This is a genomic window from Arsenicicoccus cauae, assembly GCF_009707125.1.
Lineage (GTDB): Bacteria > Actinomycetota > Actinomycetes > Actinomycetales > Dermatophilaceae > Arsenicicoccus > Arsenicicoccus cauae.
This window is the reverse complement of the sequence record NZ_WLVL01000037.1, coordinates 1-56,789: the sequence shown is the minus strand read 5'-3', so window position 1 is coordinate 56,789 and position 56,789 is coordinate 1. Positions and strand designations below refer to the sequence as shown.

Here is a 56,789-nt window from a genome sequence, read left to right as displayed (position 1 = left end):
CGCGGCGTTCAGCCTCTGCATGGACAACAAGCTCCCGATGATCGTCTTCGGCATGGAGGGCGAGGGCAACGTCGCCGCCGCCGTGCGTGGTGAGAGGATCGGGACGGTGGTCACCGCCTGAGCAGCCCGCCTGCCCGACCGTCGCGAGCCCCGGTCGTGCGGAGCAGCACCGGGCTCGTGGCACGGACCCCGACGTTTTTTCGCCATACGGACGATGGAGGCACCCCATGATCGACGACATCCTGCTCGAGGCCGAGGACAAGATGGACAAGGCCGTCGAGGTGGCCAAGGAGGACTTCGCGTCCATCCGCACCGGGCGCGCCAACCCCGCGCTGTTCCACAAGGTCATGGTCGACTACTACGGTGCCGCGACCCCGCTGCAGCAGCTCGCGTCCTTCCAGGTGCCCGAGGCGCGGATGATCCTGATCACGCCCTTCGACAAGGGCGCGACCCACGAGATCGAGAAGGCCCTGCGGGCCTCGAACCTCGGGGTGAACCCCAACAACGACGGCGGGGTGCTGCGCATCAACCTCCCGGAGCTGACGCAGGAGCGCCGCAAGGAGTACATCAAGCTGGCCCGCGAGAAGGGCGAGCACGGCAAGGTCTCCATCCGCAACGTCCGGCGCAGCGCCAAGGACCAGATCGACAAGCTCGTCAAGGACGGCGACGTCGGCGAGGACGAGGGCACCCGTGCGGAGAAGGAGCTGGACACCCTCACCAAGAAGCTCACCGACCAGATCGACACCCTGCTCAAGGGCAAGGAAGCCGAGCTGCTCGAGGTCTGAGCGACCGACGCGGAGCACATCGTGCCCACCCCTGACATGCCCCCGGCCCTCGAGGGCTCGCGGGTCCAGCGACGGATCCAGCGAGCCGTCGAGGTGGCCCGCCGGTCCAAGAGCCCCGGCAAGGCCGGCCGCGACCTGCCCGCAGCGATCGGGGTCGGCGTGGGGCTGGGTGCCCTGATCATCGGGTCGCTGGCGTGGCGCCCGGAGGCCTTCCTGGCGCTCGTGACCGTGGCCATCGTCATCGGGATGTGGGAGGTCGTGCAGGGGGTCCGGCACGGACGGGTCCGGGTGCCGCTCGTCCCCACGATGGCGGGCGGCGTCGCGATGCTCGCCAGCGCCTACTGGGGTGGTCCCCGTCCGCTGACCCTCGCCTTCACGCTGGCGGTGCTGGTCGTGCTCGTATGGCGCTCCCTGCAGGGCGTGGGCGACGCCATGCGGGATGTCTCCGGAGGCGTGCTCACCCTGGCCTACGTGCCGCTGCTCGCGAGCTTCTGCATCATGCTGCTCGCCCAGCCCGACGGGGAGCTGCGCGTGGTGACCTTCATCGCGGTGACGGTCTTCTCCGACATCGGCGGCTACGCCGTCGGCGTGCTCAAGGGCAAGCACCCGATGGCGCCCTCGATCTCGCCCAAGAAGTCCTGGGAGGGCTTCATCGGGTCGATGGCGACCTGCATGCTCGTGGGCGCGACCTGCACGTCCTGGCTGCTGCACGCGCCCTGGTGGACCGGTGTCCTGCTGGGGGCGGCGGCCTGCGTCACCGCGACGGTCGGTGACCTGTGCGAGTCCGTGATCAAGCGGGACCTAGGCATCAAGGACATGGGCCACATCCTCCCGGGGCACGGCGGCATCATGGACCGGCTGGACTCGCTGCTGCTGACCGCGCCGATGGCCTGGCTCGTCCTCACCTACCTGGTGCCGGCGGCGTCCTGAGGCGCCGCGCCGACACGATCACCCCGCGTCGGGGCGGGCGGGGCGGCATACCTGAGACAATGGTGCGCGATGAGTGACTCCCAGCCGCAGGACCTGCCCACGCCGACGACCCGCCCGGCGCCGGGACAGCTGACCTTCACCGCGCCGCGGCGCGGCAAGCCCCCGGCCCACCTGGCCGACTTCGCGCTCGACGAGCGCAAGGCCTTCGTGACCGAGCTGGGGCACCAGGGCTTCCGGGCCAAGCAGCTGAGCGTGCACTACTTCGACCGGCTGGTGACCGACCCCGCGGACATGCCCGACCTGCCCAAGGCGCAGCGGGCCGAGCTCGTCGCCCAGGCCCTGCCACAGCTGCTGACCCCGATCACGACCCGCGTGGCCGACGGTGGCGCCACGCACAAGAAGGTCTGGCGGTTGCACGACGGCGCGCTCGTCGAGTCCGTCGTGATGCGCTACCCCGGCCGCGCCACGATCTGCATCTCGAGCCAGGCGGGGTGCGGCATGAACTGCCCGTTCTGCGCGACCGGGCAGGGCGGTCTGCAGCGCAACATGAGCACCGCCGAGATCGTCGAGCAGGTGGTCAGCGCCGCCCGGGCGCTGCGGGCGGGCGAGCTCGGGCCGATGCCCGAGGGCGACCAGGGTCCGCTGCGCGTGTCCAACGTCGTGTTCATGGGGATGGGCGAGGCCCTGGCCAACTACAAGGCTGCGATCGGCGCGATCCGTCGCCTGGTCGAGCCGGCCCCGGCCGGTCTCGGGATGAGCGCGCGCGGCGTCACGATGAGCACCGTCGGGCTGGTGCCGGGCATCGACAGGCTCGCCGCCGAGGGCATCCCGGTGACCCTGGCGCTGTCCCTGCACGCCCCCGACGACGAGCTGCGCGACGAGCTGGTCCCCATCAACACCCGCTGGCGGGTCGACGAGGCGCTCGACGCGGCGCGCCGCTACTTCGACACCACGGGACGACGCGTCTCGATCGAGTACGCCCTGATCAGGGACATCAACGACCAGGCGTGGCGCGCCGAGCTGCTCGCGGACAAGCTCAACGCGCGGGGGAGCGGGTGGGTGCACGTCAACCCCATCCCGCTCAACCCCACGCCGGGCAGCCGGTGGACGGCGAGCCGCAAGGGCGTCGAGCAGCAGTTCGTGGAGCGGCTGCGGGGGCGCGGCATCTCGACGACGGTGCGGGACACCCGCGGCCAGGACATCGACGGGGCGTGCGGCCAGCTGGCGGCGGCCACGGCCTGACCGGGACGAGGGGTCTCAAGGGGTGCGGCGCCCCTTGAGCTTCTGCCGCACCCAGCGCGCGATCAGGACCACGAAGAACGCGATCACGGCGTACTGGAACCACCCGGCCCACTCCTCGATGCGCGCCCACTGCGATCCCAGGGCGTAGCCCCCGAGGATGAGGGCGGCGTTCCAGCCCAGCGAGCCGAGCGTCGTGAGGAGGCAGAAGACCGCGAGCGGCATGCGCTCGACGCCGGCCGGGATGGAGACCATGGACCGGACCATGGGGACCATGCGGCCGAAGAAGGTCACGGTGCGACCGTGCCGCTCGAACCACTCGAAGCCCTGGTCGATGTCGTGCACGTCGACCAGGGGGACCTTGCGAGCGATCGCGTTGACGCGCTCACGCCCCAGGGCGGCGCCGGCCCAGTAGAGGATGAGCGCGCCGATGAGCGACCCGAGGGTGCTCCAGATGATCGCCCCGGCCAGAGTCATGCCGCCGCGGTAGGCGGTGAAGCCCGCCAGCGGCAGGATGAGCTCGCTGGGGATCGGCGGGAAGACGCTGTCGAGGATGGTGGCCACCATGGCGCCCGGCCCGCCGAGCGTCTCCATGAGGCTGACGGCCCACCCGGTGATGCCACCGCTGTCGGGGCCGGCGGCGGGCAGCTGCGTGAGGAGGGCGAGGGAGGTCAGGGCAGGTCCTTCCGAGGGAATGTCCGGGTCCAGCGCGTCCAACGCGGTTCTTACCCCGTGAAGTTCCGTCTCAGCCGCGCAGGGGTGTGGTGCTGGAGCCCTGCAGCAGGTCGGGCACGTCGGCGATGTCGTCGACCAGGTGGAGACGGTCGGCCATCTCACGATCCCGGCCCAGGGCCTGCAGCAGCGGCCACACCGGCAATGTCTCGGTCCAGTGCTCCCGCCCGACGAGGACGAGCGGGACGGTCTCGCCCCGGGCCGCGTAGTAGAGGCGCGTCGTCAGCTGGAAGACCTCCTGCACCGTGCCGGCCGCCCCGGGGAGGACGACGACGCCGGCGGTGCAACGGGCGAGCAGCAGGTCCTCGCGGAGTGCGTTGGAGAAGAACTTGGCGATGGCCTGGGCGAAGGGGTTGGGCGGCTCGTGGCCGTAGAACCAGGTCGGGATGCCGACGCTCGTCACCGGGTCGGGGCTGCCGAGCCCCTCCCGCACCTGCAGCGCGACGCGGGCCCAGGGGGTCACCTCCGGCCGGAAGGACGGCACGTCCGCCAGCCGCGGCAGCGCCTCGTCCAGCGCGGCGTCGTCGGGGCAGGCGGCCCCGAGGTTGGCGGCCTCCATGGCCCCCGGCCCTCCTCCCGTGGCGACGACCAGGCCGTATGCCGCCAGCGCCCGCCCCAGGCGCGCGGCCTCGGCATAGCGCGCGGTTCCGCGGTCGACGCCGTGGCCACCCATGACCCCCACCACGCGCCGGTCGGCGAGCAGGTCGTCGAGGGCGTCCTCCATCGAGTCGTCGTGCAGGGAGCGCAGCACCGCGACGTAGGGGTCGCCGACGAGGGTGGCGTCCTGGGACCAGGCGTAGGCCAGCGCGTCCGGGGTCTGGTCGTAGCCCCGGGCGATCCCGGCATACAGCTCCTCGGGGGTGTAGAGCCGGGAGCGGTAGACGTCGACGGGGGAGTCGTGGACCGCCGGGAAGACGACCGCGCCGGCACCGACGAGGTGCTGCGCCAGCGCGGGCGAGGTCGCGCCGCCGAGGACCACGAGCCCGTGCAGGTCCGACCGTGCGAGGAGCCGGTCGGTGCACAGGTCGAGGTCGATGCCCTGGACGCGCACGCCGTGCAGGCTGCGGCCCTCGTCGAGCAGGGCGGTGAGCGTGGCCAGGTCCTCGATCTCCATGTCGTCATCATGCGTGACCCAACCGTGACGAGGGGATGGCGACGCGAGCCAACCAACCGCGCCGCTGCGGCGTCATCATGGTGATGTCGGCGCAGCGCGCCGCAACCGCACACTCGAGAAGGATCCCCGTCATGCTCCGCCGTTCACTGATCGCGACCTCCGCCACCGCCACTCTCGCCCTCGCCCTCGGCCTGGGGACGTCCGCCCCCGCCGTGGCCGCTGCCCCCTCCGTCGCCACGGCCCGAGCGACCCAGCAGGCCACCGCGACCGCACCCGCCGCCTCGGGCGCCGTCACGGCTCGCACCCGCTCGACCCAGGTCACCCGGACGACCGTGCACCAGATCTACGTCGCCATCGCGGGCGACCGCTCCATGCGCGGCTGGAAGCGCGCCGACTGGCGCGTCCAGCGGATCAGCCTGGCCCCTGGTGCCCCCACCTGGGCGCGGGCGACCGTCCACCCGACCCGCGGCCAGACCGACGACGCCACCGTCGTCCTGCGCAAGGTGAACGGTCGCTGGCGCGTGGCCGACCTCGGCACCGCACAGGTCGGCTGCGGCATCGCCCCGGTCAAGGTCGTGCGCGGCCTGGGCCTCGACGGCTGCTGACCCGGCCGCACGGCATACGACCCGAGTGGTCGGTCCCCGTCGCCAAGGCGGCCGGGGCCGACCACTCGGTGTGTCCGACCGCTCGCCGCGCGGCAGCGACCTGTCGTCCAGGCCAAACCATGTCCCTCTGGCCATGGCCCCGCACGGCGGGTTGGATGGAGGCATGAGCAAGGGTGCTTACGCCAGGGCGTACGAGACGAGCAGGCAGGACCCCGAGGCCTTCTGGGCCGAGGCGGCCACGGACATCGACTGGATCACCAGGCCCACGCGTGTCCTCGATGACAGCCGGGCCCCGTTCTACACGTGGTTCCCCGACGGTCGGCTCAACGTCTGCTACAACGCGCTGGACCGCCACGTCGTCGACGGCCGCGCGGACCAGGCGGCCCTGCACTACGACAGCCCGGTCACGGGCTCCCGCGCGACCTACACCTATGCCGAGCTGCTCGAACTCGTGTCCCGGTTCGCCGGGGTGCTGCGCGACCTCGGCGTCACCAAGGGCGACCGCGTCGTCATCTACATGCCGATGGTGCCCGAGGCCGTCATCGCGATGCTGGCCTGCGCCCGCATCGGCGCCATCCACTCGGTGGTGTTCGGTGGGTTCGCGCCGCAGGAGCTCGCGGCCCGCATCGACGACGCCGCCCCCAAGGTCATCGTCAGCGCCAGCTGCGGGGTCGAGCCCAAGCGGGTCGTCGCCTACAAGCCCTACCTCGACGAGGCGATCCGCCGGGCGGAGCACAAGCCGGACCGGTGCGTCATCCTCCAGCGCGAGCAGCAGCCCGCAGAGCTGGGCGAGCGGGACCTGGACTGGGCCGAGGTGATGAGGCCAGGCGTCGTGCAGCCCGCCGAGTGCGTGCCCGTCGAGGCCTCGCACCCGCTCTACATCCTCTACACCTCCGGGACGACGGGCAAGCCCAAGGGGATCGTGCGAGACAGCGGCGGCTACGCCGTGGCCCTGCGCTGGTCCATGCCCAACGTCTACGGCATCGAGCCGGGCGACACGATGTTCACCGCGTCCGACGTCGGCTGGGTGGTCGGGCACTCCTACATCGTCTACGCCCCGCTGCTCGCCGGCGCCACCACGGTCGTCTACGAGGGCAAGCCGATCGGCACCCCCGACGCCGGCGCCTTCTGGCGGGTCGTGCAGGACTACGGCGTCTCCTCGCTGTTCACGGCGCCCACGGCCTTCCGCGCCATCAAGAAGGAGGACCCGGAGGCCAGGCTGCTCGCGGACTACGACATCTCGAGCCTACGCACGATCTACCTCGCGGGCGAGCGGCTCGACCCCGACACCTACCACTGGGCGACCGAGCGCACCGGCAGGCCCGTCGTGGACAACTGGTGGCAGACCGAGACCGGCTGGCCGATCGCGTCCAACCCACGCGGGATCGAGGAGCTGCCGATCAAGCCCGGCTCGCCGTCGACCGCGGTCTGCGGGTATGACGTGCGCGTCCTCGACGACCAGGGCACCGAGGTCCCCGCCGGCACCGAGGGCGCCATCGTCATCAAGCTGCCCATGCCGCCCGGGACCCTCCCGACGCTCTGGCAGGACGACGACCGTTATGTCTCGAGCTACCTGTCGGCCTACGACGGCTACTACCTCACCGGGGACGGCGGCTACATCGACGAGGACGGCTACATCTATGTCATGGGCCGCACCGACGACGTCCTCAACGTCGCCGGCCACCGCCTGTCGACCGGGTCGATCGAGGCCGCGCTCGCCGGGCACCCCGCCGTCGCGGAGTGCGCGGTGATCGGGGTCGCCGACTCGTTCAAGGGCCAGGTGCCGCGCGCCCTGGTCATGCTCAAGTCCGGCGTCGACGCCTCCACCCCGGAGGCGCAGGACAGGCTGCGCAAGGAGCTGGTCCAGCGCGTCCGTGAGGAGGTCGGCGCGGTCGCCGCCCTCCACCAGGTCGACATCGTCGACGGCCTGCCCAAGACCCGCTCGGGCAAGATCCTGCGCAAGACGATGCGCCAGATCGCCGACGGCCAGGAGGCCCAGGTGCCGTCGACGATCGAGGACCGCAGCGTCCTGGACAGCCTGACCTCGGTGCTCCGGCCACAGGGCTGACACCAGGGTTGACACCAGGGGCGGGCCCCGGCATACCGCTGGTAGCGTTGCCCAGGTTTGTCTCCGCCCGCCTGGGCCGCTCCCGGAGGTCCATGCCTCATGCCCGACCGCACGCTGTCGCGCCGCAGCCTGCTCGGCTCGGCCACCGCCGCCGCGTTCCTCTCGGCCTGCGCCCCGCCCGAGCCGCCCGCGGCCGCCCGCACCGCCCGGCCGCTGCCGGCGGACCGGTCCGCGACTGACCGACGCGTCGCCTTCGCGAGCTGGACGCAGTACCTCGACCAGGATGAGCGGACCAAGCGCTTCCCGACCCTCGACGCCTTCGTCAGGGCCACGGGGATCCAGGCGAGCTACAGCGAGGAGATCGACGACAACGACCTCTACGTCAACAAGATTGCCCCACAGCTGCGCGCCGGCCAGGACATCGGCCGTGACCTGGTCGTCCTGTCGGACTGGATGGTCAACCGGGTCATCGACCAGGAGCTCGTGCAGCCGCTCGAGCTGATCCGCATGCCCCACGCCGGCAACGTACTGCCCGAGCTGATGGACGCGCCCTTCGACCCGGGACGCCTGCACTCGCTCCCCTGGCAGTCCGGTCTCACCGGCATCGGCTACGACGCGAGCAGGGTCACGGAGATCCGGTCCGTCGAGGACCTGTGGCGCGCCGACCTCAAGGGCCGGGTGGTCGGGCTCAGCGAGTGGCGCGACACGCTCGGGGTGATCCTGCGCAGCCAGGGCGTCGACCCGGCGCGACCCTTCACCCGGGACCAGCTGGCCGACGCCGTCGAGGTCGTCGACCGGCACCTGCGGGACGGGCACATCCGCAGGATCCGCGGCAACTCCTACGTCCAGGACCTGCAGAGCGGCAACGCCCTCGCCGGCCTGGTCTGGAGCGGCGACATCGCGACCCTGCGCGCCGAGACCGGCAACGATCGGTGGACCTTCGTGGTGCCGGAGTCCGGCGGGATGCTCTGGAGCGACAACGCGGTCGTGCCGATCACCTCGCCGCGGCGCCGCAACGCCCAGCGCCTGCTCGACTGGTACTACCAGCCCGAGATCGCGGCCCGGGTCGCCGCGTGGGTGGGCTACATCTGCCCGGTCGCCGGGGCGCAGAAGGCGATGGAGAAGGTCGACCCCGAGCTGGTGGAGGACCCGCTGATCTTTCCGACGGCGGACTTCCTCGCGCGTCGCACGAGCGTCTTCCGGGCGTTGGACGCGCGCGAGGAGCAGGAGTACGCCGCGATGTGGACGACGGTGGTGGGGCAGTGAGCGCCGGTGACCTGAGGCTCGAAGGCCTCACCAAGAGCTTCGGGCGGGACGTCGTGGTCGACGGCCTGTCCCTGCACGTGCCCCGGGGCAGCTTCTTTGCCCTGGTGGGGCCCTCGGGGTGCGGCAAGACCACGACCCTGCGCATGGTCGCCGGTCTGGAGCGCCCCGACGCCGGGCGGGTCCTGCTCGGGGAGCGGGACGTCACGGCGCTACGGCCGCACGAGCGACCGGTCAACACCGTCTTCCAGACCTACGCATTGTTCCCGCACCTCAGCGTGGGGGACAACGTGGCCTTCGGGCCGCGCCGGCGCGGGGTCTCCCGCGCCGAGTCCGCCGAGCTGGCGCGGGAGGCGCTCGCCCTGGTCGAGCTCGACGGTATGGCGCGCCGGCGCCCCGCGAGGCTCAGCGGTGGCCAGCAGCAGCGTGTGGCGCTCGCGCGCGCCCTGGTCAACCGCCCCGAGGTGCTGCTGCTGGACGAGCCGCTCGGCGCGCTCGACCTGCGGCTGCGCCGGCAGATGCAGCTCGAGCTCAAGCGGATCCAGGCCGAGACGGGCCTGACCTTCGTGCACGTCACGCACGACCAGGAGGAGGCCATGAGCATGGCCGACACCGTCGCGGTCATGCGGGACGGGCGGATCGAGCAGCTGGGCCCACCGGCCACGCTCTACGACCTGCCGAGGACCCGCTTCGTGGCGACCTTCCTCGGCCAGTCCAACCTCGCGCCGGCATCCGTGGTCGGCGCCGAGGGCGACCTGCTCGTGCTCGAGCTCGGGGGCCAGCGGGTGCGGGCGCTGCGGTCGCGGGCCGCCGGGCAGGACGCGCGCCGCTCGCTGCTCGGGGTGCGCCCCGAGAAGGTCCGGCTCGTCGCGGACGGCGGCAAGGTCCGCCGGCGATCGGTCGCCAACGTCCTGACGGGCGCCCGGGTCCTGGACGTCGCGTTCACGGGGGTCGCCACGCAGTACGTCCTGCAGGTGCCCGGTGCCGGCACGTGGACGGTGCACGAGCAGAACGTCGACGTCGAGACCACGGCGCGCCCCGGCGACCTCGTGAGCGTCGCGTGGGACCTGCGGCACACCTTCACCCTCCCGGCCGAGGACGGCGCGGCCGGGCCCGCCGCGGGGTCCGTCGCCGCTGCCACCGCCGCTGCCACCGCCGCGGATGCCTCCCCGGACGCCTCCCCGGACGCCGCGCCCGTGCGGGTGACCGCTCCGTGAGCCGGCGGACGGCATACCTGCTGCTCCTCCCCGGCGTCCTGTGGCTGGGGGTGCTGTTCGTCGCCCCGCTGGTGCAGCTCGCCAGCGTGAGCCTGCAGTCGGGATACCCGGGCCACCCCGGCTACTACTACCGCGACGTCAACATCGGCAACTACGCCACCGCGCTGACCGGCTTCGGCGGCCAGCTCGGGCGATCCTTCCTGTATGCCGGGACCGCGACCCTGCTGTGCCTCGTGCTGGCCTTCCCGCTGGCCTGGACCATGGCCTTCCGCGCCGGTCGGTGGCGCGGGCTGCTGATGGTGCTCGTGGTGGCGCCGTTCTTCACGCCCTACATCCTCCGCACCGTCGCGTGGCGGCAGATCCTCGCGGACGACGCCCCGGTCGCCTCGACGCTGCGCGCGGCCCACCTGCTGCCCGGCGGGCACCTCACGGAGACGCCGTTCGCCGTCGTCATGGGGCTGACCTACACCTTCGTGCCGTTCATGCTGCTGCCGATCCTCGCCTCCCTGGAGCGGGTCGACCGGTCGGTCCTGTCCGCCGGCGCCGACCTCTACGCCTCGCCCTGGCAGACCTTCCGCCTGGTCACCGTCCCCCTCGCCATGCCGGGCGTCCTCGCCGGCACGCTGCTGACCTTCATCCCCGCGGCCGGGGACTACGTCAACGCGGACCTGCTCGGCTCCGACCGGGGCACCTCGATGGTCGGCAACGCCATCGACGCGCAGTTCTTTCGCGTGATCGGCGGCTACCCGGTCGCGGCGGCCCTGTCGTTCACCCTGATGCTGGCCATCCTCGTGCTCGTCCTGATCTACCTGCGCCGCTACGGCACGAGGGAGCTCCTGTGAGCGCGCGGCGGGGCCGGGCAGCCAGCACCGGGGGAGTGCGGCGCCGGCTGGGTGACCAGGTCGTGGTGCTGGTGTCCGTGCTGGTGCTGGTCTACCTGCTGCTGCCGGTCGCCTATGTCGTGGTGTTCTCGGTCAACGGCTACACCAAGTCCAACATCGCCTGGAGCGGGCGACCCACCCTCGACCACTGGCGCGACCCGTGCGGGGCCCCGGGTGTGTGCGCGGCGCTCGGGACGTCCCTGCAGGTCGGCCTCGTCTCCACGGCGATCGCCACGGTGCTCGGCACCATGATGGCGCTCGCGCTGGCGCGGGGGACCGTCCGGGGGCGCCGCGTGGTCGAGGCGCTGGTGCTGCTGCCCATGGCGACCCCCGAGGTCGTGCTCGGCGCCTCGCTGCTCACGATCTTCGTGCAGGGCTTCACCCGCGTGGGGCTCGAGCTGGGGTGGTGGACCGTGGTGCTGTCCCACGTGATGTTCTGCCTGTCCTTCGTCGTCGTGACGGTGCGGGCGCGGGTGCAGTCCCTCGACCCTCGCCTCGAGGAGGCGGCCGCGGACCTGTATGCCGGGCCCGCCGCGACCTTCTGGCAGGTCACGCTGCCGGGGGTGCTGCCCGGGGTGGTCGCGGCGGCGCTGCTGTCCTTCGCGCTCAGCATCGACGACGTCATCATCACGACCTTCGTCTCGGGGGAGGTCGCCACCTTCCCGACCTACGTCTACACGGCGTACCTGCGAGGCATCCCCGCCGAGGCCAACGTGATCGGCGTGATCATGCTGGCCGTCGCGGTCAGCTGCGCGGTCGCGGCCCGTCTGCTCGCCGGGCGCACCTCGCCCGCCGGGCGCTGAGGTGACCTGTCGTGTCCGGCGTCGCCGCCGGAGTGATCATGTCCATGGTCGCGTGGCGTCCGCCCACCTGCTGATGCGGCCGACCAGCCGCAGGCCTGAGGCGCCCGCGAGACCGCTCGCTCACGCCCGCGGGGCGGTCCCTGCAGCGGCGTGCGCGGCCGCGACCTTGCGCTGCCGCTCGCGGAGGAGGTTGTCCTTGGGGTCGTCGTCGGGGTCGAGCTGCGCCGGCCCGAAGACGCTGACCCCGATGTAGCGGACTCGCCACATGATCCGGTAGCCGAGGCTGAGCCCGGTGCGGTCCTTGGCCATGCTGGTCCTCCCCTGGATGTCGTCCGGCGGTCGCCGACCCCGTCAGCCTAGTCCCGCGGGTCGGCGGGGGGCTGCCGAGGGGTCGCTGGTTGTCGAGGGGAGGCAGATTCGCTCGGCGCGGCATGTCGCGGGCATTCGCGACCCCTCGACGCTCGGCACCCGCGGTGGCCGCCGCTCGCGTCGCAGGCCGTCCCGCGACAGCATGGAGGGTGACCACGCGGCACCAGGAGGCCCCGATGAACCACCGGACCAGCTCCATCGCTCCAGTGCGGGGACTCGCCGCAGCCATCGCCGCGGCGCTGACCCTGTCAGGCTGCTCCTCGGACATCGAGGGGACCCAGGTCGTGCGAGTCACGCAGACGGTGACGTCGACGCCGCCGGGGACGACGACCGACGCCGCCCCGGCGGCCGAGCCGTCACCGGTGACCGGGGCGGAGCCGCAGGCGCAGGGTGCGAGCTCGGCGGGTGCGCGGCCCGAGGTCAGTGGCGCCGCCCGCACCAGCGAGGCTCCCGTGGCTCGCGCGTGCTCCCCAACCCTGCGGCGCTACCCCGACCTGGACCCGGGGGCCAGGGGACCGGCGGTCGAGGCCTTCCAGTGCCTGCTGCGTCAGCAGGGCGCAAGCGTGGCGGTCGACGGGGCCTACGGACCGGCCACCCGTCAGGCCTATGACCAGGTGGCGCGGCGCCTCGGCTGGCAGGCGTGGGTGCCGCACGTGGAGACCCACGTGTGGACCCTCCTCCTCTCGCGGGGCTCCACGCCTCGGCTGCGCCGGGGGAGCACGGGCGAGGCCGTCGCCCGGGTCCAGCGCGCCCTCGTCGCCCAGGACGTGCCCGTCTCGGTCGATGGGCGGTTCGGGGCTGACACCGAGCGTGCCGTGCGCACGCTGCAGACCCAGCTGGGCATGACCGCGGACGGGATCGTCGGTCCCGGCACCTGGCGGCTCCTGCAGTCCGGCGGCGGACCCACCGACTGAGCCCACGCGGAGCAGCAGACCGGCCGACGGGTGCGAGGATGGTCGGGTGAGCCAGAGCCCGTATGCCGACAGCCCGCTGCCTCCCGCGCACACCCCTCGCGCCGGTCACCGCACGGTCGCGCTGCTGGGCTCGACCGGCTCCATCGGGACCCAGGCGGTCGACGTCGTCCTGCGCAACCCGGACCGGTTCACCGTGACCGCGCTGTCCGCCGGCGGCGGCAGGCTCGACCAGCTCGCCGAGCAGGCCGTGCTGCTGCGCCCCGAGCTGGTCGGTGTGGCCACGGGCTCCGCCGAGGCCCTGCAGCGCGCGATCAGGGTGGCGAGCGAGCGGCTGGGCGCGGCGGCATACGAGCCGCGGGTGGTCGTCGGCGAGCGGGCGAGCGAGGAGGTCGCCGCGCACGGCGCCGACGTCGTGCTCAACGGCATCACCGGCTCGATCGGGCTGCGGCCCACGCTGGCCGCACTCGAGGCCGGGAGCACGCTGGCGCTGGCCAACAAGGAGAGCCTGATCGTCGGGGGGCCGATCGTCACGCGCGCCGCGCGGCCCGGGCAGATCGTCCCGGTCGACTCCGAGCACAGCGCCGTGGCGCAGTGCCTGCGTGGGGGTCGCTCCGAGGAGGTGCGCCGGCTGGTGATCACGGCGAGCGGCGGGCCGTTCCGGGGCCGCAGCCGCGCCGAGCTGACGGACGTCACGCCCGAGCAGGCGCTGGCCCACCCCACCTGGGACATGGGCCGTGTCGTGACCACCAACTCGGCGACCCTGGTCAACAAGGGGCTAGAGGTCATCGAGGCGCACCTGCTCTTCGGGATCGGCTTCGACCGGATCGAGGTGGTCGTGCACCCGACGTCCGACGTGCACTCGATGGTGGAGTTCACCGACGGCTCCACCCTGCTGCAGGCGAGCCCACCCACGATGCTCATCCCGATCGCGCTGGGGCTCGCGTGGCCCGACCGCGTGCCCGACGCGGCACCGGCCTACGACTGGAGCCGGCCCCGCACCTTCGAGTTCTGGCCCCTGGACCGTAAGGCCTTCCGTGCCGTGCCGCTGGCCTACCGCGTCGGGGAGGCGGGGGGCACCTACCCGGCCGTCTACAACGCCGCCAACGAGGAGTGTGTCGAGGCCTTCCACGAGCGGCGGATCGGCTTCCTCGACATCGTCGACACGGTGGAACGCGTCGTCGACGAGCACCACGCCGGCGGGGATCGGGCCGCCAACGCCGGGAACACCCCCGGCGACCTGGACGTTGCCGCTGTGCTGCGTGCCGAGTCCTGGGCACGCGCCCGGGCCCGCGAGGTGCTCGGCCTCCGCCCCGCCCTGACCGAGGAGCCCGCATGACCGTGGTCCTGACGATCCTGGGCATCCTGTTCGTCGTCGTGGGCGTGGGGGTCTCGATCGCGCTGCACGAGATCGGTCACCTGGTCCCGGCCAAGCTCTTCGGGGTCAAGGCCCCGCAGTACATGATCGGCTTCGGGCCGACGTTGTGGTCGCGCCGGTTCGGGGAGACGGAGTACGGCCTCAAGGCCATCCCCCTCGGCGGCTACGTCCGGATGATCGGGATGTTCCCGCCCAAGGGCAAGGGCGAGGACGAGCACCACCTGCGCCCGTCCAGCACCGGCCGCTGGGCCGCCATGGTCGACGACGCGCGGACGCAGTCGATGGAGGAGGTCCGTCCCGGCGACGAGGACCGGGTCTTCTATAAGCTCAAGAGCTGGCAGAAGGTCATCGTCATGCTCGGCGGCCCCGTCATGAACCTCGTCATCGCCACCGTGCTCATCGGCGGCGTCCTCATGGGGCACGGGGTCTTCGTCGAGCGCGGCGCCAAGGTCGCGTCCGTCGTCGAGTGCGTGCGACCCGCCGGGGCCGACGCCACGCGCCCCTGCACCGAGCAGGACCGCCCCACGCCCGCCGCGCAGGCCGGTCTGCTGCCCGGCGACCGGATCGTCTCGATCGGGGGGATTGCCGTGGACGGCACCGCCGCCGTCGGCCGTGTCGTGCGGCCGAGCGCCGGCAAGGCCCTGCCCGTCGTCGTCGAGCGGGAGGGGCGTCAGCAGACCCTGACCATCACCCCCATCACCAACGCCCTCCCGCGGCTCGACCGCCACGGCGCGCCCGTGACCGGGTCGGACGGCACGCCGCAGACCGTGCAGACCGGCTACATCGGCATGCAGTCGGCGCCCGTCGGTCAGGTCGAGCGCCAGCCGATCGCCGCGGTGCCGGGGGCGGTCGGCAACGCCGTGGCCCAGACGGCCGGGGTGATCTTCGAGATCCCGGAGAAGATGGTGGGCATCACCAAGGCGGCCTTCGGGTCGGGGGAGCGGGACCCCAACGGCCCCATCTCGGTCGTCGGCGTCGGGCGCATCGGCGGCGAGATCGCCTCCGGGCAGGTGCAGGGCCTCGAGGGCACGACCTCGAGGTTGATCACCGAGATCATGCTGATCGCCTCGCTCAACGTCGCCCTCTTCGTCTTCAACCTCATCCCGCTGCTGCCGCTCGACGGCGGACACGTCGTCGGGGCCGTGTGGGAGGCGATGCGTCGCGGCTTCGCGCGCATCACCCGTCGCCCCGACCCCGGCTACGTCGACGTGGCCAAGGGGCTGCCCGTCGCCTATGCCATGTCGATCGTCCTGATCGTCATGGGGGGCCTGCTGATCTATGCCGACATCGTGCGGCCCGTCAAGCTCGGATGAGTGAGGGATACTGACACCATGACCGTCTCGCTAGGCATGCCTGCTGCCCCTGCGCCGGTGCTCGCACCGCGTCGCAAGACCCGCAAGATCAAGGTCGGCAAGGTCGAGGTGGGCGGTGACGCGCCCGTCTCGGTGCAGTCCATGACGACCACCCTGACCTCCGACGTCAACACGACGCTGCAGCAGATCGCCCAGCTCACCGCCGCCGGCTGCGACATCGTGCGCGTGGCCTGCCCGAGCCAGGACGACGCGGACGCCCTGCCCCAGATCGCCCAGCACAGCCAGATCCCCGTCATCGCGGACATCCACTTCCAGCCCAAGTACGTCTTCGCCGCGATCGAGGCGGGCTGCGCCGCGGTCCGCGTCAACCCCGGCAACATCCGCAAGTTCGACGACCAGGTCAAGGAGATCGCCGCGGCCGCCAAGGACCACGGCACCTCCATCCGCATCGGTGTCAACGCCGGCTCCCTCGACAAGCGCCTCCTGGAGAAGTACGGCAAGGCGACGCCGGAGGCGCTCGTCGAGTCCGCCGTCTGGGAGGCCAGCCTGTTCGAGGAGCACGGCTTCCACGACTTCAAGATCTCGGTCAAGCACAACGACCCCGTCGTGATGGTGCGGGCCTACGAGCTGCTGTCCGAGCGCGGCGACTGGCCGCTGCACCTCGGCGTCACCGAGGCGGGCCCGGCCTTCCAGGGCACCATCAAGTCCGCTACGGCGTTCGGCGCGCTGCTGTCCAAGGGCATCGGCGACACCATCCGGGTCTCGCTGTCGGCCCCGCCGGTCGAGGAGGTCAAGGTCGGGATCCAGATCCTGCAGTCCCTCAACCTGCGCCCCCGCAAGCTCGAGATCGTCTCCTGCCCCTCGTGCGGGCGTGCGCAGGTCGATGTCTACAAGCTCGCCGACGCGGTGACGGCGGGGCTCGAGGGCATGACGGTGCCGCTGCGCGTCGCCGTGATGGGCTGCGTCGTCAACGGGCCAGGCGAGGCCCGCGAGGCGGACCTGGGTGTCGCGTCCGGCAACGGCAAGGGCCAGATCTTCGTCAAGGGAGAGGTCATCAAGACCGTCCCCGAGGCCGCCATCGTCGAGACCCTCATCGAGGAGGCCATGCGGCTCGCCGACGAGATGGGCGAGTCCGTGGACGAGGAGTCCGCAGGCAGCCCCACGGTCACCGTGGGCTGAGTCCCGCGGGGCTCGTATGCCGAGTCGCCGGTCGCCCCCGGGGGAGGGACGACCGGCGCCTCGGCATAGGACCGCGACGACGGGGCGTCAGAGCCGGCTGATCTCCACGGCCGCCAGGCTCGGCACGTCCTTGACGGCGTGGAAGCCCAGGTCGAGCCGACCGTCGGTGACCGTCACGGTGAAGGTCGGTTCGTAGGCCCGGAAGGCCCCACCGGCCCGGGCGAACACATCGACGTCCTTGAGCACCGTGGCACCCTCCGCCGAGACCGAGTAGACGCGTCGCCCGGGAGCCGTGAAGTAGTCCTCCGCGGTGTAGAGCTTGACCCGGTAGGTGCCGTCGGCGACCTTGGCCCGGTAGGACGACATGGCGTAGACCGTCGAGCGGTAGAGCAGGTCGGAGTCCGTCCCTGCGATGTCACGGTCTGCCATCGCGGTGCCCGTCTTGTAGGAGTCGAAGGCGTTACCGCGGCCGGTCCACAGACGACCCAGGGAGTCCGTCTGGTCGACCCACGCCGCGGTCTGGCGCACCGTGGACACACCCGTGGCCGGCGGGGTCGGGGTGGGCGTGGGGGTTGGCGTGGGGGTGGGGGTCGGCGTGGGCCTCGGTGCGGGAGCCGGGCTGGGGGTGGGCTGGGGGGCAGGCGCCGGAGCCGGACTGGGAGCTGCGGAGACCGGGGCCTCGTAGTGCAGGGGAAGCACCTCGAGCAGCTCGAGGGGGAAGCCCCGCTCGCCGCGTCCGGGGTCGCCCAGCATCTCCTGCCAGTCGGCACGTCCTCGGAAGAGCTCCGGGTAAGGGTCGCTCGTCATGCCGATCGGGTTCTCGGCGCGGAAGCTGATCGACCCCGCGGTGTCCCACACCACCACGCCGTACTCCTGGGCGGCCTTGGCGATGGTGCGCGCGGTGGGCGACAGGCGCATGGCGTCGAGGTTCACGGACGCCGGGATGCGGAGCATCTGCCCCTCGGCGGCGGCGGGGCGCCCCGAGGGGTTCCAGCCGTCGGTCCGGTTGGCGGGGCGGGAGACGGTGGGCCAGGGGGCGTTGTGGGGCAGGGCGATGCCGACCACGTGGTCGATGTGACCCCGGCGGAGCTCCTCGGGGCGGATCGTGCCGCCGGCCAAGGAGAGCCCGCTGGCCGTCGTGCCGAAGGGGTGCGGGAAGACCCCGTTGCTCTTGGAGGCGTCGGGGATGCTGCCGCCCCAGCAGGCGGACCAGGAACCGTTGTTCTTGCGCGTCACCCAGGTCTCGGTGAGTCGACGCGAGTGCGCGTCGTACACCAGCATCTCGAGGTCGGTCCCCTCGGCGGGACGAGCGTAGGCCGGGATCCGGAGGCTGCTGAGGTGGTTGGCGATCAGGCCGGTGTCGCCATACGACTTGCCCTGGCAGTTGTCGAACGCGAAGGTCGTCGTGGGGTCGCCGGGCTTGGCGACGTACATCGGTGCCGAGTAGCGCACCGTGTTGACGCCGATGGACGGGGCTCCGGGGCGACCGTAGTACGAGACGCCCTGGTCGTAGATGTGCCGGGCGATCTCGGCCGAGCGCGGGTCCTTGGGGGTGTTCGTCGGCAGCTTGCGGTACCAGAACGAGTCGGGGGCGAAGATGCGCTCGGGCAGCCGGTCGCGGTCGACCTTGGCCGCGGCGGCCGACGCCGTCACCGGGGTCGTGGTCGTCGGGGCGGCCGACGCGGCCACCACCGGAGCGCAGACCAGGGCGGTCGACGTCACCAGGGCGCCGACCAGTCCGCCGGTCAGCCGGGGGGACCGGCGGGCGGGCAGGGGGAAGTGCATGGAATACCTCGGGAGGGGGAGGAGGAGCAACCGGGACCGGGGGTGGTGGGATGGCCGCAACAACCACTGTGTGCAACCTATCTGACACGAATGGCTGTCAATAACTCAGTGTGATGGTTCAAAGTACCAACCGGTAGGCCTATTCAGGGGAAAACAGTCACTGTAGGTGTTTGCCCGATGGTTCAGGACTTGCGCTCCGGTCACGGCATGTCGACGACGAAGTCTTTGGTAGGTGGAGCCGGTGCGAGGCACGGCCGCATGGGGCGCCCCGGTGCCGTTAGCGACGGGGGGACCTGAGCAGTCCCGCAGCCAGGGAGGGCCTCGCCCGGCAGCTGCCGCGGCGGGGACCTTCTCCTGCGGACGCGAACTCCCTGCCGCCTGCCGCGTGGCGCGTGGTGGCGTGACAAGCTCCCCCCTGCGGTCCACCCTTGGGGGGTGCTCCGATCCCGCTCGCCGATCCAGGCTCTGACACCGGCCGACGAGGACGCGGCGATCGCTGTCTGTGCACGCCGACCGGACGCCCACGTCTTCGTGGCGTCCCGGATCCAGGAGGGGGCGCTGCGCACGACCCCCGGCTGCCTGCTCGGCTACGCCGATCGGGAGGACCCCCTGGGATGGCGCTCCCTGCTCTGGACCGGCGCCAACGTCGTCCCGGTCGACGTAGGGCCGGACACCGCCCCGGACTTCGCCCAACGCCTGCGCCGGCGAAGCCGCTGGGCGTCCTCCCTGTTCGGCCCCGCCGACGACGTCCTGCGGCTGTGGACGCTGCTCACGCCGTCCTGGGGCGCGCCCCGGGCGGTGCGAGGGTCGCAGCCGCTGATGTCGACGACCGTCCCGCCGAGCGAGCTCGGCCTCGCCCTCGAGGAGCGGGTGCGTCTGGCCCGGCCGGCCGAGGTTGACGCCGTGGTGCCCGCCGCGGCTGCGATGTTCACCGAGGAGATCGGCTACCCGCCGTATGTCGGCTCGGTGACGTCATACCGCCGGTCGGTGGCCGCCTTGATCGAGCAGGGGCGCACGTATGTCCTGTCGGAGGGGCCAGACGTGGTGTTCAAGGCCGACGTCGGGTCGGTCGCCCTTGGCACCGCTCAGATCCAAGGCGTCTGGTTGGCGCCGCACCTGCGCGGTAGGCGCCGAGCGGTGCCGGCCATGGCGGCCGTGGTGGAGGCCGTGCTGCGGGACCACGCCCCTCGAGCCTCGCTCTACGTCAACGACTTCAACGCCGCGGCGCGCGCAACCTACGCGCGCATCGGTATGCGGGAGGTCGGGGAGTTCGCCACCATCCTGCTGTGACCTCACGCTGGACGACGGGTAGACATGCGATCACCGACCGCCCGTCAGGAAGGGGCGACGGCTCGTCGCAGGGTGGCGGCCGAATCCACCCTCCCGCCGCCGGCGACGCCGAGGTCGGTGCTGCACTGACGATCTCGATCGTCGTCTTCATCGCCCTGCAGTACCCGCTCGGTGCCTCGTCCGACCGGATCGGGCGCAAGCCGATGATGCTCGTCCTCACGGCCTGCTGCACCGTCGCCATGGTGCCGCTGTCCTCGCTGATCATCGTGACGATGCCGGAGACGCGCGGCCGTCAGTCACGAGGACCCAGACTGATCAGTCGACCGACCCACCTGAGTCACCTGAGTCACCCGAGCTGCCCGCCTCGGCGGGTCCTGACGAGCCGCCCGTGAGCATCGACCACGGGCGCCTCATCAGCTTGATCCGCTCGGTGTCGCCCGCGGCCACGGCGGCCAGGTGGAGCAGGCTGGAGGTGCCTCGGTGGTAGTACTGCTCGTGTCCGACCGGTGGGCGCAGGACGGTCCAGGACCCGTCGGGGTAGACCACCCGGCGGGCGAGGGGGGACAGCTGCTGCACGCCGCCGATGCGCAGGACCTCGCCGCCGAAGACGCCGAGCATGCCGATGAGGTCGCCGGGGGCGATGCAGGCGTACAACGTGCCCGGCGCCAGGCCGAGGTCGGACAGGCTGGAGGCGAAGATCCCTGGTGCGCCGGCCGTCATGGCGGCGTCGACGACGTGCGCGCCCCCGGCGGCCAGCTGGGACAGGGCGAGTCCCATGGCAGAGGCGCCGTAGGAGTGCCCGCTCGCCACGACGCGGGCTCCGGCGGGGGTGATCTCACGGACGCCCTGCAGGGTCCTGGCGAGGTGGCCGGCAGCCTCCCGCGCATAGCGCGGGTCGGATGCCTCGCCGGGCACGAGCACGCGCATCCCGGTGTCTCCCAGCGCCTTTCGGGTGGCGATGTCGTAGGGCGCCCGGTAGCCGATCCAGTCGATCACCGCCACGCGGGCGTCCCCGTCGAGCAGCCGCACCGCCTCGTCGCGCAGCCAGGACATCCAGGTGGCCTCGCGATAGAGGCGCAGGTCCACGGTGGTGGTCGTGCCCGGGACGTGCACCACCACGTGGGTGGCGGTGTCGGGGTCGCCGAGCGCGATGGCGGTCCTCAGGGGATAGCTGCGGGCGTCGAGCAGATAGAGGAACCGTCGCGTCGGCAGCGTGCTGACCTGCGCGAGCCCCTCGGGGACCTCGGCCAGCAGGTCGGGGTCGGCGAAGAGTGCCCGCAGCTTGAGCAGCCCTCGCAGGTCCCGCTCCTCCTCGACCGTGGCCTCGTCCGCGGGTGCGCCGGTGTCGACGTCGAGCTCGCGGCTGCGCCGGGCGATCTCGGCCTCGAGGACCTGCAGGTTGGCCGCGTGCCGGACGGCGGTGGGCAGCCCGTCGGCCCTCCCCGCCCAGGGGGCGTGGCGCCGCAGCACCTCCTCGCGGTCCTCGGGGGCCAGGCCCCGCCACCAGGCGGCGACGACGTCGGGCGCGTCGTCGCGGGGGATGGGCAGCACCTCCTCGCCGGCCATCCCGAGGCGGGGGAAGCGCGACGCGGCGACCTCGGCCTCGGAGCGGAGCTGGTCGACGAGCTGGCCGGCGGCATACAGACCGACGTCGGTGCGCCGCGTCATGATCTCGTCGAGGACGGCGTCCCCGGGCCTGGACCAGGTCCGGTCGGCGGCCAGGGCCTCGGTGAGGTGCAGGTGGGCGGTGGTCGCCGCCGCCACCGCCTGCTCCACGGCGTCCGCTGCGGCGGCCAGTCCCGCCTGCAGCGTGAGGGGCTCGACGCCTGGCCCTCCTGCCGGTGGCCCGCCCCCGCCCGGCGTCTCGACGCACTCTGCCACGACCCTCACCTCCACCTCAGAGGCTACGCCCGGGCGCGGTCGAGGCCGGTCAGCCAGGGCCGATATCCTGCCGTGGTCCCACCTCCGCCGACCTGAGGAGCCCCACCGTGCCCGGTGAGATCATGCGCATGTCGTCCCTGTTCCTGCGGACCCTGCGCGAGGACCCGGCCGACGCGGAGCTGCCCGGCCACCGGCTGCTCGTGCGCGCCGGCTACGTCCGTCGCGCGGCGCCCGGCGTCTACAGCTGGCTCCCCCTAGGGCTCAAGGTGCTTCGTCGCGTCGAGGGCATCGTCCGCGAGGAGATGGACCAGATCTCCCAGGAGCTGAGCTTCCCGGCGCTGCTGCCGCGCGAGCCCTACGAGGCGACCGGGCGCTGGACGGAGTACGGCGACAACCTCTTTCGCCTCACGGACCGAAAGGGCACCGACATGCTGCTCGGGCCGACCCACGAGGAGATGTTCACCCTCGCGGTCAAGGACCTCTACAGCTCCTACAAGGACCTGCCGCTGTCGATCTACCAGATCCAGACGAAGTACCGCGACGAGGCGCGGCCCCGCGCCGGACTGCTGCGCGGGCGCGAGTTCATCATGAAGGACTCGTACTCCTTCGACGTCTCCGACGAGGGCCTGCAGAAGTCCTACGACGCGCACCGCGAGGCCTACGTCAAGATCTTCGACCGGCTCGGCTTCGACTACGTCATCGTCCAGGCGACCTCCGGCGCGATGGGCGGGTCGGCCAGCGAGGAGTTCCTCGCGATCAGCGAGGTCGGCGAGGACACCTTCGTGCGGGACGACAGCGGGTATGCCGCGAACGTGGAGGCCGTGGTCGTCCCGCAGGCCGAGCCCGTCGACGCGTCCGGCGTCCCCACGGCGCAGGAGGTCGACACGCCGGACACCCCCACCATCGACACCCTCGTCGACGTGCTGAACGCCCAGCACCCGCGCCCCGACGGCCGGGCCTGGACCGCCGCCGACACCCTCAAGAACGTCGTCGTGATGCTGGTCCACCCCGACGGCACCCGTTCGCCCCTGGTCGTCGGGCTGCCCGGCGACCGGCAGGTCGACCTCAAGCGCCTCGAGGCGCAGGTCGCCCCGGCCGAGGTCGAGGAGTTCACCGAGGCCGACTTCGCGGCCTACCCGCAGCTGGTGCGCGGCTACATCGGGCCCGGCGTGCTCGGCGAGACCGTCGAGCGCGACGAGGCCGGCGAGGTCGTGTCCCGCACGGGCATCCGCTACCTGCTCGACCCGCGCGTGGCCGAGGGGTCCGCGTGGGCCACCGGGGCCAACCGGGCGGGCGTCCACGTGATCAACCTGGTCCACGGCCGCGACTTCACCACCGACGGGACGGTTCAGGCCGCCGAGGTCCGCGACGGCGACGTAGCCCCGGACGGCGTCGGCACCCTGCGGACCGCCCGTGGCATCGAGATGGGCCACATCTTCCAGCTGGGTCGCAAGTATGCCGAGGCCCTCGGCCTCAAGGTGCTGGACGAGAACGGCCGGCTCGTCACCGTCACGATGGGCTCCTACGGCATCGGTGTCTCGCGGGCCGTCGCCGCCCTCGCCGAGGCCAACCACGACGACCTGGGTCTGGTGTGGCCCCGCAACGTCGCGCCTGCCGACGTCCACGTCGTCGCCACGGGCAAGGACGAGGCGGTGCTCGTCGAGGCGGACCGGATCGCGAGCGAGCTCGCGCGGCAGGGGATCTCCTCCATCGTCGACGACCGCGCCAAGGTCAGCCCCGGCGTGAAGTTCAAGGACGCCGAGCTGATCGGCGTGCCGACCATCGTCATCGTCGGCAAGGGCCTCGCGGGCGGCACCGTGGAGATCAAGGACCGGCGCTCGGGCGACCGTCGCGAGGTGGCCGTCGCCGACGTGGTGGCCGAGGTCGCCCGCGAGGTGCGGTCCTGACGGGTGCGGGTGCGGGTGCGGGGGCGCCGGGAGCCACGGACGCCTCGGACGCCGCTCCGTCGCCGGTCGGCGCCGTCATCTTCGACTGGGGCGGCACCCTCACCCCGTGGCACGACGTGGACCTGCGCCAGCAGTGGGTGGAGTTCTCCCGCGGCTACGGCACCCTGGCCTGCTCGCTCCACGAGCTCACGGCCCGGATCCTGCTCGCGGAGGACGCCCTGTGGCAGCGCGCTCGCACCACTCACGAGTCGGGCCGCCTCGCCGACCTGCTGACCCAGGTGGGCCTGGACCCCGAGGACGAGGCGACCCTCGCCGGCCTGGCGGCCTACGAGACCTTCTGGGAGCCGCACACGCTCACCGACCCCCAGGTCGAGCCCCTGTGGACCGGTCTGCGCGAGCGCGGGATCCGCGTCGGCGTGCTGTCCAACACGATCTGGACCCGCGACTACCACCGCGGGGTCTTCGAGCGCGACGGGGTGGCCCACCTCATCGACGCCGACGTCTACTCCAGCGAGATCCCGTGGGCCAAGCCGCACCCCGAGGCCTTCCTCGCCGCCGCGCGGGCGGTGGGCGTCGAGCCGGACCGGTGCGTCTACGTCGGGGACCGGTCCTTCGAGGACGTCCACGGCCCCCAGCGGGCCGGCATGCGTGCCGTGTGGGTCCCGCACTCGCGGATCCCCGTGGAGCAGCAGGTCTCGCACGACGCGGAGCCCGACGCGGTCGCGCACGAGCTGCTCGACGTCCTCACGATCGTCGACCGGTGGTGCGGGCGTGGGTGAGCTGTCGCTGCAGGTCGTCCTCTTCCTCGTCGGATGCGCGTTCTGCGCGGGGTGGGTCGACGCCGTCGTGGGCGGGGGAGGGCTGATCCAGCTGCCCGCGCTGCTCGTGGGGCTGCCCGGCGCCTCGCCCGCGCAGATCCTCGCCACCAACAAGCTGGCCTCGATCTGCGGCACCTCGACGAGCGCGGTCACCTACTACCGCCGGGTGCGTCCGGACCTGCGCACCGCGATCCCGCTCGCGGTCGCGGCGTTCGCCGGGTCGTCGCTCGGTGCGGTCGTCGCCACCCGGATCCCCAAGAAGGCGTTCAACCCGATCATCCTGGTGGCGCTCGTGGTGGTCGGCGCCTACACGGTGCTCAAGCCCAGTCTCGGCGCGTCCACGCAGCTGCGCTTCTCCGGTCGCCACCACCTCGCGGCGGCCCTGGTCATCGGGGCGGTCGTCGGCTTCTACGACGGGGCACTCGGGCCCGGCACCGGGTCGTTCTTCGTCTTCGCGCTCGTCGGGCTGACCGGCTACGCCTTCCTCGAGGCCAGCGCCAAGGCCAAGATCGCCAACTTCGCGACCAACCTCGCGGCCCTCGCGGTCTTCGTCCCCCACGGGGCGGTCATGTGGCCGATCGGCGTGGTCATGGGACTGGCCAACATCGCCGGTGGCTACATCGGGGCGCGGACCGCCGTGTCGCGCGGCACGGGCTTCGTCCGCATCGTCTTCATCGTCGTGGTGGGGACCTTCGTGATCCGGATCGCCGGCCAGCTGCTCGGCCGGTGGTGAGACCTCGCAGGCAGGCCTAGGGTCGAGGCATGGGGGATCTCGTGCAGCGCTACCTCGACCAGCTGGGGCTGCCCCGTCAGCGCCCAACCGCCCGCTACCTCGCTCGGGTGCACGCGGCGCACGTGGACCGCTTCGCCCACGACACCGTGTGGATGGTCCGCGGTCGCGTCCCGCGCCTGGTGGAGCCGGAGCTCGTCGAGGCCCTCCTGGACGGCGAGGGCGGCGGGTGCCTGCAGCTCAACGTCGGTCTGTGCTGGCTGCTGCGTGAGCTGGGCCTCGACCCGGTGCTGCACCGGGCGACGGCCCAGTCGACCTTCCAGCTCGAGGCGAGCCGGCACCACGGTGAACACTGCGTCGTCACCGCCACCGTCGACGGGGTGCGGTGGCTGCTGGACGTGGGCACCGGGACGGGCCACCTGGAGCCGCTCCCGCTCCTGCCGGGCACCTACCTGCAGGGCGGCTTCCGCTACGAGGTCCGCCACCGCGGCGAGGGGGTGTGGAGGATCGAGCACGATCGTCGTCCACGTGCCCTGCGCGCCGTGGAGCTGACCCTCGCCCCGGCCGCGCCAGCCTCGTTCGAGCAGCTGTACGACCGGGTGTGCCGCGACCCCGACTCGCCCTACCGCCGCACCGCCTGGGCCCAGCGCAGGACTTCCGGGGCCGTGGAGATGCTGCACCTGAGGACGCTGCGCATCCGCACCCCCCAGGGCTGGCAGGTGCGTCACCTCACGACCGCCGAGGAGTGGGTCGAGCAGCTGCGGGGGAGGTTCGGGCTGGGGCTGCCCGGCCTCGCCGAAGACGAGCAGCACCGCCTGTGGGAGCTCACCGCAGACCCGTCGCCGGACGTCGGCGTCGACCCAGAGGTCAGCGTCGAGCCAGAGGTCAGCGTCGGCCCGGCCGGCGCAGACGTGGTCGGTGCACGCGGGTCGGGCGGCGCCATACGGCCGTGATGGTCGCCCACCGGGCGAGGCCCGCGCCGAGCCCCGCGAGCATCCCCGGGACGAGCAGGAAGGTGCCGTCCATCGCGTCGCGGCCGAGGTCGGCATGCCCCCCCACCAGGCCCGTCAGCACACCCACGACCACCCCCACGAAGAGCCCGACCAGCGCGCCGCCGAGGGTGAGGGGCCAGACGAGCGCCCGGCCGCGCCGCCCAGCCCTCGCCCGGGCCGCCAGCTCGCGGGAGCGGGTCCAGGCCACGGCGACACCCACCGCGGCCAGGACCGCCGGGAGCATGAGCAGCAGGACGGCGCGGTTGCGCACGCGCCTCAGCCCCTCACGCGGTCGTAGGTCACGAACGCGAAGCCCGGGTGGGCGTCGGTCCCGGCGACCTGCTCGCGCCGGACCTCGCGCCACTGCTCGCGATCGACCTCGGGGAACCACGTGTCGGCCTCCGGGGCGTCGTCCACCTCGGTCAGCTCGAGCCGGTCCGCCAGGGGCAGGGCGAGGGCATAGATCTCGCCCCCGCCACCGCAGCACACCTCTCCCTCGCCGGCCAGGGCCAGGGCCTCCTCCAGGGAGGACGCGGACTCCGCGTCGGCCACGGACCACCCGGGGTCACGGGTGATCACGATCGTGCGCCGGCCGGGCAGGGCGCGCCCGATGGACTCGTAGGTCTTGCGGCCCATGACCAGCGGACGTCCCTCGGTCAGGGCCTTGAACCGCGGGAGGTCACCGGGCAGCCGCCACAGCAGGGCCCCCTCGCGCCCGAGCGCGCCGTTGCGTCCCACGGCGGCGACGAGGGTGAGCGTCCTGGACGTCATACGGCGATCGGGGCCTTGATCGACGGGTCGGCCACATAGCCCTCGAGGGTGAAGTCCTCGAGCTCGTAGGCGTCGATGGAGGGCCGGCGAGCGATGTGCATGGTCGGCAGCGGGTGGGGCGAGCGCGTGAGCTGCAGCCGCGCCTGGTCGAGGTGGTTGGCGTAGAGGTGGGCGTCGCCGAGCGTGTGCACGAAGTCGCCCGGCTCGAGGTCCGTCTGCTGGGCGACCATCATGGTGAGCAGGGCGTACGACGCGATGTTGAAGGGCACCCCGAGGAAGATGTCGGCGCTGCGCTGGTAGAGCTGGCAGGACAGGCGCCCCTCGGCCACGTAGAACTGGAACATGGTGTGGCACGGCGGCAGGGCCATGCGGTCGACGTCGGCGACGTTCCAGGCCGACACGATGTGCCGGCGCGAGTCCGGGTTGGTCCGCAACGAGGTGACGACCTGGTCGATCTGGTCGACCGACCGACCGTCGGGGGTCGGCCAGGACCGCCACTGGTGGCCGTAGACGGGGCCGAGGTCGCCGTGCTCGTCGGCCCACTCGTCCCAGATCGTGATGCCGCGCTCCTGGAGCCAGCGCACGTTGGTGTCGCCCCGCAGGAACCACAGCAGCTCGCCGATGATCGACCTCAGGTGGAGCTTCTTGGTCGTGAGGACCGGGAAGCCCTGGCCGAGGTCGAACCGCATCTGGTGGCCGAAGACGCTGCGGGTGCCGGTCCCCGTGCGGTCCGACTTGTCCACCCCGGTCGTCAGGACGTGGTCGAGGAGGTCGAGGTACTGCTGCATGGCGACCACGGTAGCGGGGTGGGTCCGGCATACCGTCATCGACCGGCGCGGGCACTCACGGCGTGGATGTGAGCCAGGTCACACCATCCGGTCCGGCGACGGTGTAACGAGACGGGCCCACTGGCCGATGTATCTCGTGAATCGCGTAGCCACCCGGACCCCCGAGCGGGTGGCTACGCGATTCACATGTCTACCCGCCTCGTCCCCCTCGTCCCCTCGTCCCCCTCCTCCGCCTCCGGCCCGGCTGCCGGCGCCCGTGGCGGTCACCGACCGGGCCCGGCATCGCGGGATACATTGACCTCATGACGACCTCACCCGCGTTCGGCCGCGTCCTGTCGGCCATGGTGACCCCGATGCTGCCCGGCGGTGCGATCGACCGCGACGGGGTGCAGCAGGTCGCGCGCCACCTCGTCGGGCACGGCCACGACGGCATCGTCGTCAACGGCACCACCGGCGAGTCGCCGACGACGACGGACGACGAGAAGGCCGAGCTGGTCCGCCTCGTGCGCGATACCGTCGGCGAGGGGGTGCACGTCATCGCCGGTGTCGGCACCAACGACACCCGGCACACCATCGAGCTCGCCGGCCAGGCCGCGGACGCGGGTGCGGACGGTCTCCTCGTGGTGACGCCCTACTACAACAAGCCCCCCGTGGCCGGGCTCGAGGCCCACTTCCGAGCGGTGGCCGACGCCACCGAGCTGCCCGTCATGCTCTACGACATCCCCGGCCGGGCGGGCGTGCCGATCCCCACCGAGCTGCTCGTCCGGCTCGCGGACCACCCGCGCATCGTGGCCGTCAAGGATGCCAAGGGCGACCTGTGGGCGGCGACCAAGGTCCAGCGCGAGACGGACCTGCAGTGGTACTCCGGCGACGACGTCGCCAACTTCTCCCACCTGGCGCTCGGCGCCGTCGGCATCGTCAGCGTCGTCGCCCAGGTGGCCGGGGACGCGTATGCCGAGATGGTGGGGGCCCTCCAGGGCGGCGACGTCGAGCGGGGGCGCGAGATCCATCGCCGCCTCGTGCCCGTCGTCGACGCCGTGATGAACGTGACCCAGGGGGCCATCATGACCAAGGCGGCCCTCGTCGAGCTGGGCGTCATCGCCCACGCCGACGTGCGCCTGCCGCTGGTCGCGGCCACCGACGACCAGGTCGAGATCGTCCGATCCGGCCTCCACAGCTCAGGACTGATGTGACTTCTGCTTCCGCTGCACCCGGCCTCGTGACCGAGGTCCCCACCACCCCGCCCGCGCTGGCGAAGGACGGCCTGCGGGTCGTCGCGCTCGGCGGCCTCGGCGAGGTCGGCCGCAACATGACGGTGCTCGAGCACCGCGGCCGGCTGCTGATCATCGACTGCGGCGTGCTCTTCCCCGAGGAGCACCACCCCGGCATCGACCTGATCCTCCCGGACTTCGACTACCTCGAGGGGCGCCTGGACGACGTCGACGCCGTCGTCCTCACGCACGGGCACGAGGACCACATCGGCGCGTTGCCCTACCTGCTCAAGCGCAAGCCCGACATCCCCCTCATCGGCTCCCAGCTGACCCTGGCCCTGGTCGAGGCCAAGCTCAAGGAGCACCGGATCACCCCCTACACGCTGGGGGTCCGCGAGGGCCAGCGCGAGCAGGCCGGCGTCTTCGACCTGGAGTTCGTGGCCGTCAACCACTCGATCCCGGACGCGCTCGCCGTCTGTGTGCGCACCGCCGCGGGGACCCTCCTGCACACCGGTGACTTCAAGATGGACCAGCTGCCGCTGGACCGCCGGCTCACCGACCTGCGCGCCTTCGCCCGCCTGGGGGAGGAGGGCGTCGACCTGTTCCTCACCGACTCCACCAACGCAGAGGTGCCGGGGTTCACGACGCCGGAGCGGGAGATCGCGCCCGCCATCGACAAGGTCTTTCGGCACACCACGGGCCGGATCATCGTGGCCTGCTTCTCCTCGCACGTGCACCGCGTCCAGCAGGTGCTCGACGCCGCCCACAAGGCGGGCCGGCGGGTGGCCCTGGTGGGTCGCTCGATGGTGCGCAACATGACGATTGCGGCCGAGCTCGGCTACCTGCACGTGCCGGCCGGCGTGCTCATCGACATCAAGAAGGTCGGTTCGCTGCGCGACGACCAGCTGGTCCTCGTGTGCACCGGCTCGCAGGGCGAGCCGATGGCCGCGCTGAGCCGTATGGCGAACCGCGACCACCGCATCGAGGTCGGGCCCGGCGACACGGTGCTGCTCGCGTCCTCGCTGATCCCCGGCAACGAGAACGCCGTCTACCGCGTGATCAACGGGCTGATGCGTCTCGGCGCCGACGTCGTCCACAAGGGCAACGCCAAGGTGCACGTCAGCGGCCACGCCAGCGCCGGCGAGCTGCTCTACTGCTACAACATCGTCAGGCCCCGCAACGTCATGCCGGTGCACGGCGAGTGGCGCCACCTCGTGGCCAACGGGCGGCTGGCCGAGGCGACGGGCGTGCCGGCGGAGCGGGTGCTGCTCTGTCAGGACGGCACCGTCGTGGACCTGGTGGACGGGGTCGCCAGCATCGTGGGCGAGGTGCCCTGCGGCTACGTCTACGTCGACGGGTCCGCCCTCGGTGGGGAGACGAGCGACGAGCTGCTGCGTGACCGCAGGATCCTGCGGGACGAGGGCTTCGTCACCGCCATCGTCGTCGTGGACACCTCCACCGGCGAGGTGGTCAGCGAGCCCGAGATCACCTCCCGCGGCGTGGCCGAGGACCAGGAGGTCTTCGACCGGGTCCGGCCCCAGGTCGAGCGCGCCGTGGTCGAGGCCATGGCCAAGGGCACCACCGACACCTATGCCCTCCAGCAGGTCGTGCGGCGCACCCTCGGCTCCTGGGTCGGCACGAAGCTGCGGCGCCGTCCGATGATCATCCCGGTCGTCATCGACGCATGACGGCCGGGGCGACCCGCGCGAGGCCCTCGACGACGGCCTGGTCACCCTCCTCGAGGGCGCTCCTGGTCGCCGGGGCCTCGCTGGCGCTGCTGGGGACCGGCCTGCTGGCGCTGCGGTGGGCCGTGGTGCCGGAGCGCACCGGCTTCCTCGCGCTGCAGGCCCTGTCACCGATGGGCGGGGTCCTCGTGGGCCTCGGCGTGGTGGCGCTGCTGCTGGCGCGGGCCTGGGGCCCGCTGGCGGTGGCCCTGCTCCCGGCCCTCGCGTATGCCGGGCTGGCCGCCCCCACCGTCCTGCCCGACACGGTCCCACCCCGCCCCGACGACCTGGTCGTCCTCTCGACCAACCTGCAGTACGGCCGCGCGCAGGCTCGTCGCGTGATCGAGACGGCGGATCGCGTCGATGCCGACGTCGTGGTCCTCGTCGAGGTGACGCCGGGCGCGCTGGCGCGCCTGGACGAGGCCGGCCTGTCGGGCCGTTACCCGCACTCCATGGGTCGCCCGGGGCCGCGCGCGAGCGGGCTGGTGGTGCGGACCCGTGACCCCCTCCGGGCCGTGACGCCGTCCTACGACCCCCGCGCCGGGACGCCATACGGTCTGCTGAGCACGAGCAGGGGAGAGGTCCTGCTGCGAGGGGTGCACCCGGCCGCGCCCACGAGCCCGGAGCGCTGGGGCAGCGACCTGGGGGACCTCGGGTCGTGGATCGCCCGGGTCACCCGGCTCGACCCGAAGCAGCCGGTGCTCGTGGCCGGCGACCTCAACGCGACCTACAGCCACCCGCCGCTGCGCCAGGCCGTCGCGCCGCTCACCGACGCGGCGCGGGCGGCCGGCAAGGGCTGGGAGCCGACGTGGCCGCAGGGCCGGTGGTACCCGCCCTTCGCCCAGATCGACCACGTGCTGGTGCGCAACCTCCGGGTGGTCGACAGCGGGGTCGCGGCGATCCCGGACACCGATCACCGTGCGGTCTGGGCGCGGCTCAGGGTGGGATGACCTGCGTGGCAGGTCCGCGTCAGACGAGGACCTGTCTCTCGTCGGCCGACCCGCCCGCCGCGCCGTCGTCCTGCTGGTGACGCGCCGACAGGAGGCTGAGGGCGAACACCGAGGCCAGCAGCACGACCAGCCCGAGCCCCTCCAGGACCAGGTCCTTGGGGGTGGAGTGCAAGCGCTCGCCGTAGACGAGACCGCCGATGAGCAGCGAGAACAACGGGTCCAGGCTGGCGATGACCGGAAGGCTGGAGGACAGCGGACCGGCCTGGAAGGCCATCTGGTTGAGGACCAGGGCCAGGCCGCCGGCCACAAGCAGGGTGTAGAGCTGCCAGGACAGCAGGAGGTCCGGGATGCCGTGCTCGAGGATCCGGGTGCAGGTCTTGATCAGGGCGGCCGTGCAGGCATAGAGGGCTGCGACCGACGTGCCGAGCAGCGCGGCCTTGCGGCGTGGTCCCACGCGACGAGCCACCGCCACGCACGCGACCACCAGCACGGCGGTGCCGACGCCCACCCAGATGGCCGGGTTGCGTGCGCCCTTGGCCTCAGGCCCGTGGGGACCGGTTGCCCCGGACGCCCACAGGAACAGCACGAGACCGGCGACCAGCGTGAGCGCCAGGGCGACCTCCCGGCCGGACGGCCGCTGCTTGAGGAACCAGGCGTTCAGCACCAAGGAGAACACCAGGGCGAGGGTCAGCATGGGCTGGACCACGGAGATCGCGCCCTCGCGCAGGGCCAGCACCTGCAGGACGATGCCGCCGGCGTCGCACACCAGCCCGGCGAGCCAGAGGGGTTGGGAGATCATCGCCTGGACGAACCTGCGCACCCGCACGAGGCCGCTGCCCGAGATCTCGGGCATGCTCCCCGCCGACCGGTGCTTGAGCACCGAGCTCATGGCAAAGACGGCGGTGGCCGCCAGGGACAGCAGCAGGACCGAGGTCACCGCTCGGTCCGTCCCCGCGGGTGGGGTCGGACAGCCTCGTCACCCTGCAGGGGCGACAGGTCGATCTCGGGCAGGAGGGAGACGTCCCCGGCCCCGGCCGTCTCGTAGACGTCCGCCAGGAGGGTCAGGGTGTGCGGCCAGATGACGGCGCAGTCCTGCGTGCGGTTGTGGTGCTGGATCCGCCGCAGCAACGGGCGGTCCCGGGCCAGGCGCTCGAGGGCGTGGGTCATGTCGCCGTCCGTCTCGCAGATGAGGCCCTCGCGCTCGTGCCGGATGAACTCCGGCAGACCGCCCGAGGCCTTGGCGACGATGGGCAGGCCCGCGCACCGAGCCTCCAGCGCGGCCAGGCCGAAGGACTCGAGGTTGGCCGGCGCGATGAAGGCGTCACTGGACTCCAGCATGAGCCGGACGTGGTCGCGGTCCAGGCGGCCGTGCAGCGTGACCTGGTCGGCGAGGCCGTGGCGGCGCAGGTAGCGGTCCATGGCTCGCTGGCGTGGCCCGCAGCCGGCGACCTGCAGCCGGATCGTGGCGGTCGACCCCAGGCGGTCCTGGGCGTCGCGCAGCATCCGCAGGAGCGGCATCGGCCGCTTGCGGGCGCTGAGCCGCATCACGGCCGCCACGGTCAGCTCGCCCTCACGATCGGGGTAGCCGCCCCGGCGGGTCCACCGGGCGGGGTCCACGCCGTTGGGGATGACGTGCACCCGGGCGCCGTCGGGCAGGACCCGCCGGACGTGACGGGCCGCGGTGTCGCTGACCGCGGTCCAGGTGATCGGGAGCTTGGTCCAGCCCCAGACGAGGTTGCACAGACGAAAGATCCCGATGGCCCAGGCCCACAGCGAGTGGACGGTCACCACGGTCGGGATGCCGGCGCGGGCGGCCGCGCGGGCGACGAAGAAGCCGAGCGGCGAGCCGACGCCCACGTGGCAGTGGACGAGGTCGTAGCCGCCCTCACGCACCTCACGACAGCCGTCGCGCCACGCGGCGGGGTGGATGGCGTGCTGGACCCGGTAGCCGTCGGTGAGACGGACGACCGCGTCGGGTCCGAACGGCACCCCGGCGCTGGTGTGGCTCGGGGCGTAGGGATCGCTGTCGTCGGGGGCGTCACGGGTGCTCGGCGAGCTGGTGACGACCACGACCTCGTGACCGGCCGCGCGCTGGCGGCCGGTGAGCTCTGCGACCTGCATCTCGATCCCGCCGAGGCGGGGGAGGTAGAAGTCGGTGACGTGAGCGATCTTCATCAGTGGTCGTGGTCCTTCGTCGTGCCCGTGCGTCACGTCGATGTCATCGTCGTGCAGCACGGCCCCCGTGCGGCCCGCGATGGGCACGCCCTCAGCGATCATGCCGGAACGCACCGATCCTCGCAGATGCCGTGGTCGGCGTGTCGGCGCCGGGTCGTGGGGGCGGCGCGGTGGGCGAGCTGGGTGGACGTGCTGGGTGGACGTGCTGGGTGGACGTGCTGGGTGTGCCGGGCACGGGTCACAGTGTGGTCACCGGCGCGCGTGTGCCGCGAGGGGTGCGAGGGCCGGTCCCGTAGCCTGCGGAACATGGCGACCCGTGGCTCCACCAGCTCCACACGCTCCTCCTCGACCAGTCGTGGCGGATCGACGCGCCCCGGCTCGAGCAAGGGCGGGGCGACCCGCAAGCCTGCCCCGGGCCGCACGCGTGACGGTGGCCTGCCCCTGCCCGTGCGGGCCCTGCGGGGGACCTGGATGGGGCTCGCCCATGTCGTCGGGGGAGGGGTGCGCAGCGTGGGACACGGAGCCGCAGACCTGGAGCCGGAGCACCGCCGCGACGGGGTGGGCTTCGCCCTCGTGGCGCTCGCCATCGTGGTCGCCGCCCGCGAGTGGTGGAACATGCCCGGCTGGCCCGGCGCGATCGTCCACACGGTCGTCGCCGGCACGATCGGGTGCGTCGCCCTCGTCCTCCCGCTGGTGCTGCTCGGCCTCGGGCTGCGCGTGCTGCGCGCCCCGGACGACGGCCACGGCACCAACCGCATCGCCATCGGGACCTGCGCGCTGCTGCTGGCGACGTGCGGGATCGTGCACGTCGCCAAGGGCGTGCCGACCCCGAGCGGCACCGCCGAGGACATGCAGGCGGCAGGCGGCATCATCGGGTTCCTCGCCTCCAGCCCGCTCACGGCGGCCGTCAGCGTCTACGGCGCCGTGCCCATCCTCGTGCTGCTCGGGATCTTCGGCCTGCTCGTCGTGACGGCGACGCCGGTCCACCAGGTGGGCCCGCGGCTCCGGGACGCCTACCTGCGGCTCTTCCACGGCGATGGCGGCGAGAGGGACGCTGACGGGTCGCCCGGCCACGGCCAGGACCTGATGACGCAGCGCGCCGGTGGCGCCACCCGACGACGCCGGGACCGCGCCGACGCCGACCTGGACGAGCGCGCCGGCGACGAGGCCTACGAGCAGGCCGCGGTGGTCGAGCCGACCGGCCGTCCCTCCCGTGCCGGACTGCGCCCCGGTCAGAAGCGTCCGGTCGGCGCAGAGGCCGAGGCCCTGCGCCGCGCCCGGGACAACGCCGCCGCCCAGGGCCACGCGCCCACCCCGGACGGCACCGACGGACCCGACGGCCGGCCGGACGCTGCTCGTGCCGCGGCCGGGTCCGCGCCTGCCCCCGCCCCGGCGGCGATGCCCAGCAAGCCGCAGCTGGAGGCTCCCCCGACCGAGCCGCTGCCGCAGCGGGTCGAGCAGCTGGCCCTGGCCGGGGACATCACCTATCACCTGCCCGAGGACTCGATCCTCAAGCCCGGACCGCCCCACAAGGAGCGCAGCGCCGCCAACGACCGCGTGGTCGAGGCCCTCACCGGCGTCCTGGACCAGTTCGACATCGACGCCCAGGTCACCGGGTTCACCCGCGGCCCGACGGTGACGCGGTACGTCGTGGAGCTGGGACCGGGTGTCAAGGTCGAGCGCATCACCGCGCTGTCCAAGAACATCGCCTACGCCGTGGCCAGCGCCGACGTGCGCATCCTGTCGCCCATCCCCGGCAAGTCCGCGATCGGCGTCGAGATCCCCAACACCGACCGCGAGAACGTCTGCCTCGGTGACGTCCTGCGCTCCCAGGTCGCCCGCAACAACGCGCACCCCATGGTGATGGGTGTCGGCAAGGACGTGGAGGGCGGCTACGTCATCGCCAACCTCGCCAAGATGCCGCACATGCTCGTGGCGGGGGCCACCGGCGCCGGCAAGTCGAGCTTCGTGAACTCGCTGATCACCTCCATCCTCATGCGGTCGACCCCCGACGAGGTCCGGATGATCCTGGTGGACCCCAAGCGGGTGGAGCTGACGGCATACGACGGCATCCCCCACCTGATCACCCCGATCATCACCAACCCCAAGAAGGCCGCCGAGGCGCTGCAGTGGGTCGTGCGCGAGATGGACCAGCGCTACGACGACCTGGCCAACTTCGGGTTCAAGCACGTCGACGACTTCAACAAGGCCGTCCGCGCGGGCCAGGTCAAGCCTGTGCCGGGCTCCGAGCGGGAGATCCACCCCTATCCCTACCTGCTGGTGATCGTGGACGAGCTGGCCGACCTGATGATGGTCGCCCCGCGGGACGTCGAGGAGTCGATCGTGCGCATCACCCAGCTCGCGCGCGCCGCTGGCATCCACCTGGTGCTCGCCACCCAGCGTCCCTCGGTAGACGTCGTCACGGGTCTGATCAAGGCCAACGTGCCGAGCCGCATGGCGTTCGCGACCTCCTCGCTCGCCGACTCCCGCGTGGTCCTCGACCAGCCGGGCGCGGAGAAGCTCATCGGGCAGGGCGACGCGCTCTTCCTGCCCATGGGGGCCTCCAAGCCGATGCGCGTCCAGGGCGCGTGGGTCACCGAGTCCGAGATCAGCGAGGTCGTCAAGCGGGTCACCGACCAGCTCAAGCCGAGCTACCGCGAGGACGTGGCCGTCGTCGCGCCCCAGAAGCAGATCGACGACGACATCGGGGACGACCTCGACCTGCTGCTGCAGGCCACCGAGCTGGTGGTCACGACGCAGTTCGGCTCGACGTCGATGCTGCAGCGCAAGCTGCGCGTGGGCTTCGCCAAGGCCGGGCGTCTCATGGACCTGCTCGAGTCCCGTGGCGTGGTCGGCCCCTCCGAGGGGTCCAAGGCCCGCGACGTGCTGATCAAGCCGGACGACCTGCCCGCGACGCTGGCGGTGATGCGGGGCGAGGAGCCGCCAGCCGCCCCCGCCCCCGCGGCGAACCCCGAGCTCGTCGATGAGGCCGCGGCGCCCGCGGACCGGTACGCGTCCGCCTCGGAGGACATGGTCACCGGTCGCGTCGTCGACGAGGAGGGCCTGGACGAGGAGTCCGAGGACGCCTGGGAGCTCACCCAGCACGGCCGCTCCGGCGGCTTCTGAGCTACCCGTATGCCGAGAGGGGGGCCGCACCGGGCAGGTGCGGCCCCCCTCGCGCCCGGTCCCGGGGCGGGCGGCGCAGGTCACACCTGGAGCCGGTAGCCGATGCCGGGCTCGGTGAGCAGGTGGCGGGGGTGGGTCGGGTCGGGCTCGAGCTTGCGGCGCAGCTGGTTGGCGTAGACCCGCAGGTAGTTGGACTCGCGCCCGTAGGCGGGCCCCCATACGGCCTGCAGCAGCTGGCGCCCGGGGACGACGACGTCGCGGTGCCGGGCCAGCTCGGCGAGCAGGCGCCACTCGGTGGGGGTGAGGTGCACGTCGACCCCGTCGCGGGTGGCGCGGAAGGTCGCGAAGTCCAGGGTGAAGTCGGCCGTGCGCACGGGGGCGGGGGTGCTCTCCCCGGGCTCGGCGGGGGAGCCGGAGGTGGCGCGGCGCAGCGCGACCCGCACCCGGGCGAGCAGCTCGTCCATCCCGAAGGGCTTGGTGACGTAGTCGTCGGCGCCCTCGTCGAGCGCCTCGACCTTGTCGTCGGACTCGCGCCGGGCCGACAGCACGATCACCGGGACCGCCGAGGTGCGTCGCAGCCGGCGCAGCACCTCCACCCCGTCCAGGTCGGGCAGGCCTAGGTCGAGCAGGAGGAGGTCGGGCTGGTCCTCGTGCGCCACCTGCAGCGCGGTTCGCCCGTCGTGGGCGACGAGCACCTCGTAGCCGCGGGCCCGCAGGTTGATCCGCAGGGTCCGCACGATGACGCCGTCGTCCTCCACGACCAGGATCCGTGCCGGGCGGTCGCTCATGCCGTCACGCTCCCTTCCTCCTCGCCGGTGATCTCGACCGTATGCCGTGACCCGGCAGCCGGCAGGGTCACCACCATCGTCAGCCCACCACCGGGCGTGTCGTCGGCCTCAAGGGTCCCGTGCATCGCCTCGGTGAGGCCGCGGGCGATCGCCAGCCCCAGGCCGACGCCCTCGGCCCGTTGGTCGCTGTAGCGCTGGAAGGGCAGGAACATCCGCTCCCGGGTCGCGTCGTCGGCGCCCGGGCCGCTGTCGGCGACGCGCAGGACGACCTGGTGGCCGTCGGCGCGGGCCGACACGGTCACCGGGCAGCCGTATCCGTGCCGCAGGGCGTTCTCGACGAGGTTGCCGAGGACGCGCTCGAGCAAGCCGGGGTCGACGTGCGCCTCGGCCTCGCAGTCGTCGACCTGGACCAGCTCGGGGCGGCTGACGGTGGCGACGGCGCCGGCGACCACGGGGCCCACGGCGCAGTCGCGGGGGTGCACGGCCAGAGCGCCGGTCTGGATCCGGGACATGTCGAGCAGGTTGCCGATCAGCGCGTCCAGCCGGTCGGTGCCGTCCTCGATGGCCTCGAGCAGCTCGGCCTCGTCCTCGGGGCTGAACTCCACGTCGGTGGAGCGCAGGCCGGTGACGGCCGCCTTGATGCCGGCGAGGGGGGTGCGCAGGTCGTGGGAGACCGCCGACAGCAGGGCGGTGCGGGCACGGTTGTCCCGGGCCAGCTCGTCCGCGGTGCGCGCCGAGCGGCGCAGGGCGCGCCGGGTGAGGATCGCCCCGGCGTGGGCGGCGAAGGCGGCCAGCAGCCGGGAGTCCCGCGCCGCGACCGGCCGCCCGACCAGGACCAGCCGGTGGTCTTCGTCCACCGGCTCGACGGTCTTGGTGCGGTCGGCCGCCTCGCCCAGGTCGCCGGTCTGCTCGAGGACGCGCCAGGGCGCGTCCTCGCCCTCGCCGTCCCGGTGCTCGATGGCGGCGCCCTCGGCATGGAACATGTCGCGCGCCCGGTCGAGCAGCAGCCCGAGCTGGTCGGTGGCGCCGAGCAGCGAGTGGGAGAGCTCGACCAGCACGGCCGACTCGTGCCGAGCCGCCAGGGCCTGGGCGGTCCGGCGGACGCTGGTGTGCACGATCGCGGACACCAGCAGCGCCACCGCGACGAAGACGAGCAGCGCGGCCAGGCTCTGCGGGTCGGAGATGGTCAGGGTGCGCACCGGCGGGGTGAAGAACCAGTTGATCAGCAGGGAGGAGGAGACGGCCGCGACCAGCGCCGGCCAGAGGCCGCCCACGGCCGCGACCACGACGGTGAGGAGCAGGTAGAGCAGCACCTGCAGGGGCAGGCCCCCCGCGAGGGGAAAGAAGCTGAGCAGCCCCAGGAGGACCAGCGGGGCCACGACCGCGAGCACCCAGCCGAGGCGCACCCGGCCGGCGGAGAGCCCGGGGCCGAGGTCCACCCGGCGGATGGCGGCGCGGTGATGTGTGGTCATCAGGACGTCGATGTCCCCGGAGCCGTCCACCACCGACTCCCCGACGCCCGGGGAGAGCAGCCGGCGCCACAGCGGTCGTCGGCTGGTGCCGAGGACGATCTGGGTCGCGTTGATGGCGCGGGCCAGCTCGAGGATGGCCTCGGCGGTGTCCTCGCCGCTGACGACGTGGAAGGTCCCGCCGAGGGACTCGGTGAGCCGGCGCTGCTCGGCGACCGCCGGCAGCGGGGCCCCGCCCAGCCCGTCGGCCCGGTCGACGTAGACCGCGTGCAGCTCGCCCCCGGCGCCCCGGGAGGCGATCCGCGCGCCGGTGCGAAGCAGTGTGCTGCCCTCGTCGCCCCCGGTGAGGGCCACGAGGACCCGCTCCCGGGTGGCCCAGGTGTCCTGGATGCCCTGCTCCCGTCGATAGGTGGTGAGCCGCTCGTCGACGCGGTCCGCCAGCCAGAGCAGGGCCAGCTCGCGCAGGGCGGCGAGGTTGCCGGGTCGGAAGTAGTTGGCCAGGGCGGCGTCGACCTTCTCCCGCTTGTAGACGTTGCCGTGCGCGAGCCGGCGGCGCAGCGCCTCGGGGGTCATGTCGACCAGCTCGATCTGGTCCGCAGCCCGCACGACGTGGTCGGGGACGGTCTCGCGCTGGCGGACGCCGGTGATCCCCGCGACCGCGTCGTTGAGCGACTCCAGGTGCTGGATGTTGACCGTGGTGATCACGCCGATGCCCGCGTCAAGGATCTCCTTGACGTCTTGCCAGCGCTTCTCGTGGCGGCTGCCGGGGACGTTGGTGTGGGCGAGCTCGTCGACGAGGACCAGCACGGGGCGGCGCGCCAGGATCGCGTCGACGTCCATCTCGGCCATCCGGGCGCCGCGGTGCTCCACCTCGACGCGGGGGATCACCTCGAGGTCGCCCACCATGTGCGCGGTGTAGGGGCGGTCGTGGGTCTCGACCACCCCCACCACCACGTCGGTACCGCGGTCCCGGCGGCGCACCCCCTCGCCGAGCATGGCTACGGTCTTGCCGACACCGGGTGCGGCACCGAGGTAGACGCGCAGGGATCCACGAGGCATGGGCTGATTCTTATCCCTTGGCGAGGTCGGCGAGCGCGAGGTTGAGCTCGACCGTGTTGACCCGGTCCTGGCCGAGGAAGCCCAGGGCGGGGTGCTCGACGTGCTGCTCGACGAGCGCGCGCACGCGGCCCTCGTCCAGCCCGCGGGCCCGGGCGACCCGGGCGACCTGCCAGCGCGCGTAGGCCGGGCTGATGTGCGGGTCCAGGCCGCTGCCGGACATGGTGAGCGCGTCGGCGGGCACCGGGCCGGTCGCGTCCGGGTTGGCCCGGGTCAGAGCCTCGTGGCGCTCGGCGACCGCCGCGCGCTGGTCGGGCTGGGTCATGCCGAGGTTGGAGCCGCCGCTGGTGGCGCCGTCGTGGTCGGTGGCCGAGGGGCGAGCGGCGAACCACTCGGGCCCGACCTCCTGGCCGAGCAGCGAGGAGCCCACGACCCGGCCGTCGTGGGTGACCCGCGACCCGTCAGCCTGCCCGGGCAGGGCCCGGGCCGCCCCGGTGACCGCGAAGGGGTAGAGCAATCCGGTGAGGACGGTGAGGGCCAGCAGCATGAGGGCGCCGGCGCGCAGGTGACGAAGGAAGGTCATGGGGATCACGCCAGTCCGGGGAGGTGGGAGACGACCAGGTCGATGAGCTTGATGCCGATGAAGGGGGCGACGACGCCGCCGACCCCGTAGACCAGCAGGTTGCGGCGCAGCAGCTGCGACGCGTTGAGCGGCCGGTAGGCGACGCCCTTGAGGGACAGCGGGATCAGCGCCACGATGATCAGCGCGTTGAAGATCACCGCGGAGAGCATCGCCGACTCGGGGCTGGCGAGCCGCATGACGTTGAGGCGGTCCAGGCCGGGGAAGACGGTCACGAACATCGCCGGGATGATCGCGAAGTACTTGGCGACGTCGTTGGCGATGGAGAAGGTCGTCAGCGCCCCGCGCGTGATCAGCAGCTGCTTGCCGATGCCCACGACGTCGATCAGCTTGGTCGGGTCGGAGTCCAGGTCGACCATGTTGCCGGCCTCCTTGGCCGCCGACGTCCCGGTGTTCATCGCCACGCCCACGTCCGCCTGCGCCAGCGCGGGGGCGTCGTTGGTGCCGTCGCCAGTCATCGCGACCAGCCGGCCGCCCTCCTGCTCCTTGCGGATTAGGGCGAGCTTGTCCTCGGGGGTGGCCTCGGCGAGGAAGTCGTCGACGCCGGCCTCCTCGGCGATCGCGCGAGCGGTGAGCGGGTTGTCCCCGGTGATCATCACCGTGCGGATGCCCATCGCCCGCAGCTGGGCGAAGCGCTCCGCCATACCGGGCTTGACGACGTCCTTGAGGTGCACGACGCCGAGCTCGACGGGAGGCTGGCCGGGACGGCGGACGGCCACCGTCAGCGGGGTACCGCCGGCCGCGGCAATGCCGTCGGCGAGGACGACCGGCTCGGACTCCTCGCGGCCGCCGTTGTCCTTGACCCACGCGGCCACCGCGCCGCCCGCACCCTTGCGCACCTCGGTGCCGTCGGGCAGGTCCACGCCCGACATGCGGGTCTGGGCGGTGAAGGGGACGACCACGGCGCCCTCCCGGGCGAGGTCCTCCGAGGAGCGCACCGCGCCCGCCGGGAGCGACTCTAGGGCCAGGTCGATGATCGAGCGTCCCTCGGGGGTCTCGTCGGCGAGGGAGGACAGGTATGTCGCCTCGGTGAGTTCCTCCACCGACACGCCCGCCACCGGCAGGAACTCGCTCGCGCGACGGTTGCCGAAGGTGATGGTGCCGGTCTTGTCCAGCAGCAGCGTGGACACGTCGCCGGCGGCCTCCACGGCGCGGCCGGACATGGCCAGGACGTTGCGCTGGACGAGCCGGTCCATGCCGGCGATGCCGATGGCCGACAGGAGCGCTCCGATCGTGGTGGGGATGAGGCACACCAGCAGTGCGACCAGCACGATCAGGCTGGGCCGGGCGCCGCTCCACGCCGCGATCGGGGCGATGGCGCTCACCGCCAGCAGGAAGATCAGGGTCAACGTGGTGAGCAGGATGTCCAGGGCGATCTCGTTGGGCGTCTTCTGCCGGGCGGCGCCCTCGACGAGGGAGATCATCCGGTCGATGAAGCTCTCGCCCGGCTTGGTCGTGATCTTGACCACGATCCGGTCCGACAGGACGGTCGTGCCACCGGTCACGGCGCACCGGTCGCCACCGGACTCGCGGATCACGGGGGCGGACTCGCCGGTGATCGCGGACTCGTCGACCGTGGCGACGCCCTCGACCACGTCGCCGTCGCCGGGGATGACCTGACCGGCCTCGACGACGACCAGGTCGCCGATCGCCAGCTCCGCGCCGGGGACCTCCTCCTCGGAGCCGTCGGCGCGCAGCCGCCGGGCCCGCGCCTCGACCTTGGCCTTGCGCAGCGAGTCGGCCTGGGCCTTGCCCCGGCCCTCGGCGACGGCCTCGGCCAGGTTGGCGAAGACGATGGTCGCCCACAGCCACAGCGCCACGCTGACGGAAAAGACCGAGGGGTGCACCACGGCCAGGACCGTGGTGACGACCGCGCTCACCCAGACGACGAAGATGACCGGGGTGTGCACGGCGTGCCGCGGGTCCAGCTTGGCCAGGGCCTGGGGCAGGGCCGCCGCGGCGGTGCTCCACAGCGGCCGGCTCTGCTCGCGGTGCGCGTGGGTGGTGGCGCTCATGACAGGGCCTCCGCGAGGGGTCCGAGGGCGAGGGAGGGGAAGAAGGTGAGACCGGCCAGGACGATGGTGATCGCGACCAGCAGGCCCGCGAAGACCGGCGTGTGGGTCGGCATGGTGCCGTCGGTGACCGGGCGACGGCGCTGCTCGGCGAGCGAGCCCGCGAGCGCCAGCGCCAGCACGATCGGGACGAAGCGGCCGAGGAACATGCAGGCGGCCAGCATGAGGTTGAGCAGCGGCTGGTCGGCCGACAGCCCGGCGAAGGCGGAGCCGTTGTTGTTGGACGCCGAGGTGAAGGCGTAGAGCATCTCCGACAGGCCGTGGGGCCCGACGTTGAGCAGCGCGTCCCGCGAGACGGGCACCGACAGGGCGATCGCGGTGCCCGCGAGCACCAGGGCCGGCATCGCGATGACGTAGAGCGCCGCGCAGGTGATCTCGCGGCGGCCGATCTGCTTGCCGAGGATCTCCGGGGTGCGGCCCACCATCAGGCCGGCGATGAAGACCGTGATGATCGCCAGGATCAGCGCGGAGTAGAGCCCGGTGCCCACGCCGCCGGGGGAGACCTCGCCCAGCATCATGTTGAGCATGAGCATCCCGCCGCCGAGGGCGCTGTAGGAGTCGTGCATCGAGTTGACCGCACCCGTGGAGGTGCCCGTGGTCGCGGTCCCGAAGAGCACGGAGCCGATGAGGCCGAAGCGCATCTCCTTGCCCTCCAGGGCGCCGGTGGCACCGGTGGCGGCGGCCCGCTCGGCGGCATAGGCCGCGGCCAGGCCGAGCGACCACAACGAGGCCATGAGCACCAGCACGACGTGGCCCTGACGACGGTCCCGGACCAGCATCCCGTAGGTCCACGGCAGCGAGAAGGGGATGCACAGCACCAGGAAGGCCTCCACCAGGTTGGTGAACGCGTTGGGGTTCTCGAAGGGGTGGGCGCTGTTGGCGTTGAAGAAGCCGCCGCCGTTGGTGCCGAGCAGCTTGATGACCTCCTGGGAGGCCACCGGGCCGCCCTGGACGGTCTGGCGCGCCCCCGTGACCGTGGTGATCTCGGTGGGGCTGGCGAGGTTCTGCACCACGCCGCCCGCGATCAGGACCAGCGCCCCGAGCACCGCGATCGGCAGCAGGATCCGCACCGTGCCCCGGACCAGGTCCACCCAGAGGCTCCCCAGCCGCCAGGTGCGCTCGCGGGCCAGGCCGCGCACGAGCGCGACGGCGACGGCCATGCCGACCGCGGCGGAGACGAAGTTCTGCACCGTCAGGCCGGCCATCTGCACCAGGTGCCCGGTGCCGACCTCCCCGGCATAGGACTGCCAGTTGGTGTTGGTGGTGAAGGACACCGCGGTGTTGAGGCCGGTGTGCCAGCTCATGCCCTCACGGCCGGCGCGCAGCGGCAGCCACCGCTGGGCCGTGATCAGCGCCCACAGCCCGAGGACCGAGGCGACGGAGAAGCCCATCACGGAGAGGGCGTAGGAGCGCCAGGTCTGCTCGCCGTCCGGGTTGACGCCCGCGGCGCGGTAGAGCACGCGCTCCACCCACAGGTGGCGGGTCGACGTGTAGACCCGGGCCATCCAGGTCCCGAGGGGCACGTGGACGATCCCCAGCAGCGCGACGAGCGCCAGGACGGTCAGGAGGTCACCCACGATGGGTCACCGGCCTTCGGGCCGCAGCAGGGCCACCAGGAGGTAGACGGCGAGAGAGGCGGCGACGAGGCCGACGAGGATGTCTTCGATCACGGGCGCCACTCCAGCACCGGGCGCCTGCCCGACCGGGCCGTTTGACGGCTGGTTGACGGGTCTTGACGCCTTCTTGACGCGCCTCCGGCGGCCCCGGCCGCACGGTCGGGCCGGGGGGCCGGTGCAGGCATGAGGGCGATCGCCCCGGTGGCATCTAGGGTTGTCCCATGACCGCTGACCCCGAGACCGACCTGCACGCTCCGAGGACCGTGGCCGTCGTGACGCTGGGGTGTGCCCGCAACGAGGTGGACTCCGAGGAGTTGGCGGGCCGGCTCGCCGACGGAGGCTGGCGGCTCGTCGACGACGCGGCCGACGCCGACGTCGCGGTGGTCAACACCTGCGGCTTTGTCGAGCAGGCCAAGAAGGACTCCATCGACGCCCTGCTCGAGGCCTCCGACCTCAAGGAGCACGGGCGCACCCAGAAGGTCGTGGCCGTGGGCTGCCTCGCCGAGCGCTACGGCAAGGAGCTGGCCGACCAGCTGCCCGAGGCCGACGCGGTGCTGGGCTTCGACTCCTACACCGACATGAGCTCGCACCTGCGCGCCATCCTCGCGGGGAGCACCCCCGAGGCGCATGTGCCGGGCGACCGGCGCCGCCTGCTGCCGCTGTCCCCGGCCGCCCGCCAGGTCGCCTCGACCGGCGTGGCGCTGCCGGGGCACGGGGCCGCTGTCGACGCCCTGCCCGACGCGGGCGTGGCGCAGGTGCCCGACCTGCCGGCCGGCGTCGCCCCGGACAGCGGGCCCCGGGTCGTGCGCCGCCGGCTCGACGGGCGCCCCTGGGCCCCCCTCAAGATCGCCTCCGGGTGCGACCGGCGGTGCGCCTTCTGCGCGATCCCGGCCTTTCGCGGGTCGTTCGTGTCGCGCCGCCCCGCCGACGTGCTGGCCGAGGCGCGCTGGCTCGTCGACCAGGGCGTCCGCGAGGTCTTCCTCGTGTCGGAGAACTCCACGTCCTACGGCAAGGACCTCGGCGACCTGCGGCTGCTCGAGTCGCTCGTCGAGTCGCTCGGCGAGATCGAGGGGCTGCCCCGCATCCGCGTGTCCTACCTCCAGCCCGCCGAGATCCGTCCGGGTCTGATCGAGACGCTGCTGCGCGTGCCGACCGTCGTCCCCTACTTCGACATCTCCTTCCAGCACGCGAGCGAGCCGGTGCTGCGCCGGATGCGGCGGTTCGGGTCGACCGAGGCCTTCCTGAGGCTCGTCGAGCAGATCCGGGCGATCCGGCCGGACGCCGGCATCCGGTCCAACGTCATCGTGGGCTTCCCCGGCGAGACCGACGACGACGTGGCCGAGCTCGAACGCTTCCTCGCAGCGGCCCGGCTCGACGTCGTGGGCGTCTTCGGCTACTCCGACGAGGACGGCACCGAGGCCGAGGGTTACGCCGACAAGGTCGACGAGGACGTCGTGGCAGAGCGGGTGGCCCGCGTGCAGGCGCTCGTGGACGAGCTGATGGCCCAGCGGGCCGATGAGCGGGTGGGGTCGGTCGTCGAGGTGCTGGTCGAGTCCGTCGAGCAGGCTGAGGCTAAGGATGAGGTCGGGGGTTCGGGTGGTGCCGTCGAGGTCGTCGGGCGCTCGCCCTTCCAGGGGCCCGACGTCGACGGCGTGACCCTGCTCTCGTATGCCGACGGCGCGCCCCTGCCTCGTGTGGGCGACCTCGTGCGCGCGACCGTCGTGGCGAGCGAGGGCGTCGACCTGGTGGCCGAGCCGCTCGCGGAGGCGACGGCCGAGACCCTGACCGAGACCGCTGAGCCGCAGCCGGGGGCCGCGTCGTGAGCGCACCCGTGACGCCCGGGGGACGCGCCCCGCAGCGGCACGTCAGCAATTGGAACATCGCCAACGCGCTGACGATGCTGCGGATCCTGCTCGTCCCCGTGTTCGTGTGGTTGCTCATGCGTCAGGGCGGGCTGGACGCGAGCGACCGGTGGTGGGCCTGGGGCGTCTTCGTCCTCGCCTCGGTCACGGACAAGATCGACGGGGACCTCGCACGCTCGCGCGGCCTGATCACCGACTTCGGCAAGCTCGCCGACCCGATCGCCGACAAGGCCCTCATGGGCGCCGGCCTGATCTGTCTGTCGCTGATCGGCGACCTCTGGTGGTGGGTGACGGTCGTCATCCTCGTGCGCGAGCTGGGGATCACGCTGCTGCGCTTCGTCGTGATCCGTTACGGCGTGATGGCGGCGAGTCGTGGCGGCAAGCTCAAGACCATGCTGCAGGCCATCGCCCTCGGCATGTACGTCCTGCCCGGCAACGACCTGTGGCACTGGGCGTGCGCCCTCGTCATGGCCGCCGCGCTGGTCGTCACCGTCGTCACCGGCGTCGACTACCTCCTCGCAGCGCACCGGCTGCGGCGGGACGCGCGTCCCGGCGGCGGGGCGTGACGGCGGGCGGGACGGCATACGGCTCGGACAGGTCCGACCTGGCGAGCCGCCTGGTGGCGCGGCTGGCCGAGCGCGGTCTGACCGTGGCGACCGCCGAGTCGCTGACCGGGGGGCTCGTCGTGGCTGACCTGGTGAGCGTCCCGGGCGCGAGTGCGGTCGTGCGCGGCGGGGTCGTGGCATACGCCTATGACGTCAAGGCCGAGGTGCTCGGGGTCGAGGCTGCCCTGCTGGCGGCCCGCGGCGCGGTCAACGACGAGGTCGCCCGGCAGCTGGCCGAGGGGGCCCGGCGGGTGTGCCGCGCCGACGTCGGTCTCGCGACGACCGGCGTCGCGGGTCCGGACCCGGCGGACGGCGAGCCGGTCGGGACGGTCTACGTCGCTGTGGCGGACGCGTCCGGCTGCCGGGCGTGGAGGCTCACGCTGGCGGGGGAACGCGCGGCGATCCGGGCGGCGAGCGTGCAGGCGGTGCTGGCGCGCGCCCTGGAAGGTCTGGGCTGATCCCAGCGTTGTGCAGAGGGCGCACAGCCCCCTCCCTCCGGATCGTGAGCCTTTGGTCGGACCTCCTTGGCGCCGACCCTCGCGATCTGCAGGGGGGAGATCGGGGGGGAGGCGGGACACGCGGGCCGGGCTGCGCCGACCGAGGGGTGGTCCGCATGGCAGGAGGGCCGCCGTGGGGCTGGCGCGCTATCGTGGGCCACGCACGTGCGTGCTGGCCGAGAAGGGAGCGAGGGATGACCCTGCTGCGTCGTGAGCTGGGCCAGGTACTGCGCGACCGCCGGCGCACCCTCGGTCGCACGCTCCGGGACGTGTCCGCGTCCGCCAAGGTCTCCCTCGGCTACCTGTCCGAGGTCGAGCGTGGCGAGAAGGAAGCGTCCTCGGAGCTCATCTCCTCGATCTGTGCGGCGCTGGACGTGCCCCTGTCGACCGTCCTCGGGGACGTGTCCACCCGGGTCGCCGCCTCCGAGCGGATGTCGGCACCCGTCCCGCTCCCGGTGTCCGCAGAGCGCGAGCTCGCGCCAGCCTCCACCTCCGCACGCTCGGCCGCGTGAGCTGCGGCACCTGAGCTGCCGTCTCAGCCGTTGCGGCTCGGCCCGCTTCGCCCCTCGCCGAGCGGACGCTGACGTCGCCCGTCGTCGTCGGGCCCGAGCCCGCCCTGGCAGACCGGGCAGTAGAACATCGCCCGGTCCTGCGGCGCCTCCCCGATCCGCGAGAGCCGCACCGGGCCGCCGCAGCGTCGGCAGGGGAGGCCGCTGCGACCGTGCACCAGCATCTCCTGACCCGGAGCGAGCGAACCGGTCGACGTCGACTGGCGCAGCACCTTGCTGGCGTCGACCAACGCCTGGACCCGCGTGACGATGGACCGCAGGCGCGCTGCGTCGAGCTCGGCGACGGGTGTCCATGGCCACACGCGCTCCAGGTGCAGCACCTCCGCGTCCCACATCGTGCCGACCCCCGCCAGGTTGCGCTGGTCCAGGAGCGCGGCGCCGATCTCGCGGTCGGGGCGGCGCTGCAGGTTGGCGACGGCCACCTCCGGGTCCCAGTCGGGACCGAGCAGGTCCGGGCCGAGGTGCCCGACGAGGCGCCCCTCGTCAGCAGTCCGGACGAGGTCGATCATCCCGAGCATGGTGCCGATGGCCGTCGCGGTCTCGCAGCCCACGACCGCGCGCACGTCCGGGTCGCGCAGCTGCCGCAGCGTGAGCCTCGCCGGGTCGTGGGTGCGCCAGGACCCGTCCATCCGCAGGTGCGAGTGGAGGGTCAGCCCGTCGTCGAGCCGGTGCAGGATGTGCTTGCCGCGCGGCACGACCTCCACCGTCGTGCGTCCGCGCAGGTCGGCGGTGGCCAGCGATGGCCAGCGCAGGTCGCAGTCGGTGACCACGCGCCCCGCGAGCGCCCGGTGGAGGCGCCGGGCGGTGCGCCATACGGCATCTCCCTCGGGCATGGACCGATCCTGGCACGACCGGCCGTATGCCGGGAGCCTGGCGTCTTTCGGGGCTCAGGCCTGCGGCTGGAAGCCGATCAGCCAGGACAGGCCGAAGCGGTCGACGACCCGCCCGTCCCAGTCGCCCCAGGGGCGAGCATGCAGGTCGTCCACGACGGTGCCGCCCTCGCTCAGCTCGGCGAACCAGCGCCGCGAGGTGTCGGCGTCAGCCGCCCCGAGGAGGGCCAGCATCAGCCCGGCCGTGCGGACGGTCTGCTGGCCGTCGGTGCCGTCCGCGCCGAAGACCGTGACCGGGCCGGTCAGCTGGCCGTGCCCGATGGCGTCGAGCGGTTGCTCGGTGCGCCGCAGGTCCTCTCTGGTGTGCAGGCTCAGCTCGCCGCCGAAGATCCGCTGGTAGGTGCTGAGGGCGTCTCGGGTGGTGCCGGGGAAGATGACGTACGGTGCGGGGGCGCTCATGTGGACACTGTACACACGTCATCCAGTCCTGGCTTCCTGCACCGATCAGCCCTGGACGAGGCAGAAGGGGTGGCCGGCCGGGTCCAGGTAGACGCGGAAGCTGCCCTCCTCGGACGGCTGGTGCTCGTGCACCCGGCCGCCGAGCTCGAGGACTCGTGGCTCTGCAGCATCGATGGCGGGGACGCTCAGGTCCAGGTGGAACTGCTGCGGGTGGGCGCCGCCGGGCCAGGTGGGCGCGACGTAGTCATCGATGCGCTGGAAGGCCAGCGTCGCCCGCCCGTCCGGGTTGTCTTTGGAGACCCCACCGCCCGGCGGGACGAGATTGACCCACGCACGGTCGGCGCCCTCCTCCAGCTCGTAGCCGAGCAGGGCGCCGTAGAAGCGGCCCAGCTCGAGCGCGTCGGGACAGTCCAGGACGACGAGGTCAAGCTTTGGAGTGATAGCCATGAGGGGACCGTAGCGGCGGTTGCGGACGACTGGCGTCCGCTTGCTCACGGTCAGTCGGGGGTCTCCGGGGGATAGGTGATGGAGGATCCCACGACCTGGGCGAAGGCGGTGAGCTTGTGCTCGCGGGCCTGGTGAGGACCCACGATGTCCACGACCCGCACGCCGCGGACCAGCAGGGCGTCGCCCACCAGCGAGCGGTGGCACCGCCAGGGCACGGCCTCGGCGCACATGATCGCCGTCCGAGGCCGGGCGGCCAGGTCCACGAGCTCGTCCACGGCCGCGCGGAACGCCGGCGTCTGCATGTAGTCGGCGTAGCCCCGGAAGGAGGCGTTGCGCCAGGCACCGTTGATCGAGTCCGGCGCGGTCTTGCGCAGGCCGCCCAGCTCCTTGAGGTAGACGTAGCGGACACCTTGCTCCGGGAGCGAGGTCCGCAGAGCCTCCTGGGAGTACTGCGGGTTGTGTCGCGAGCCCGGCACCGTGCGGATGTCGACGAGCTGGGTGATCTCGTGCTCGCGCAGCAGCCCGATGAGCTCCTCGAGCGGGCGTGTCGAGTGCCCGATCGTCCAGACCGTCGTCATCCTCCGAGCTCCTTCGGTGTCAGCGGTGTCAACGGCGCAGCCGCAGCCCGCGCGGGGTGTGGTGGAAGCCGGCGTCCGCCAGCGCCTGCACGAGCGGGTGATCGGACCCGAGGAGTGCGGCGCCGTCCGCGCGCTCGACGCTGAGCCTGCCCAGCGCGCCGCGGTGCACCACGTCCGCCAGCGCCCTGGCGGCGGCCCCGAGGTCGGCGGGGTCCTCGCCGAAGGACAGCAGCGTCTTGCCACCACGCTCGACGTAGAGGACCAGGCGCCCGTCCACGAGCACGACGAGGGCACCGGCCTTGCGGGCCGGACGATGCCTGCCTGCGTCGTCCGGGCGCTCGGGCCAGGGCAGCGCCGCACCGTAGACGTTGGCCGGATCGGTCGCGGCCAGGACCAGGGCGGGGCGCTCGGGCTGAGCTCCGCGACGCTGAGCGCTCACCGACCAGGCGTCGCCGAGGTGCGCGAGCGGGCTGGCCGGCAGGCCGGCCCCCTGCTGACCACCGGCGGTGTCGTCGAGGACCCGGCTGCCGGCGCGCAGACGGTCCACGGCCCCCGCGGTCGCGAACTGGGAGCCGCCGAGGCCCTCCACGAAGTAGCCGCGTCGCACCCGACCGGACTCCTCGGCGGCGGCGAGGACCCGATAGACGGACGCGAAGCCGCCCACGACCTCCTCGGCGACCGCGCTGCCGCGGGTGACCACGCCGTAGCGGTCGAGGAGCAGCTCGGCCTGCGCCCACGCGCGGACGGTCGCGTCGGCCTCGGTGGCCGGCAGGACGCTCCATCGCCCGAGGCCGCGGGGGTCGGTGATGCGCACGCTCGAGGCGGGCCGGGCCAGGCCGTTGCGGGGACCGCCCCCACGCAGCGTCCCGAGGGTGCCGCGTCGACCGCCGCGTCCGGCCCGGGGGCCGCTGCGGCGTGGCTTGTGCGCCGTGTGGCCCCCGTCGAGCAGGCCTCGCAGGGCCGTGAACGTGTCGCCGGTGACGTGCCCTGCCCAGACCAGTGCCCACAGGTCGTCGACGACCGTGGCGTCGGTGCCTCGTCCGAGCGTCGCGGCGAGCCCGGCCACGAAGTGCGCCCCGCCCAGCCGCAGGTGGTCGAGCAGGTCCCGCTGCTGCGCGGTGAGATCAGCCTCCGGGCCGGGGGCTGCCAGCGTGAGGTGGGCGGTGTCCGCCAGGTGCAGCGAGACCCAGCCGTCGTCCCCGGGCAGGGACCCGTGCCCCTGCCACAGCACCTCACCCGTCGCCGTCAGCTCGTCCAGCATCGCGGGGGAGTAGTCCGGCACGCGGGCCGGGAGCACGAGTGTCTCGACGGCGCTGGCGGGCAGGCGCGCCCCGGCCAGCTGCTCCACGGCGCGCGCCACGGCCTCGACGCCCCGGCTGCGATCCCCGATGCCGTGCCAGGCCGGCACGAACCGCGCCAGGTCGGTCACCGGGACCGGCTCGACCTCCGCGCGGAGCGCAGCCAGGGAGCGTCGCCGCAGGGTGCGCAGCACCTGCACGTCGCAGTACTCGACACCGTGCTGCCCGCCGCCGAGCTGCTCGGGGAGCAGCTCACCCTCGACGAGCTGACCGCGACCGACGAGACGAGCGAGGGTGTGCGAGGCGACCGCCGTGCCGAGCCCGAGGGTCGCGGCGACGGCCGTGGCGGTGAAGGGTCCGTGGGTGCGCGCGTATCGCTGCACCAGTCCGCCGAGCGGGTCGTCGCCGCCGTCCAGCAGGCTGTCGGCGATGCCGGGCGGCACGGCCACCCCGAGGGCGTCGCGCAGCCGACCCGCGTCCTCCACGACGGCCCACCGCTCCTCGTCGCTGATGCGGACCCGGACGACGCGGCGCGCCGACTCGAGCTGCTGCAGCCAGGTCGCCGCCTGCCCCTCGTCCGGGTAGGCGTCCTCCTCGGCGGCGCAGCGCAGCGCGACGTCGGGAGTGCTCAGGGGACCCACGACGCGCAGGAGGTCGGCGACCCCCTCGGCGTCCCGGCACCGTCGAGCCGGCGAGAGGCGTTGCAGGTCGGCCTCGGTCGCGGTGATGACCTCGGGGTCCAGCAGGTCTCGCAGGGAGCTGCCGGCGTCCTGGCCGAGCAGGTCCGACAGCAGGTCGGCGTCGAGCGAGAGCGCGGCGGCCCGGCGCTCGGCCAGGGGGGAGTCGCCCTCGTAGAGGTACTGGGCGACGTAGCCGAAGAGCAGGCTCTTGGCGAACGGCGACGGGGTCGGCGTCTCGACCTCGACGACACGGACGTCCCTGGACCGGACGCGGGCCATCAGGTCGATCAGCCCGGGGACGTCGAAGACGTCCTGGAGGCATTCCCGCACGGCCTCGAGGACGATGGGGAAGGACGGGTAGCGGCTGGCCACCTCGAGCAGCTGCGCGGACCGCTGCCGCTGCTGCCACAGGGCCTGACGTCGACCGGGCTGGCGCCTCGGCAGCAGCAGGGCGCGCGCGGCGCACTCGCGGAACCGGGCGGCGAAGACGGCCGAGCCGCCGATCTCGGCCGTCACCAGGGCCCGGACGTCGTCCGGGTCGAGGGTGATCAGGTCGACGATCTCGCGGGTCCAGTCCGCCACGTCGCCGGACTCCCCGTCGTCGCCCGCAGGCCCGTCGACGGCCGTGTCGAGGTCCGGGAGCCGCAGGATGATGCCGTCGTCGGCGTTCATCGCCTGCACGTCGTAGCCGAACCGCTCGCGGAAGCGGGCCCCGACGGCCAGGGCCCAGGGAGCGTGCACCTGCTGTCCGTAGGGGGAGTGGATCGCGATCCGCCAGTCGCCGATCTCGTCGCGGAAGCGCTCGACCACCACGGTCCGGTCGTCGGGCACCACGCCCGTGGCCTCGCGCTGCTCGGCGAGGTAGTCGACCAGGTTGTCGGCCGCCCAGGCGTCCAGCCCGCCGTCGGACAGGCGGTGCACGGCGTCCTCCCGTGGCAGCCGTGAGAGCTCGCGAAGCCGTGCCCCGACCGCCGCGCCGAGCTCGGCCGGGCGCCCGAGCTGGTCGCCCTTCCAGAACGGCAGACGACCGGGCTGGCCCGGGGCCGGCGTGACGAGCACCCGGTCTTGCGTGATGTCCTCGATGCGCCAGGCCGTGGAACCGAGCGTGAAGACGTCGCCCACCCGCGACTCGTAGACCATCTCCTCGTCGAGCTCGCCCACCCGCCGGCCGGGGCCGTCACCGGTGGCCAGCATCACGGCATACAGCCCGCGGTCGGGGATCGTCCCACCGCTGGTGACGGCCAGCCGTTGTGCGCCGGGGCGACCGGACACCGTGTCGGCGACGCGGTCCCACACGATCCTGGGCCGCAGCTCGGCGAACTCGTCGCTCGGGTAGCGCCCGGCGAGCATGTCGAGGGTGGCCTCCAGGACGGAGCGGGGCAAGGACGCGTAGGGGGCCGCCCGCCGGACGAGCTGCTCCACGTCCCCCACGGTCCAGTCGTCGAGCGCGCACATGGCCACGACCTGCTGGGCCAGGACGTCGACGGGGTTGGCGGGGATGCGCAGCGCCTCGATGGCCCCCTCGCGCATGCGGTCGATCACCACGGCGGTCTGGACCAGGTCGGCGCGGTACTTGGGGAAGAAGACGCCGCGGGAGACGGCCCCCACCTGGTGCCCGGCGCGGCCGACGCGTTGCAGGCCGCTCGCCACGCTCGGGGGGCTCTCGACCTGGACCACGAGGTCCACCGCGCCCATGTCGATGCCGAGCTCGAGCGAGCTGGTGGCGACCACGGCCGGCAGCAGGCCGGACTTGAGGGCCTCCTCGATCTCCTGGCGGTGCTCCTTGCTGACGGAGCCATGGTGGGCCCGGGCCAGCACGGGTGCGGCACCGTGGCTCTGCCCGGCCTGACCCATGAGGTGCGCAGGGGTGCCGTGGGTGAGGCGAGCGGGCGCGGGCAGGCCGTCCGGCGCGGTGACGGGGGGCACCGGCGTACGACCGTCGTCGCCCTCGTCCTCGGGGGGTCCGAGCCGCTCCTCCCACAGCTCGTTGAGGCGCGCAGTCAGACGCTCCGCCAGCCGCCGCGAGTTGGCGAAGACGAGCGTCGAGCGTTGCTGGGCGACGAGGTCGACGATGCGTTCCTCGACGTGAGGCCACACCGATGCCGCGCGGCGCGGGTCCGCGTCGCCGGGGCCGTCGAGGTCGACCGGCGCGGCGGAGCCCAGCTCGGCCAGGTCGGGGACCGGGACGACGACCTGCAGGTCCCACTCCTTGGTCGACGGGGGCTGGACGACGCTGACGGGGCGGCCCCCCGCCAGGTAGCGCGCGACCTCCTCCACGGGGCGGACCGTGGCGGACAGGCCGACGCGCGTCGCGGGACGGTCCAGCAGGGCGTCCAGGCGCTCCAGGGACAGGGCGAGGTGGGCGCCTCGCTTGGTCCCCGCGACGGCGTGGACCTCGTCGAGGATCACCGTCTCGACCCCGCGCAGGCTCTCGCGCGAGGCGGACGTGAGCAGCAGGAAGAGCGACTCGGGCGTGGTGATCAGCACGTCGCTCGGACGGCGTTGGAAGGCCCGGCGATCGGCGGCCGGGGTGTCCCCGCTGCGCACCGACACCGTCACGGCGGGTGGGGGGATACCCAGCCTGCGCGCGGCGTGCTCGATGCCGACCAGGGGCGAGCGCAGGTTGCGCTCGACGTCCACGGCCAGCGCCTTCATCGGGGAGACGTACAAGACCCGGCAGCGGCGCAACGGGTCCTGCGGCGGTGGGCTCGACCCCACCTGGTCCAGCGCCCACAGGAAGGCCGCCAGGGTCTTGCCCGACCCGGTGGGCGCCACGACGAGCGTGTGCTGACCCGTCGACACCGCCTCCCACGCCCCGGTCTGGGCCGGTGTGGGCGCGGGGAAGCTGCTCCGGAACCACGCGCGGGTGGCTGGGGAGAAGCGGTCGAGGACGTCGCTGGTCATGGTGCGTCCAAGAGTGCCACGGAGGTCCGACATACCCCTGGCCCTCCCGGTGCGACGAGGGGGTCCACGGCCAGCCGGCCGGGGACCCCCTCGATGGTGCTGCGCGCGGGCCTGCGATGCCCGGCCCGCGCAGGCGCGTCAGCGGCGGGTGTCGTCGTCCAGGCCGTCACGACGCGTCTCGCCGAGACCGCCACGGTCGGTGTCCGTGGTGCGGATGGCGTCGTCGCGGTCGACGTGGCCGTGGGTGACGTTGGTGTCGTGGTGCGTGCCCACGTGCTCGGTGCGGGTGCTGCGGTGGTCCACGTGGTCAGCGGGGTGGACCTCGTGCTTCTTGTTCTTCTTCAGCAGGCCGGCCAGTCCCAGCAGACCGAGCAGGCCCCACAGGCCGGTCTTGTCGGACTCGGTCGTGGTAGTGGTCGTGGTGACCGAGGTGCTCGGCGAGGGGGTCGCGGTGTCGGCGACGGCCGCGCCGGCGGGCACGATGGCGAAGGCGGCGGCCGCGGCGGCGGTGAGGATGGTCTTGCGCATGATGGTCAAGCCTTTCGTTGAGGGAAGGTGCGTCGGGAGATCGGTCGGCTTCTCAGCGGGACCGGTCGTCGGTCCGGTGGGCCTGGGTCGACGTGGCGCGGGTGGCGCCCGAGGCGCGACGCTCGTCGACGGCCTGCTTGCCCTTGAGCAGGCCCGCGAGGCCGAGGGCCCCGAGGAGGCCGGCGAGGCCCCACTTGCCGGAGTTGTCGTCGGCGACGTTGTCCTCGTCGGCGGCGACGACGGTGACGCTGGGTGCGTGCTGGGCGGGCGGGGCTGCCATGGACGGGGCAGCAGCGGCAGTGACCGATGCGGCTCCGATCACGGCGGCGGCACCCAGACGGGTCATGGTGCGGCGCATGATTTTCCTTTCGTCGTACGGTCGTTCGCTGTTTGTACTGCTTCATGTTTGCCACCCCCGCCCGCGCCCATGCGTGAAGGTGGTTGTGATCCATGTCATAGTGTGCGCGTGATATAACAGGTCACTTTGCGTACTCATGCTGGTCACAGCGCTGCCGGTCCCCGCATGGTCGGCGGCGCTCGTTGCGCCGTTCGGGTGATGGGTTGCACACTTGTGATCTGCACGGCAGGGTGTCCGGATGCGCCTGTCCGACCTGCGGCGGCTCCTGGACGAGGAGTTCGGCCCCGGCTATGCCCCCACGGTGGCCAGCGACCACCGGATCTCGGGGCTGGGCAGCCGCACCGTCGAGGAGGCGGTGGCCGACGGGATCCCGCCGCGCGCCGTGTGGCTCGCCCTCTGCGACGACTTCGACGTGCCCGAGTCGCGGCGCCTCGGGCGGGACCGACCCCTGCGCCGGGACGCGCCCCTCGACTGACTGTGAGGGTGTGACAGCAGCCCAGCGGTGATGGGCTGTGGTCGTCGGTCTCGTTCGTGACTCCTCGCCTGACTGGCTTCGTGCCTTCCGCGCGACTTGTCCGTTCGGGATCGGCGACCCGGC

51 protein-coding genes (1 of these 51 running past the window's edge) are annotated in these 56,789 nt (G+C 72.8%); 28 read left to right on the top strand and 23 right to left on the bottom strand.

Translation table 11 applies throughout. The features are described 5' to 3' along the window. The 4 genes from pyrH to rlmN all read left to right on the top strand — a co-directional run. Positions 1–121: the final stretch of a UMP kinase gene (gene pyrH, locus GGG17_RS08965; protein WP_154593388.1), read on the top strand. The gene continues 608 nt to the left of window position 1, outside the view; 121 of the gene's 729 nt are visible here — the last part of the coding sequence; its start codon lies beyond the left edge, outside the window; the stop codon is at positions 119–121. Between the two features lie 106 nt (positions 122–227). Next, positions 228–785, top strand: coding sequence for a ribosome recycling factor (gene frr / locus GGG17_RS08960; RefSeq protein ID WP_154593387.1), 558 nt, complete (start codon positions 228–230; stop codon positions 783–785). 21 nt (positions 786–806) lie between these two features. Continuing rightward, positions 807–1,715, top strand: a complete 909-nt coding sequence (locus GGG17_RS08955) for a phosphatidate cytidylyltransferase (protein WP_311966546.1) — start codon at positions 807–809, stop codon at positions 1,713–1,715. Between the two features lie 69 nt (positions 1,716–1,784). Beyond that, complete coding sequence (gene rlmN / locus GGG17_RS08950) at positions 1,785–2,957, top strand: dual-specificity RNA methyltransferase RlmN (protein WP_154593386.1); 1,173 nt, start codon at positions 1,785–1,787, stop codon at positions 2,955–2,957. 15 nt (positions 2,958–2,972) lie between these two features. Here rlmN and GGG17_RS08945 read toward each other — a convergent pair whose 3' ends face one another. Further along, positions 2,973–3,671 carry a DedA family protein gene (locus tag GGG17_RS08945; protein WP_230082847.1) on the bottom strand — a complete coding sequence of 233 codons (699 nt, stop codon included), beginning with the start codon at positions 3,669–3,671 and terminating at the stop codon, positions 2,973–2,975. Between the two features lie 28 nt (positions 3,672–3,699). Then, positions 3,700–4,800: an LOG family protein gene (locus tag GGG17_RS08940; protein ID WP_154593385.1), complete on the bottom strand. Its 1,101-nt coding sequence runs from the start codon at positions 4,798–4,800 to the stop codon at positions 3,700–3,702. 131 nt (positions 4,801–4,931) lie between these two features. Here GGG17_RS08940 and GGG17_RS08935 point away from each other — a divergent pair, with 131 nt between their 5' ends. The 6 genes from GGG17_RS08935 to GGG17_RS08915 all read left to right on the top strand — a co-directional run bounded on the left by GGG17_RS08935 (position 4,932) and on the right by GGG17_RS08915 (position 11,637). Next, positions 4,932–5,405 carry a hypothetical protein gene (locus GGG17_RS08935; protein ID WP_154593384.1) on the top strand — a complete coding sequence of 158 codons (474 nt, stop codon included), beginning with the start codon at positions 4,932–4,934 and terminating at the stop codon, positions 5,403–5,405. A gap of 163 nt (positions 5,406–5,568) precedes the next feature. Further along, on the top strand, positions 5,569–7,473 hold the full coding sequence (locus tag GGG17_RS08930; protein WP_154593383.1) for a propionyl-CoA synthetase: 1,905 nt from the start codon (positions 5,569–5,571) through the stop codon (positions 7,471–7,473). 99 nt (positions 7,474–7,572) lie between these two features. Beyond that, positions 7,573–8,739 carry a polyamine ABC transporter substrate-binding protein gene (locus GGG17_RS08925; protein WP_154593382.1) on the top strand — a complete coding sequence of 389 codons (1,167 nt, stop codon included), beginning with the start codon at positions 7,573–7,575 and terminating at the stop codon, positions 8,737–8,739. After that, on the top strand, positions 8,736–9,953 hold the full coding sequence (locus tag GGG17_RS16010) for an ABC transporter ATP-binding protein (protein ID WP_311966545.1): 1,218 nt from the start codon (positions 8,736–8,738) through the stop codon (positions 9,951–9,953). Before GGG17_RS08925 ends, GGG17_RS16010 begins: the two co-directional genes overlap by 4 nt. Next, complete coding sequence (locus GGG17_RS16005) at positions 9,950–10,795, top strand: ABC transporter permease (protein WP_288799568.1); 846 nt, start codon at positions 9,950–9,952, stop codon at positions 10,793–10,795. Before GGG17_RS16010 ends, GGG17_RS16005 begins: the two co-directional genes overlap by 4 nt. Next, positions 10,792–11,637 carry an ABC transporter permease gene (locus GGG17_RS08915; protein WP_311966544.1) on the top strand — a complete coding sequence of 282 codons (846 nt, stop codon included), beginning with the start codon at positions 10,792–10,794 and terminating at the stop codon, positions 11,635–11,637. Before GGG17_RS16005 ends, GGG17_RS08915 begins: the two co-directional genes overlap by 4 nt. Positions 11,638–11,757: 120 nt before the next feature. On the opposite strand, the gene GGG17_RS08910 is transcribed toward GGG17_RS08915, so the two are convergent. Further along, a complete protein-coding gene (locus GGG17_RS08910) occupies positions 11,758–11,946 on the bottom strand; it encodes a hypothetical protein (protein WP_154593381.1) in 189 nt (62 codons plus the stop codon). A gap of 236 nt (positions 11,947–12,182) precedes the next feature. Between GGG17_RS08910 and GGG17_RS08905 the strand changes: the two genes are divergently transcribed. The 4 genes from GGG17_RS08905 to ispG all read left to right on the top strand — a co-directional run bounded on the left by GGG17_RS08905 (position 12,183) and on the right by ispG (position 16,787). Continuing rightward, entirely contained in the window at positions 12,183–12,920 is a 738-nt protein-coding gene (locus tag GGG17_RS08905) for a peptidoglycan-binding domain-containing protein (protein WP_195849180.1), read from the top strand. 76 nt (positions 12,921–12,996) lie between these two features. Next, complete coding sequence (gene dxr / locus GGG17_RS08900) at positions 12,997–14,256, top strand: 1-deoxy-D-xylulose-5-phosphate reductoisomerase (protein ID WP_154593583.1); 1,260 nt, start codon at positions 12,997–12,999, stop codon at positions 14,254–14,256. After that, positions 14,253–15,608, top strand: coding sequence for a M50 family metallopeptidase (locus tag GGG17_RS08895; protein ID WP_154593379.1), 1,356 nt, complete (start codon positions 14,253–14,255; stop codon positions 15,606–15,608). The genes dxr and GGG17_RS08895 overlap by 4 nt, the downstream gene beginning before the upstream one ends. Before the next feature lie 18 nt (positions 15,609–15,626). Continuing rightward, positions 15,627–16,787: a flavodoxin-dependent (E)-4-hydroxy-3-methylbut-2-enyl-diphosphate synthase gene (ispG, locus tag GGG17_RS08890; RefSeq protein ID WP_154593378.1), complete on the top strand. Its 1,161-nt coding sequence runs from the start codon at positions 15,627–15,629 to the stop codon at positions 16,785–16,787. 87 nt (positions 16,788–16,874) lie between these two features. Here ispG and GGG17_RS08885 read toward each other — a convergent pair whose 3' ends face one another. Beyond that, positions 16,875–18,572, bottom strand: coding sequence for a malectin domain-containing carbohydrate-binding protein (locus tag GGG17_RS08885; RefSeq protein ID WP_154593377.1), 1,698 nt, complete (start codon positions 18,570–18,572; stop codon positions 16,875–16,877). A 435-nt stretch (positions 18,573–19,007) separates the two neighbouring features. On the opposite strand from GGG17_RS08885, the gene GGG17_RS08880 reads away from it, so the two are divergent. Continuing rightward, positions 19,008–19,862 carry a GNAT family N-acetyltransferase gene (locus GGG17_RS08880; protein WP_311966543.1) on the top strand — a complete coding sequence of 285 codons (855 nt, stop codon included), beginning with the start codon at positions 19,008–19,010 and terminating at the stop codon, positions 19,860–19,862. A gap of 315 nt (positions 19,863–20,177) precedes the next feature. Here the strand turns inward: GGG17_RS08880 and GGG17_RS08875 are convergent, their stop codons facing one another. Continuing rightward, positions 20,178–21,743, bottom strand: a complete 1,566-nt coding sequence (locus GGG17_RS08875) for an alpha/beta hydrolase (protein WP_154593375.1) — start codon at positions 21,741–21,743, stop codon at positions 20,178–20,180. Positions 21,744–21,865: 122 nt separating this feature from the next. Here GGG17_RS08875 and GGG17_RS08870 point away from each other — a divergent pair, with 122 nt between their 5' ends. Genes GGG17_RS08870 through GGG17_RS08855 form a run of 4 tightly spaced genes read left to right on the top strand, consistent with a single transcriptional unit; the run spans position 21,866 to position 26,151 of the window. Further along, positions 21,866–23,650: a proline--tRNA ligase gene (locus GGG17_RS08870; RefSeq protein ID WP_154593582.1), complete on the top strand. Its 1,785-nt coding sequence runs from the start codon at positions 21,866–21,868 to the stop codon at positions 23,648–23,650. Beyond that, positions 23,647–24,429, top strand: a complete 783-nt coding sequence (locus GGG17_RS08865; RefSeq protein WP_154593581.1) for an HAD family hydrolase — start codon at positions 23,647–23,649, stop codon at positions 24,427–24,429. The genes GGG17_RS08870 and GGG17_RS08865 overlap by 4 nt, the downstream gene beginning before the upstream one ends. Next, the gene (locus GGG17_RS08860) at positions 24,422–25,201 is read left to right on the top strand and encodes a TSUP family transporter (protein ID WP_311966542.1); all 780 of its coding nucleotides are present in this window, start codon (positions 24,422–24,424) and stop codon (positions 25,199–25,201) included. The genes GGG17_RS08865 and GGG17_RS08860 overlap by 8 nt, the downstream gene beginning before the upstream one ends. Before the next feature lie 29 nt (positions 25,202–25,230). Further along, positions 25,231–26,151 (top strand): arylamine N-acetyltransferase family protein, encoded by a 921-nt coding sequence (locus GGG17_RS08855; RefSeq protein ID WP_154593374.1) that lies wholly within the window; start codon positions 25,231–25,233, stop codon positions 26,149–26,151. Here GGG17_RS08855 and GGG17_RS08850 read toward each other — a convergent pair. Genes GGG17_RS08850 through GGG17_RS08840 form a run of 3 tightly spaced genes read right to left on the bottom strand, consistent with a single transcriptional unit; the run spans position 26,084 to position 27,749 of the window. Then, entirely contained in the window at positions 26,084–26,461 is a 378-nt protein-coding gene (locus GGG17_RS08850; protein WP_154593373.1) for a hypothetical protein, read from the bottom strand. The two genes, GGG17_RS08855 and GGG17_RS08850, sit on opposite strands and share 68 nt — an antisense overlap. 5 nt (positions 26,462–26,466) lie before the next feature. Next, positions 26,467–26,961 (bottom strand): dihydrofolate reductase, encoded by a 495-nt coding sequence (locus GGG17_RS08845; protein ID WP_154593372.1) that lies wholly within the window; start codon positions 26,959–26,961, stop codon positions 26,467–26,469. Further along, positions 26,958–27,749, bottom strand: coding sequence for a thymidylate synthase (locus GGG17_RS08840; protein ID WP_154593371.1), 792 nt, complete (start codon positions 27,747–27,749; stop codon positions 26,958–26,960). The genes GGG17_RS08845 and GGG17_RS08840 overlap by 4 nt, the downstream gene beginning before the upstream one ends. A gap of 302 nt (positions 27,750–28,051) precedes the next feature. Here GGG17_RS08840 and dapA point away from each other — a divergent pair, with 302 nt between their 5' ends. From dapA to GGG17_RS08825, 3 genes are read left to right on the top strand one after another with little or no spacing between them, the layout of a single operon-like run. Beyond that, positions 28,052–28,942 carry a 4-hydroxy-tetrahydrodipicolinate synthase gene (gene dapA, locus GGG17_RS08835; protein WP_154593370.1) on the top strand — a complete coding sequence of 297 codons (891 nt, stop codon included), beginning with the start codon at positions 28,052–28,054 and terminating at the stop codon, positions 28,940–28,942. Between the two features lie 26 nt (positions 28,943–28,968). After that, positions 28,969–30,648, top strand: coding sequence for a ribonuclease J (locus GGG17_RS08830; protein ID WP_311966541.1), 1,680 nt, complete (start codon positions 28,969–28,971; stop codon positions 30,646–30,648). Further along, positions 30,645–31,634, top strand: coding sequence for an endonuclease/exonuclease/phosphatase family protein (locus tag GGG17_RS08825; protein WP_154593369.1), 990 nt, complete (start codon positions 30,645–30,647; stop codon positions 31,632–31,634). Before GGG17_RS08830 ends, GGG17_RS08825 begins: the two co-directional genes overlap by 4 nt. A 19-nt stretch (positions 31,635–31,653) precedes the next feature. On the opposite strand, the gene GGG17_RS08820 is transcribed toward GGG17_RS08825, so the two are convergent. Further along, the gene (locus tag GGG17_RS08820) at positions 31,654–32,571 is read right to left on the bottom strand and encodes a DMT family transporter (protein WP_154593368.1); all 918 of its coding nucleotides are present in this window, start codon (positions 32,569–32,571) and stop codon (positions 31,654–31,656) included. After that, positions 32,568–33,911, bottom strand: a complete 1,344-nt coding sequence (locus GGG17_RS08815) for a glycosyltransferase family 4 protein (RefSeq protein ID WP_154593367.1) — start codon at positions 33,909–33,911, stop codon at positions 32,568–32,570. Before GGG17_RS08815 ends, GGG17_RS08820 begins: the two co-directional genes overlap by 4 nt. A 204-nt stretch (positions 33,912–34,115) precedes the next feature. On the opposite strand from GGG17_RS08815, the gene GGG17_RS08810 reads away from it, so the two are divergent. Beyond that, positions 34,116–36,935 carry a DNA translocase FtsK gene (locus GGG17_RS08810; RefSeq protein WP_154593366.1) on the top strand — a complete coding sequence of 940 codons (2,820 nt, stop codon included), beginning with the start codon at positions 34,116–34,118 and terminating at the stop codon, positions 36,933–36,935. 80 nt (positions 36,936–37,015) lie between these two features. Here the strand turns inward: GGG17_RS08810 and GGG17_RS08805 are convergent, their stop codons facing one another. From GGG17_RS08805 to GGG17_RS17345, 6 genes are read right to left on the bottom strand one after another with little or no spacing between them, the layout of a single operon-like run. Continuing rightward, positions 37,016–37,723: a response regulator gene (locus tag GGG17_RS08805; protein ID WP_154593365.1), complete on the bottom strand. Its 708-nt coding sequence runs from the start codon at positions 37,721–37,723 to the stop codon at positions 37,016–37,018. Beyond that, complete coding sequence (locus GGG17_RS08800; protein WP_154593364.1) at positions 37,720–40,251, bottom strand: ATP-binding protein; 2,532 nt, start codon at positions 40,249–40,251, stop codon at positions 37,720–37,722. The genes GGG17_RS08805 and GGG17_RS08800 overlap by 4 nt, the downstream gene beginning before the upstream one ends. A gap of 10 nt (positions 40,252–40,261) precedes the next feature. Continuing rightward, positions 40,262–40,831 carry a potassium-transporting ATPase subunit KdpC gene (gene kdpC, locus GGG17_RS08795; RefSeq protein WP_154593363.1) on the bottom strand — a complete coding sequence of 190 codons (570 nt, stop codon included), beginning with the start codon at positions 40,829–40,831 and terminating at the stop codon, positions 40,262–40,264. A gap of 5 nt (positions 40,832–40,836) precedes the next feature. Further along, positions 40,837–42,903: a potassium-transporting ATPase subunit KdpB gene (gene kdpB, locus GGG17_RS08790; RefSeq protein ID WP_154593362.1), complete on the bottom strand. Its 2,067-nt coding sequence runs from the start codon at positions 42,901–42,903 to the stop codon at positions 40,837–40,839. Next, entirely contained in the window at positions 42,900–44,537 is a 1,638-nt protein-coding gene (gene kdpA, locus GGG17_RS08785) for a potassium-transporting ATPase subunit KdpA (protein ID WP_311966540.1), read from the bottom strand. The genes kdpB and kdpA overlap by 4 nt, the downstream gene beginning before the upstream one ends. A gap of 6 nt (positions 44,538–44,543) precedes the next feature. Then, positions 44,544–44,630 carry a potassium-transporting ATPase subunit F gene (locus GGG17_RS17345; RefSeq protein ID WP_375804517.1) on the bottom strand — a complete coding sequence of 29 codons (87 nt, stop codon included), beginning with the start codon at positions 44,628–44,630 and terminating at the stop codon, positions 44,544–44,546. Between the two features lie 167 nt (positions 44,631–44,797). Here GGG17_RS17345 and rimO point away from each other — a divergent pair, with 167 nt between their 5' ends. From rimO to GGG17_RS08760, 4 genes are all read left to right on the top strand, one after another. After that, on the top strand, positions 44,798–46,399 hold the full coding sequence (gene rimO, locus GGG17_RS08775) for a 30S ribosomal protein S12 methylthiotransferase RimO (protein WP_195849179.1): 1,602 nt from the start codon (positions 44,798–44,800) through the stop codon (positions 46,397–46,399). Next, positions 46,396–47,004: a CDP-diacylglycerol--glycerol-3-phosphate 3-phosphatidyltransferase gene (pgsA, locus tag GGG17_RS08770; protein ID WP_288799281.1), complete on the top strand. Its 609-nt coding sequence runs from the start codon at positions 46,396–46,398 to the stop codon at positions 47,002–47,004. Before rimO ends, pgsA begins: the two co-directional genes overlap by 4 nt. After that, complete coding sequence (locus GGG17_RS08765; RefSeq protein ID WP_288799282.1) at positions 47,001–47,501, top strand: CinA family protein; 501 nt, start codon at positions 47,001–47,003, stop codon at positions 47,499–47,501. Before pgsA ends, GGG17_RS08765 begins: the two co-directional genes overlap by 4 nt. A gap of 233 nt (positions 47,502–47,734) precedes the next feature. After that, positions 47,735–48,052 (top strand): helix-turn-helix domain-containing protein, encoded by a 318-nt coding sequence (locus GGG17_RS08760; protein WP_154593360.1) that lies wholly within the window; start codon positions 47,735–47,737, stop codon positions 48,050–48,052. Positions 48,053–48,075: 23 nt separating this feature from the next. Here GGG17_RS08760 and GGG17_RS08755 read toward each other — a convergent pair whose 3' ends face one another. The 7 genes from GGG17_RS08755 to GGG17_RS08725 all read right to left on the bottom strand — a co-directional run bounded on the left by GGG17_RS08755 (position 48,076) and on the right by GGG17_RS08725 (position 56,191). Beyond that, entirely contained in the window at positions 48,076–48,942 is an 867-nt protein-coding gene (locus GGG17_RS08755; protein WP_154593359.1) for a DNA-formamidopyrimidine glycosylase family protein, read from the bottom strand. Between the two features lie 54 nt (positions 48,943–48,996). Further along, positions 48,997–49,398 carry a VOC family protein gene (locus GGG17_RS08750; RefSeq protein ID WP_154593358.1) on the bottom strand — a complete coding sequence of 134 codons (402 nt, stop codon included), beginning with the start codon at positions 49,396–49,398 and terminating at the stop codon, positions 48,997–48,999. Between the two features lie 45 nt (positions 49,399–49,443). Then, complete coding sequence (locus GGG17_RS08745; RefSeq protein WP_154593357.1) at positions 49,444–49,845, bottom strand: VOC family protein; 402 nt, start codon at positions 49,843–49,845, stop codon at positions 49,444–49,446. A gap of 50 nt (positions 49,846–49,895) precedes the next feature. Beyond that, entirely contained in the window at positions 49,896–50,423 is a 528-nt protein-coding gene (locus GGG17_RS08740) for a DUF488 domain-containing protein (RefSeq protein ID WP_154593356.1), read from the bottom strand. Between the two features lie 28 nt (positions 50,424–50,451). Next, positions 50,452–55,305, bottom strand: coding sequence for an ATP-dependent helicase (locus GGG17_RS08735; RefSeq protein WP_154593355.1), 4,854 nt, complete (start codon positions 55,303–55,305; stop codon positions 50,452–50,454). 138 nt (positions 55,306–55,443) lie between these two features. Continuing rightward, the gene (locus tag GGG17_RS08730; protein ID WP_154593354.1) at positions 55,444–55,833 is read right to left on the bottom strand and encodes a WGxxGxxG family protein; all 390 of its coding nucleotides are present in this window, start codon (positions 55,831–55,833) and stop codon (positions 55,444–55,446) included. Between the two features lie 52 nt (positions 55,834–55,885). After that, on the bottom strand, positions 55,886–56,191 hold the full coding sequence (locus tag GGG17_RS08725) for a WGxxGxxG family protein (protein WP_154593353.1): 306 nt from the start codon (positions 56,189–56,191) through the stop codon (positions 55,886–55,888). 238 nt (positions 56,192–56,429) lie between these two features. On the opposite strand from GGG17_RS08725, the gene GGG17_RS08720 reads away from it, so the two are divergent. Beyond that, entirely contained in the window at positions 56,430–56,666 is a 237-nt protein-coding gene (locus GGG17_RS08720) for a DUF3046 domain-containing protein (RefSeq protein WP_154593352.1), read from the top strand. The last annotated feature ends 123 nt before the right edge of the window (positions 56,667–56,789 follow it).

Excerpts from the sequence above, each read along its gene's own strand:
- frr (WP_154593387.1), top strand. The coding sequence starts at position 228 with ATGATCGACGACATCCTGCTCGAGGCCGAGGACAAGATGGACAAGGCC.
- rlmN (WP_154593386.1), top strand. The coding sequence starts at position 1,785 with ATGAGTGACTCCCAGCCGCAGGACCTGCCCACGCCGACGACCCGCCCG.
- GGG17_RS08940 (WP_154593385.1), bottom strand. The coding sequence starts at position 4,800 with ATGGAGATCGAGGACCTGGCCACGCTCACCGCCCTGCTCGACGAGGGC.
- GGG17_RS08935 (WP_154593384.1), top strand. The coding sequence starts at position 4,932 with ATGCTCCGCCGTTCACTGATCGCGACCTCCGCCACCGCCACTCTCGCC.
- GGG17_RS08930 (WP_154593383.1), top strand. The coding sequence starts at position 5,569 with ATGAGCAAGGGTGCTTACGCCAGGGCGTACGAGACGAGCAGGCAGGAC.
- GGG17_RS08925 (WP_154593382.1), top strand. The coding sequence starts at position 7,573 with ATGCCCGACCGCACGCTGTCGCGCCGCAGCCTGCTCGGCTCGGCCACC.
- GGG17_RS08910 (WP_154593381.1), bottom strand. The coding sequence starts at position 11,946 with ATGGCCAAGGACCGCACCGGGCTCAGCCTCGGCTACCGGATCATGTGG.
- GGG17_RS08905 (WP_195849180.1), top strand. The coding sequence starts at position 12,183 with ATGAACCACCGGACCAGCTCCATCGCTCCAGTGCGGGGACTCGCCGCA.
- GGG17_RS08895 (WP_154593379.1), top strand. The coding sequence starts at position 14,253 with ATGACCGTGGTCCTGACGATCCTGGGCATCCTGTTCGTCGTCGTGGGC.
- ispG (WP_154593378.1), top strand. The coding sequence starts at position 15,627 with ATGACCGTCTCGCTAGGCATGCCTGCTGCCCCTGCGCCGGTGCTCGCA.
- GGG17_RS08885 (WP_154593377.1), bottom strand. The coding sequence starts at position 18,572 with ATGCACTTCCCCCTGCCCGCCCGCCGGTCCCCCCGGCTGACCGGCGGA.
- GGG17_RS08870 (WP_154593582.1), top strand. The coding sequence starts at position 21,866 with ATGCGCATGTCGTCCCTGTTCCTGCGGACCCTGCGCGAGGACCCGGCC.
- GGG17_RS08855 (WP_154593374.1), top strand. The coding sequence starts at position 25,231 with ATGGGGGATCTCGTGCAGCGCTACCTCGACCAGCTGGGGCTGCCCCGT.
- GGG17_RS08845 (WP_154593372.1), bottom strand. The coding sequence starts at position 26,961 with ATGACGTCCAGGACGCTCACCCTCGTCGCCGCCGTGGGACGCAACGGC.
- GGG17_RS08840 (WP_154593371.1), bottom strand. The coding sequence starts at position 27,749 with ATGCAGCAGTACCTCGACCTCCTCGACCACGTCCTGACGACCGGGGTG.
- dapA (WP_154593370.1), top strand. The coding sequence starts at position 28,052 with ATGACGACCTCACCCGCGTTCGGCCGCGTCCTGTCGGCCATGGTGACC.
- GGG17_RS08825 (WP_154593369.1), top strand. The coding sequence starts at position 30,645 with ATGACGGCCGGGGCGACCCGCGCGAGGCCCTCGACGACGGCCTGGTCA.
- GGG17_RS08815 (WP_154593367.1), bottom strand. The coding sequence starts at position 33,911 with ATGATCGCTGAGGGCGTGCCCATCGCGGGCCGCACGGGGGCCGTGCTG.
- GGG17_RS08810 (WP_154593366.1), top strand. The coding sequence starts at position 34,116 with ATGGCGACCCGTGGCTCCACCAGCTCCACACGCTCCTCCTCGACCAGT.
- GGG17_RS08805 (WP_154593365.1), bottom strand. The coding sequence starts at position 37,723 with ATGAGCGACCGCCCGGCACGGATCCTGGTCGTGGAGGACGACGGCGTC.
- GGG17_RS08800 (WP_154593364.1), bottom strand. The coding sequence starts at position 40,251 with ATGCCTCGTGGATCCCTGCGCGTCTACCTCGGTGCCGCACCCGGTGTC.
- kdpC (WP_154593363.1), bottom strand. The coding sequence starts at position 40,831 with ATGACCTTCCTTCGTCACCTGCGCGCCGGCGCCCTCATGCTGCTGGCC.
- kdpB (WP_154593362.1), bottom strand. The coding sequence starts at position 42,903 with ATGAGCGCCACCACCCACGCGCACCGCGAGCAGAGCCGGCCGCTGTGG.
- rimO (WP_195849179.1), top strand. The coding sequence starts at position 44,798 with ATGACCGCTGACCCCGAGACCGACCTGCACGCTCCGAGGACCGTGGCC.
- GGG17_RS08760 (WP_154593360.1), top strand. The coding sequence starts at position 47,735 with ATGACCCTGCTGCGTCGTGAGCTGGGCCAGGTACTGCGCGACCGCCGG.
- GGG17_RS08755 (WP_154593359.1), bottom strand. The coding sequence starts at position 48,942 with ATGCCCGAGGGAGATGCCGTATGGCGCACCGCCCGGCGCCTCCACCGG.
- GGG17_RS08750 (WP_154593358.1), bottom strand. The coding sequence starts at position 49,398 with ATGAGCGCCCCCGCACCGTACGTCATCTTCCCCGGCACCACCCGAGAC.
- GGG17_RS08745 (WP_154593357.1), bottom strand. The coding sequence starts at position 49,845 with ATGGCTATCACTCCAAAGCTTGACCTCGTCGTCCTGGACTGTCCCGAC.
- GGG17_RS08740 (WP_154593356.1), bottom strand. The coding sequence starts at position 50,423 with ATGACGACGGTCTGGACGATCGGGCACTCGACACGCCCGCTCGAGGAG.
- GGG17_RS08735 (WP_154593355.1), bottom strand. The coding sequence starts at position 55,305 with ATGACCAGCGACGTCCTCGACCGCTTCTCCCCAGCCACCCGCGCGTGG.
- GGG17_RS08730 (WP_154593354.1), bottom strand. The coding sequence starts at position 55,833 with ATGCGCAAGACCATCCTCACCGCCGCCGCGGCCGCCGCCTTCGCCATC.
- GGG17_RS08725 (WP_154593353.1), bottom strand. The coding sequence starts at position 56,191 with ATGCGCCGCACCATGACCCGTCTGGGTGCCGCCGCCGTGATCGGAGCC.
- GGG17_RS08720 (WP_154593352.1), top strand. The coding sequence starts at position 56,430 with ATGCGCCTGTCCGACCTGCGGCGGCTCCTGGACGAGGAGTTCGGCCCC.